This is a genomic window from Sinomonas sp. R1AF57, assembly GCF_002224485.1.
GTDB classification, from domain to species: Bacteria; Actinomycetota; Actinomycetes; order Actinomycetales; family Micrococcaceae; genus Sinomonas; species Sinomonas flava.
In genome coordinates this window covers 952,644-1,010,314 of record NZ_CP022463.1, presented here as the reverse complement: position 1 = coordinate 1,010,314, position 57,671 = coordinate 952,644, and the positions used below count along the sequence as shown (strand labels likewise).

The window sequence follows — 57,671 nt, the reverse complement described above, 5'->3', positions numbered from 1 at the left end:
GGCCCTCCCTCGACGTACGCCGCACGCCGTCGCCCGACGTCGTCGAGGCCGGGCACACCACCGAGGTCGCACTCAGCCTCGCCCACAGCGGCCTGCTCTCGGGACGCATGTCGATGGCCGAGCAGCTCCCGCCCAGCCTCGGCGCCGGGCCGGGCTTCCTGTACCCGGGCAGGTCGGTCGGAAGGGACGGGAGGAGCCATTACCGCTACGAGCTCGCGAGTCCCCGGCGCGGCCTGTACCTCCTCGGTCCGGTGGAGGCGAAGCACACGGATCCCTTCGGGCTCGCGGAACGGCACAGCCGCATCGGCGCCCCGACCCGTCTGACGGTCACCCCTCCTGTGCTGCCCCTTGCCGCAGGCGTCCTCTCGGGACGGCGCGGGACCGAGGGGACGGTCGCGGCGCGGATCCAGTCCATGCCCAGCGATGATGACGTGATGACCCGCGAGTACCGTCCCGGGGACCCCATGCGCCGCGTGCACTGGGCAGCAACCGCACGCCAGGGGGAGCTCATGGTGCGGCAGGAGGAGTCCGCGACGTCGCCCGAGGCGACCCTGATCCTGGACCTGCGGCGCTCCGCGTTCCCCTTCACCGGGCATGCGGCCTCAGACGCCCCGGACTCCCCCGCCTTCGAATGGGCTGTGACCACCGCGATGTCGGTGTGCGCCCACTTGGTCTCGCTCGACTACTCGATCAGGCTCCTCGCACCCGACGGCACCCTCGCGCTCGCCCGCTCCGCGTCGGCGCCCGAGCCCGACAGCCCTGAGTACGCAGGAGCCGCCGGACTGGCCGCCATCGGGGAGTCCCTCGCCGCGATCACCCCCAGGGAAGCTGCGGCGTCCGCAGGGGACGGGTTCTCCGACCTCCTGCTCGACCGGCTCGAAGGGCACCGCGGGCGCGGCCCGATCGTCGCGATCCTCGGCAGGACGTCCCGGGACGCCGCGCGTGAGCTCGCCCCCGCGGCCCTCCTCGCCGAGCGCGCGCTCGCCGCCGTGGTCGTCCCCGCTGCAGGCGGCGGCCGCGAGGCGGTCGAGGCACTCCGCCAGAGCGGCTGGATGGCTGCCGAGTGCACGCCGCGCACCCCGGTGGCCTCCGCCTGGGCCGCGCTCGTCGACGACAGTCCGGACCGGGGCGGACGGCGATGAGGGCCCGCCGCTTCGCGCACCTCGGCGTGGAGGCCTTCCTGGCCCTCTCCGTCGCGGGCGGCGCCGCCTCCTACGGCGGCGTGCTGCGGGGGTTCAGCTGGCTCTACCCCGTCATCGTCGTCACCTGCGCAGCCCTCGCCGGGACCGCCTTGGCCCGCGCGGCCCTCGCCGGGCGTCGGAGCGCCCCGTGGCACCCGGTGGTCGTCGCCGTCGCGGGCCTCGCGGCCTGGGTGGCGGCGATGTGCGCCATGTTCTTCCGCGCCACGAGCTTCGCCGGGTTCATTCCCGGCCCGCGGACCTTCGCCTCCGCGCGCGAGGCCCTCGACCAGGCGTGGCACACCGTGGTCTTCGACGCCGTGCCCGCGGCACCGAACATCGGAATCGTCGCGCTCCTGGCCGGAGCCCTCGGGCTCATCGCGCTCGTCGCGGAGACGATCACCATCTCGTGCCGCCTGCCTGCGCTCGCCGGAATAGCCCTCCTCGCGGTCCTCGTGGTGCCCGCGACACTCAAGCCGAACAGCGTGGGGGCCGTCGGGTTCGCCGCCGCCGCGGCGGGCTACCTCGGCATCCTCGCCACGGCGCAGGCAGATGGGGGAAGGCCGGACGGCGGAGGGCCCGAGGGCCGGCGGTCCCGCCGGGAGCCGACGCGCGGCGCAAGAGCACCCGAGCGGTCCCCCGGCGAGCTCGCGGCGGCCGCGCTCTCGCCCGGCCGGCTCATCATCCTCATCGCGGCGATCGTCGCCGGGGCGCTCGCGCTGCCGCAGGTGGTGCCCGGGTTCGACCGCGGGCTCTTCCCCGAAGGGGCCCGGCTGCGCAGCTTCGGACAGAATGTCGGCCTCAACCCTCTCATCAGCCTCGGGAGCGACCTGCGCAGCGCCGAAGGCGTGGGCATCCTGCGCTACGCGACGAACTCCACCGTGCCGCTCTACCTCCGCACCGTGACCGTGTCCACGTTCGACGGCGGCTCGTGGGCACCGGACAACCGGGACGACCAGCTGCAGTACCCGCTCACCGGGATCATGCCGCGCACTCCCATCACGGCGGCGCCCAGCGTCACCACGACCACCGTCATCACCACCGGCGGCTTCACGAGCCCCTACCTCCCGGCCCCCTACGCTCCGACCTCGGTGGACGGCCAGCGCGGCCGGTTCGGCTGGGACCCTGCAGACCTGAGCATCAAGGGCGACCCGGGCGCGAGCCGCGACCAGTTCTACACGGTGCGCTCCACGAGGCCCGACATCACGCGCGATGCCCTGGCGACGGCGAACGGCACTCCCCGGGGCCTCAGCTCCGAGGTGCGGGACGTGCCGCGGGGCATACCGGCCTCGGTGCGCTCCGCCGCCGAGGACGTGACCCGCGGCAAGGCCACCGCCTTCGAGCGGGCTGTCGCCATCCAAGCGTGGCTTCGCACGTTCCAGTACTCGGAGCGGGCCCCCGTCGAGGACGGCTATGACGGCACCGGCATGGATGTGCTCGAGACCTTCCTGCAGAAGCGCTCCGGCTACTGCATCCACTTCGCCGCGGCGATGGCGGTCATGGCCCGCATCGTCGGCATCCCGAGCCGGATCGCCGTCGGCTTCGCGCCGGGCCGGCCCACCGGGCAGACGGTCGCGATCCCGTCGGCGCAGGCCCTCACTGAGTACCAGGTCGACGGCCGGGACGCCCACGCGTGGCCCGAGCTGTACTTCGAAGGGCTCGGGTGGGTGCCGTTCGAGCCCACGCCGTCGCGCGGCGTCACCCCGGCCTACTCCGTCACCGACTCCGGCGCCCAGTCAGGCAGCACCAACCTGGACCAGCTCAACGAGGGGCTCTTCCCCTCGGGCGTTCCGGGCGCGCCTCCCGCCGAGTCCCAGGCCTCGGCCCCGGCGGCGTCGGGTGCCTCCACGGAGGCCTCCCCCTGGGTTGCCGCCGCGCTCGTGGCTCTGGGCGTGCTCGCGGTCGCACTCGTCCTCACCCTGCCGGCCGCGCTGCGGGCAGCGCAGCGCCGGCGCCGCTTCGACCGCGGCCTCGACGGCATCTGGGAGGAACTCGAGGCCGTGGGCGTCGACCACGGCCTCCCGCCCGACCCCGCGGACTCCCCCCGCGCCTACGCGAAGCGCCTCACGGCCTGGGAGACGGACGACGGCGGGCTGCGACGCGCGCTCGACACCCTCACCGCCGAATACGAGCGCCACGCCTACGGACGCCCCGGGTACGACGCCGACGAGGAGGCCGCCCGCCGCGCCGTCGCCGTCGTGCACGAGACGGCCCGGCACGCGCAGCGCCCCGTCCGGCGGGCCCGCATCGCCGCGCTGCCGCCGTCTGCCTTCGCGTGGTTCGCGAGGGCACTGACGGCAGTGGCCCCCGCAGCCAAGGCTGCAGGGGCCACAGTCCGTGCCGCTGCGAAGGCCGCCGCACGGTGGGTCAAGCGGAGGAGCTAGCCCGCCGGCGGCGGTCAGCCCGCGTACGGATCGGCGATGCCGGTCGTTTCTCCGTCCGCTGTGCCCGCCGGCGGCGGTCAGCCCGCGTACGGATCGGCGATGCCGGTCGTTTCTCCGTCCGCTGTGCCCGCCGGCGGCGGTCAGCCCGCGTACGGATCGGCGATGCCGATGTACTGCGTCGTCGTGTACTCCGCGATGCCCTCGGCGCCGCCTTCGCGGCCCAGGCCGGACTGCTTGACGCCGCCGAACGGGGCGGCCGCGTTCGAGATGACGCCGGCGTTGAAGCCGACCATGCCGAACTCGATCTGCTCCGCGACGCGGAACATGCGGGCGTAGTCGCGGGTGTAGAGGTACGAGGCCAGCCCATACTCGGACGCGTTGGCGAGGCGGATGGCCTCCTCCTCCGTCGCGAAGGTCGTCACCGGGGCGACGGGGCCGAAGATCTCGTTCCTGAGGATCTCGGCGTCGTTCGGGACGTCGGCGAGGACCGTCGGCGCGTAGAAGTACCCGTCGCCCTCGAGCGGGGAGCCGCCGGTCGCGACGCGGGCACCCGCGGACACCGCCTCGGTCACCAGCGCGTGGACGTCCTTGCGGGCACCACCGTCGATGAGGGGCCCCACGGTCGTGTCGGACTCGGTGCCGCGGCCCGGCTTGAGCGCCGACATCGCGGCAGCGAACTTGGAGGTGAACTCCTCGGCCACCGACTCGTGCACGAGGAAGCGGTTGGCGGCCGTGCAGGCCTCGCCCATGTTGCGCATCTTGGCCGCCATGGCGCCCTCGACGGCCTTGTCCAGGTCAGCGTCGTCGAACACGATGAACGGCGCGTTCCCGCCGAGCTCCATCGAGGTGCGCAGCACGTTCTGCGACGCGTCGGCCAGCAGGCGCCGGCCCACCGGGGTCGAGCCGGTGAAGGAGACCTTCCGCAGGCGGTGGTCCTTCATGAGCGGCGCGGAGATGCTCGACGCGGAGGACGAGGAGACCACGTTCACGACGCCGGCCGGCACGCCCGCCTCGACGAGGACGGCGGCGAAGAGCTGGGTGGTGAGCGGGGTGAACTTGGCCGGCTTGATGATCACCGTGCAGCCGGCGGCGAGGGCCGGGCCGACCTTGCGGGTGGCCATGGCGAGCGGGAAGTTCCACGGCGTGATGAGCAGGCACGGCCCCACGGGCTTGCGCTGCACGAGGATCTTGTTCTTGCCCTCGGGGGTGGTGACGTAGCGACCGTAGTCGCGCACCGCCTCCTCGGAGAACCAGCGGAGGAACTCGGCGCCGTACGTGACCTCGCCGCGGGACTCCGGGAGCGGCTTGCCCATCTCGAGCGTCATGAGGAGCGCGAACTCCTCGGCGCGCGCGGTCACGAGGTCGAACGCGCGGCGAAGGATCTCGGCGCGCTCGCGCGGGGCGGTGCGCGCCCACGAGGCCTGGGCGGCGGCGGCGGCGTCAAGCGCGGCGAGCGCGTCCTCGCTCGTGCCGTCTGCGATCTCCAGGAGAGCCTTGCCCGTCGCGGGATCCTCGACAGCGAAGGTCGCCCCGCCCGTGGCGTCGCGCCACTCGCCGTTGATCAGCAGGCCGGTCGGAACTTTCGCGAGCAGCTCCTGCTCGCGCTCAGGGGTGACAGCGGTGTTCTCGGACACGTCGGGCTCCTTTTCGCAGCACGCTCACCGGCGAGCGTGGGTGGACTGATTCCACGCTAGGCCCCTGCCGCATGGGTGTCCATGCATGACGGAACCACCGTGACGCACTTCACCTGTGCATCTGCACAATCTTCTTCCGCGGAATTCCGGGCTTTTCAGCGGGCGGCCACCGATGCGGCATAGAGCTCCCGCTTGCTCGTCCCGGAGCCCTCGGCGACGACGGCCACGGCCTCCTTGAGCCGGGTCCCGGCCGCAACGAGCGAGTGGACCTCCGCGACGAGATCCTCCATGCTCGACGGCGGCGCCTCCCCCGCGCCCTCGACCACCACGGCGATCTCGCCCCGGACCTCGCTCGACTCGGCCCAGGCGGCCAGCTCGCCGGCGCTGGCCCTCAGGACCTCCTCGTACGTCTTGGTGAGCTCGCGGCAGACGGCGGCCCTGCGGTCCGCGCCGAACGCGTCGGCGAGCGCCCGGAGCATCGCCGCCAGACGGTGCGGCGCCTCGAAGAAGACCATGGTGCGGCGCTCGCCGCGCAGCTCGGAGAGCCGCTGGCCCCTCTCGCCCGCCTTGCGGGGGAGGAATCCCTCGAAGCAGAAGCGGTCCGTCGGCAGCCCCGACAGGGCCAGCGCCGTCAGGACCGCCGAGGGGCCCGGGAGCGCCGTCACCGTCAGGCCCTCGGCCACTGCCGCCTCGACCAGCCGGTAGCCCGGGTCGGAGACGACCGGCATGCCCGCGTCCGTCACGAGCAGGACGGTGCCGCCGGCCCGGACGGCGTCGACGAGCTCGGGCGTCTTGGCGGCCTCGTTGTGCTCGTGGTAGCTCACCACCCGACCGCGGGGCCTCACGCCCAGCCCGGCCACGAGCCGCTGGAGCCTGCGGGTGTCCTCCGCCGCGATGAGGTCCGCCTCCCCCAGGAGCTCGACGAGACGGCGGCTCGCGTCGCCGAGGTTCCCGATCGGCGTCGCCGCGAGGACCACCGCACCGCTTCCCGCGCTGCCCGGGAGGGCGCCAGCGGCGTCGTGCGGCGCGGTGTCTGCGGGGGGCGTGGGGTCGCTGTCGGGCTCGTGCACGGGGCCCAGCCTACGCCGGTAGCATGGGGCAGGATGACCTCCCCGACCCAGACCCGCCCGCCGGTCCGCGGCTGGAACACGCCCCGGCGGCGGATCGTCGACCCCGTGCAGGACGCGGCCCTCGGCACTGCGGAGGCCCTCAGGCAGCGGCTCCTGGGAGCCCGGCCCGCCTGGCGCGAACGGTCGGCACGTGACCGGCTGCTGACCTGGACGATCCCCCTCGCGGTGGGCCTCATCGCCGCCCTCCTGCGCTTCTGGCAGCTCGACCGCCCGCACGCCCTCGTGTTCGACGAGACCTACTACGTCAAGGACGCCTACTCCTACCTGGTCTCCGGGGTCGAGCGCTCCTGGAGCCAGAGCGCGAACGCGCTCTTCCTCCGTGGCGACATGAGCGGCCTCCAGGACGGCCCTGAGTACGTGGTCCACCCGCCCGTGGGCAAGTGGATGATCGCCTTCGGGATGGCGCTCTTCGGCCCCGGGAGCTCGTTCGGCTGGCGCTTCAGCGCGGCACTGGTGGGCGTGCTCTCCGTGGTGATGACGGCGTGGGCCGCGCGCCGGCTCTTCCGCTCCCACGCGCTCGCGGCGGCGGCCGGCCTGCTACTGGCGATCGACGGCCACCACATCGTCCTCTCCCGCACCGGGATCCTGGACATCTTCCTCTCGTTCTGGCTCCTCGCCGCCTTCTGCGCCCTCCTGATCGACCGCGACGACGGCCGACGGCGCCTCGCGGACCGGCTGGGCCGCCTCGTCGGACCCGACGGCCGGCTCAGGCCCACAGCGCTCGTCACCGGCCCCTGGCTCGGCATCCGGTGGTGGAGGATTGCCGCCGGCGTGTGCCTCGGGCTCGCCGTCGGGGTGAAGTGGTCCGCCCTCGCGTTCGTCGCCGCCTTCGGCCTCATGACCGTGCTGTGGGACGCCGGAGCGCGGCGGAAGGCGGGAATCCGCGCCTGGCTGCCGGGCGCCGTCGTCCGCGATGCACCGCTGGCCGCCGTGAGCATCGTCGTCGTGGGAGCGGCGGTCTACCTCGCGTCGTGGACGGGCTGGTTCCTCTCGGACAACGGCTTCTACCGCACCTGGGCGAGGGACCATCCGGATCCCTCCTGGAGCTGGATCCCGGACTCGCTCCGCTCGCTCGCGCACTACCACTTCGAGGCTTACGCGTTCCACAACGGGCTCAGCTCGCCGCACCCCTACGCCTCGAGCCCGTGGAGCTGGCTGGTGCAGGGCCGCCCGACCTCGTTCTACTATGCCGAGCCGGCGAACACGTGCGGGGTGGAGCACTGCTCCTCCGCCGTGCTCTCAGTCGGCAATCCCCTGATTTGGTGGACCGCCGTCGTCGCGCTCGCCGTCGTGACCCTGCTCTGGGCCGGACGGCGCGACTGGCGGGGTGGGGCCATCCTCGCGGGAGTCGCGGCTGGCTACCTGCCGTGGTTCCTCTACCCGACCCGGACCATGTTCGCCTTCTACGCCGTCTCCTTCGAGCCGTTCCTCATCCTCGCCCTGGCCTTCGGGCTGGGGCTCGTCCTCGGCAGGCCAACGGACCCGCTGTGGCGCCGCCAGGCCGGCTTCCTCGCAGTCGGCGTGTACCTGCTGGCGGCGCTGGTCATCTCGGCCTACCTCCTGCCGATCTGGACCGCGGAGCCCATCCCGTACATCGAATGGCGGCTCAGGCTGTGGATGCCCAGCTGGACGTAGCGCCAGATGGCAGGATGGGCACGGGGGATGAGGCGGAGCACGCGGGACGAAAGGGTGACGACGTGGCAGGCAGCGCGGAAACGGGACAGCGCCGGAGCCGTACGGAGGTGTCCGCAGAGGCCGTGGCGAGCCTCCCCGCCGCCACGAACGTGACCGACCTGCTGGAGGACCGCGCGGCCGCGACGCCGGACGCCGAGCTCTTCTCCCGGCGCACCGCTGCCGGCTGGGAGCACGTCACTGCGGCGCAGTTCGCCGAGCAGGTCCGATCGCTCGCCCGGGGGCTCATCGCGAGCGGCCTCGACATCGGCGACCGCGTGGCCATCATGTCGCCGTCGAGCTTCGAGTGGGCGCTCGTCGACTTCGCCGTCTGGTACGCCGGTGGCGTCCCCGTCCCGATCTACGAGACGTCCTCCCCGTCCCAGATCGCCTGGATCCTCGAGGACGCCGGGGCGAAGCGGGTCTTCGCCGGAAGCCGCGAGCTCGCCGAGTCCGTGCAGGAGGCCATCGAGGCCTCCCCCGCCCTGGGCGAGTCCTGGCTCCCCGTGACAGTCATGACGGAGGACGGCGAAGGGGCCACCCTGCGCAGCCTCGCCGGCCCGGGCCTCGGGGTGGGCGACGCCGAGCTCGAGCGGCACCGCACCGCAGCCGACCTCGAGACGCTTGCGACCCTCGTCTACACCTCCGGCACGACCGGGCAGCCGAAGGGCTGCGAGGTCACCCACGGCAACCTGTGCCTGCTCGCCGTCAACCTCGCCGCGCACCTCCCGACGGTGGTCGGTCCCGGCAGCCGCACGCTCATGTTCCTCCCCCTCGCGCACGTCCTGGCCCGCGCCGTGCAGGTCACGTGCGTCGCCGCCGGGGTCGTGGTCGGGCACTCGCGCCAGGCCAACCTGCTGCGCGACCTGGCCACCTTCCGGCCGACCTTCCTGCTCGCGGTGCCGCGGGTCTTCGAGAAGGTCTACGCCGCCGCGCACGCCAAGGCGGCCAACGGGCTGCGCGGGTCCTTGTTCGAGCGGGCGGCTCACACGGCCCGGGAGTACTCCGAGGCGCTCGAAGCGGAGGCGAGGGGCGGCGAGGGTCCCGGGCGCCGGCTGCGGATCCGGCATGCGGTGTTCGAGCGGCTCGTCTACGGGCGCCTGCGGGCGGCCTTCGGCGGGCAGGTCTCCACCATCGTCTCCGGTGCGAGCGCGCTGAGCCCGGGACTCGCGCACTTCTTCCGCGGGGCCGGGCTCACCGTGCTCGAGGGCTACGGCCTGACCGAGACCACCGCGCCGTGCACCGTGAACACGCCGGAGGCGACCCGGATCGGGAGTGTGGGCCGGCCCGTGCCCGGCACCGAGATCCGCATCTCGGACGCCGGCGAGGTCCTCGTGAAGGGCATCGGCGTCGTCCGCGGGTACCGCTCGGCGTCCCCGGGCTCGCCCGAGGCCGCGGCCTTCCACGAGGACGGGTTCTTCGCTACGGGGGATCTGGGTTCCCTCGACGACGACGGCTTCCTCACGCTCACGGGACGGACTAAGGAGATCATCGTGACAGCGGGAGGGAAGAACGTGGTTCCCGGCCCGCTGGAGGAGGCCGTCCGCGAGTGCGAGCTCGTCGCGCACACCATCGTGGTGGGCGAGGGACGCCCCTACGTCGCCGCCCTCGTGGCGCTCGACGCCGATGAACTCCCCGCGTGGGCACGCCGGCGCGGGCGCGTGCTCACCCTCGAGGACGCCAGGACCGACCCGGAGGTGCTCGCCGAGGTGCAGTCCGCGGTCGACGCGGCCAACGAGACGGTCTCCCGCGCAGAGTCGATCCGCAGGTTCGTGATCCTCCCCCGCGAGCTGACGCTCGAGGACGGCGACCTCACCCCGTCCCTCAAGCTCAAGCGCCAGCCGGTCACCGAGGTGTTCCGCGACGAGATCGAGGGGCTCTACTCGGCCTGACCCTCCATGTGGGCCGCGGTGCCCTCGCGGCGCTTCGGCGTGGGCCAGCAGAAGATCGCCATGAGGACCGACACGAGCAGCACGAGCACGCCGATCGTGATCGCGGCATCCATCCAGAACTGCGCCGGGAACAGCCGGATGAGCGTGTCCTCGAGGCGGAAGGTCCAGGTCCCGTCGGCGAAGAACAGCCGGTGGAACTCGGTGAAGAACTGCTGCCAGCCCAGCGCGGCGGCCACGGCGAGGGCGCCGATGAGGCCGACGGTCACGAGCGAGCCGGCGAAGATGCCGCGGGCGAAGGCGCGCGGCGTCCTGCGCAGCCCGATGAACGCGACGACGAAGAAGATCAGGATCGCGAGCCCAGCCCCGTAGGACGAGAGGACGACCAGCTTCACGTCCGCCATGTGGCTGACCTCGCCGCTGGTGAACAGCCGGTCCCCGTTGGGGAAGACCAGGTCCCCCAGGTACCGCGGCCCGGCCACGTTCGCGAGGTAGTCCACCGCGTAGGAGCCGTACGTGAGCCTGTCGTCCGGAGTGAAGCCGTACCCGTCCCCAGGGAAACCGGGCCGGAAGTACTCCGCCCAGAGGAACAGGGGGCTCGCGACCGCGCGGACGGCAGCGATGAGCAGCAGGAACGGCAGGAGGACCGCCATGAAGACCTGGACGATGCGGGGACCCACGGGCTTCGACCGGGCGGCGGCTTCGCGCTGGTCCTTGCGCCGCTGCACCTCGTCCTCCGGGGGCCGGACGTTGAGGGCACCGGTCGGGTGCGGCTCCGCTGGGACTGCTGTGGCGCCGTCGTCCGTCTTCATCCATGCGAAGTCCGGCTCGTCGCTGTCCTTCGACTCGTCGAAGCCAGCCCCCGGTTCGGATCCGGATCTCTTGTCGGTCAACACAGCCACCATCCAGTAGCGGCCCCGCAAGGGCCTCAAGTCAGCAAGGTCTGCCTCCCACCGTACCGGCTTGCCCCGCCCCAACCCGCCAGCGTCATCGACGTGTGGCCGAAGCGTTACCCGCCGTCTGCAGGGGGCCCGGCCGGTGGGTCAGCGCGTGGCTCAGTGCTTGGCGTATGTGGCCCAGTCCATGTTCCAGTCGCCCCAGCCCTCGAGCGGCTCGATCGGGGGCGCACCCGTGTTGAGGGTCTGCACGATGTCTCCGGGCTTGAAGGTGTTGAAGAACCAGGCCGCGTCGTCCGGCAGGAGCCCCACGCAGCCGTGGGAGACGTTCGTGTTGCCGATGTACGGAATCGCGGACGGGAGGGCCTGGTGGACATAGACCCCCGAGTTCGTGAGCCTGTTCGCGTGCTCGACCGTCAGGGGCGGGTAGTACCCCTTGTCCCCCGGCTTGAGGCCGATGCTGCCCGCGTTGAAGTGCGAGTACCGCTCCTGCTCCATGATCACGGCGTACCCGGTCGGCGAGAGCCACCCGGCGTCCCCGAGGGTCACCGGGAAGGTCTTCACGTGCTGGCCGTCGAGGAAGACCTGCATCGTCTTCGTCGTGTCGTCCACGACTGCGAGCCTGCTGGGTCCGGTGGTGAAGCTGACGTCGGCGTTGAAGTTGCCGATCATGCCCTTGCCGAAGTCGACTCCGAAGAGCTTGAGGGCGAGGGTGACCTTGGTGTTCGGGGCCCAGAAGGTCGCAGGGCGGATGCGCGCCATCTTGTCGCTGTACCAGTGCCACCTGACATCCTGGTTCGAGGTCGAGGTGATGGCGACGGCCTTCTCGACGGCATCCTTGTTGGTCACCGGCTCGCTGAAGGTGATCTGGATCGGCTGCCCCGTGCCCACCGTGGAGCCGTTGCGGGGGAAGACCGCGGCGTCGGCCTCGTTGGCCGCTGTGACGGTGTGGAAGGTCTGCTTCTTCGTCGTCTCGCGTCCGGCCCCGTCTGCGAGCGTGAACTCGTAGGTGTACGCCATGTTGAACGCGAGCGGGTCCTGCGCAGTCCAGGTCACGCCGTCGGCGCTCACTGACCCCTTGACCTCGACGCCCTTGGCGTCCGCGAGGTGCACGGACACGACCCGGCCGTTGACCGCCTTGACCTGCGGGCTCATCGCCGGGTTCACCTCGGTGGCACCGTCGGTGGGGGTGACTCCCAGTTCCAGCGGCTTGACGACCGGGGTTACGAGCCCGGGCTGGGTGCGCAGGGGCGTTCCGGCCTCCGACGCCGGGGCCTGCTGCGTCCACGGCTGGGCGATGGCTATCCCGGCCGCACCGCCCAGGACACCGACCACGAGAATGCCTGCAAGGGCCGCTTTGGACCCCCGTCCCAGTTTCCTGCGTTCCGCCACAGGTGAGTCCCCCTTCGTCTGGCCTTCGTTCAAGGGTACGCCAGAGGGACGTACGCCCCGGTCACCCCCCGGGCAGAGGCCGGGGGTGACCGGGGCGCGGCGGCGACGCCTCTCCAGGCGCCTCAGTAGCGGTAGTGGTCCGCCTTGTAGGGGCCGGCGACGTCCAGGCCGAGGTACTCCGCCTGGTCCTTGCTCAGCTCCGTGAGCTCGACTCCGAGCGCCGCCAGGTGGAGGCGGGCGACCTTCTCGTCGAGGATCTTCGGCAGGACGTAGACCCGGTTCTCGTACTCGCGCGCCGAGTCCTGGCCGTCCTCGGAGCGGTCGCGCTTCGTCCACAGCTCGATCTGGGCGATCGTCTGGTTCGCGAACGAGTTGCTCATCACGAACGAGGGGTGGCCGGTCGCGTTGCCGAGGTTCAGCAGTCGTCCCTCCGAGAGCACGATGACCGAGTGTTCCGGCGCGGCACCGTTGGGGCCGCTCGAGGCGGGGAAGACCCATTCGTGGACCTGGGGCTTGATCTCGACCTTGCGGACCCCTGGCACCTTGGCGAGGCCCGCCATGTCGATCTCGTTGTCGAAGTGGCCCACGTTGCCGACGATGGCCTTGTCCTTCATCCCGGCCATGTGCTCGGCGAGGATGATGTCCTTGCCGCCGGTGGTCGTGATGAAGATGTCGCCCTGGTCCAGGACCGACTCGAGCCGCGCCACCTGGTAGCCGTCCATGGCGGCCTGGAGGGCGCAGATCGGGTCGATCTCGGTGATGATGACGCGCGCGCCCTGCCCGCGCAGCGCCTCCGCGGCCCCCTTGCCGACGTCGCCGTAGCCGCACACGACGGCGACCTTGCCGCCCATCAGGACGTCCGTCGCCCGGTTGATGCCGTCCGGGAGGGAATGGCGGATCCCGTACTTGTTGTCGAACTTGCTCTTGGTCACGGCGTCGTTGACGTTGATCGCCGGGAAGAGGAGCCTGCCCTGCTCGGCGAGCTGGTAGAGGCGGTGGACGCCCGTGGTCGTCTCCTCGCTCACGCCCTTGATGCCTGCGGCGATGCGGGTCCACTTCTGCGGGTCGCGGGCCTGCCCCGCCCGGAGGACATCGAGGATGATGCGGTACTCCTCGGGGTCCTCGTCGGTCGCCTCGGGGACCGCCCCGGCGGCCTCGAGCTCGACGCCTTTGTGGACCAGGAGCGTGGCGTCGCCGCCGTCGTCGAGGATCATGTTCGGGCCGAGGGCCGGATCGGTGTCGGCACCGGGCCAGGTGAGGATCTGCTCGGCGGTCCACCAGTACTCCTCGAGCGTCTCCCCCTTCCAGGCGAAGACGGGCACGCCCTGGGGATCCTCGGCGGTTCCGGCGCCCACGACGACGGCGGCCGCCGCCTCGTCCTGGGTGGAGAAGATGTTGCACGACGCCCAGCGGACCTCCGCGCCGAGAGCGACGAGCGTCTCGATGAGCACAGCCGTCTGGACCGTCATGTGGAGTGACCCTGCAATGCGGGCCCCTGCCAGCGGCTGGGACGCGCCGAACTCCTCGCGCAGGGCCATGAGGCCGGGCATCTCGTGCTCGGCGAGGCGGATCTGGTGCCGGCCCGCCTCATGGAGGGAGATGTCGGCAACCTTGTACTCGAGGGTCATGCGTGCTGCTCCTGTGCGGTGCTGGATTCGTGCTGGTCGCCCGGGGCGGCCCCGGCCTGCGTGTGCTCGGGGGCGAGGAGGACGGGAATCCCGTCCTCGATCGCGTAGCGGGGGGTCGTGCCGTCCTTGGCCCGCGTCGTGGCCACGAGCGAGTCACCGTCCTGGACAAGGGCGGACCCCGTGACGGGGCACCGGAGGACGGCGAGCAGCGACGGGCTGAGGTTCGGCATGCCCACTAGCCTACAGACATGCGCGCGGCGCGCAGAGCGGCGGCGACTGCTTCCTCAGGGGGCGGGACTAGAAGGGTTCGCGGAGCAGCCGCAGATGACGCCGCACGACGGCTTCGGCGCCGGCCGGGGCCTCGAGCGGGGCGCGCGGAGGCCGGTCCGAGGAGTCAGGCTGTTCCGTGGGGACTGGCTCGTCCTCCTCGCGCACGGCGTCGGCTATGGCGAGGATGTCGTCGGGGCTGCGCGGGGGCGCCGGAGGAAGGGCAAGCCGCAGGACCTCCCAGCCGCGCGGCACTGTGAGCCGGGCGGCATGCTCAGAGCACAGGTCGTAGCTGTGGGGCTCGGCGAAGGTCGCCAGCGGACCCAGGACCGCCGTCGACTCGGCGTAGACGTACGTGAGCGTGGCCACCGCGGCCTGGCGGCAAGCCGATCGAGAACAATGGCGTAGTGGACCCACGGCACAGAACCATACTCCCGCACTCCGGCTGAAGCGGGCATTGAACCCCGCGGCCCGGGCGTGTGCCGCCCGTCCGGCTCGCCCGCCGGGGCGACGGCGACTAGAGTCGATGTATGCAGGATCGTTCATTGGCCCACGGCTCCGGGGCCGAGGGCGGCAGCCTTCGCATCCGGGCCGTCCCAGCCGCGGACGAGCCGAGCGGCCGCGGCCGCAGGAGCTTCCGCGAGAGGCGGAGGAATCGGCACGGCCGCGGGCTCAGAGGCGAGATCCTGCCCGCTGTCCTCCCCGCGTCGCGCACGCGGGCCGAGCGCTTCGAGGACTGGGTCTTCGACGCAGCGGAGCGGCTCCAGGACCTCAACGGCTCCAGGCTCGAGGGCGTCGAGTACGCCGTCGAGGAGATCCCGCCGGGCCTCGAGCAGATCCTCGTGGAGGGGGGACGTGTCCCCCAGGGCAAGTACACTCCCGGCGGGGCGGGCCGCGCGCCGCGGATCACGATCTACCGGAGGGTCGTCGAGACCGAGGCCGGCGCCCGCACCGAGCTGCAGGACCTCGTCCACGACATCGTCGTCGAGTACACCGCGCTCATGCTCGGCGTGGCGCCCGAGACCCTCGATCCGTACTACCGCGGCTACTGACGCCGCCGGCTCAGTAGCCGAGCGTGACCGGGAGGGCCTGGGCCCCCGCTGCACGCGGCTACTGACGCCGCCGGCTCAGTAGCCGAGCGTGACCGGGAGGGCCTGGGCCCCCGCTGCCGGAGCGACGACGGAGGCTGCCGCGATCGCATTGCCGTCGCCGGTCGTGACGAGCGTGCCGTAGGCAGGATCGCCCGTCGCCGAGATGAGCAGGGCTGCCACCGGTGAGCCCTCGGCCTCGGCTGGAACGTCGACGACCGCCGTCGTCCCTCCCGCGACGTCGACCGTCTGGGCTGCGTGGAGCCTCCCGTCGTCGGTGACCGGCACCGCGCGGATCTGGGCCCGGCCGTCCGGCACGCCGACGACGACCCTCCGGGTGAGGCCCTTCCCCACCGCGAGCACGTGGTCGTCCCCGAGCCGGATCGACGCCCCCGGAGACGCGAAGTCGAGCGGCTCCGTGGCGGATAGCCCGCGGGGAACCCGGGCGGAGGCGGTGAAGGAGACGTCCGCCGAGGCGGAGACGCTGTAGGTTCCCGCGGGAAGGCCCCCGAGAGAGACCTCCGTCACGGTGCCTGCCTTCGCCGTCACCACTCCGCCGCCCGGCAACGCGACCGGCCCGTTCCTGCCGTAGACACGCAGCTGCACGACCGCGTCGGCGGCACCGGGGACCGTGAGGGCAAGCGAGGCGGCGGCGTCGGCGAAGCCCTGACGGGCCGCGAGCTGCTTGGCCTGGGCAGGGTCCTGCAGGTCGATCCCCGCAACGGTCTGGCGCGCGGCGGGCGCTGCGGCCGCGGTGATGAGCTCGACGCCGCCCGGCGTGAGTCCCCGGAGGGTCGACTGCTGGATGACGGCCGAGACGGGGCCGCCGGTGCTGCGCACATGGACGGAGAGGTTGGCCTGTCCGGGCAGGTAGCCGCTCAGCACGTACGACGCCGAGCTGTTCGGCTTGACCTGCAGCCCGCGGCTCGACGGCGGAGCCTGCGCCAGAGGCTTGTCCCCCACGAATTCGAGGTCGACGGTCGCGGGAGTGGCACTCGAGTTCGTCAGCGTCAGGACCGACGTCCTGCCCACCGTGGTAGAGGCGCCCAGGAGCCACTGGTCATTGGCCGGGGCCGTGCAGGACGCCGTGGCCAGTCCCCGCAGGTCGCCGTCGGACGCGGAGAAGCGTGTCAGGCCGGCGATGTCCGGGACGTCTCCACCGGACGCGCGGGCCGTGAGGATTGCGGCGGCGCTGACCGACTGGGCGGGCACGACGGCGGCCCTCGGCTGGGCTGCCGTGCCCGCGGCGACGGCCTGTCCCGGCAGGGACTTGAGGAGGCCGCCGTCGGCGCCGGTCACCGAGGCGTCCGGCAGCGTGCCCTGGGTGTCCGAGAGGACGATCGCTGAGACATCCGTGCGGGCGGTCTTGCTCGCCGGGCTGAACTGGGGATCGCCCTGCACGGGCGTTCCTTCGAGAAGGCGTGCCGGGCCGGCGCAGCCGCGCACGGCGTCGCCCGCGGGCACCTCCGCCGAGCGCGCCGTCCCGGCGGCGAGCGAGGCCGGGGCCGGGATCCCCGATGCGTAGACGGTCAGAGCAGCGCCGACGGCCACGAGCAGGCCCCCGGCGATTGCGGCGCCCACTGTCCGGGCCCGGCGTCCCCTGCCCGTCGGCGTGTTCCGGCCCGAGGCCGCCCCGCGGCCCTCAGACGGACGCTTCATCGCTTGCACGTTCCCTTCCCTCCGGCCGGGCATCTTCCCCCTGGTCCGCATTCCCGGTGTCCGTCTCGTCCGGCGGGCCGGCGTTCTCTCCGCCTCGGCGACGTTCCGTGCCACGGCGGCCGCTGCCTCCGGGAGGGTCCTCCTGCCGCTTCTCGGGACCCCGCTCATCCGCCGCACCGTCGGCGGTTCCGCCGTCACCCTGCGCCTCTGGACGGGGCGCGTCCAGACTGCGTGCCTCGGGACGGGGCGCATCCAGGCGATGGCGCCTTGCAGCCGTCTCCGGGAGGAGGAGCCCAGCACCGGTGCGTCCGCGGGATGTGCGGCGCCGGATCCGGGCCGGCACCGCGAGGAGGACCGTGAGCCCGATCGCGACGGCGGCGAGCAGCCCCAGCGGCGCGGCCGCCGGCACCGCATAGCGCACCTCGAGCCGTCCGCCCTCTTCCGGGAGCTCGAACGCCTGGGCCCAGTCCTGTGCGGTGGGCGTCAGCGCGACGCCGTTCAGGGTCGCCGTCCACCCCGGCCCGCTGCGTTCGGCGAGGACGAGGCGCCGCGCCCCACCGCCGGCAGGAACGTCCGCGGAGACCTGCTCGGGCCCCGACGGCAGCCAGGACAGCGTCTTGCCCTTCGAGTCGACGATGCGTGCGCGCTGCGCGATGGCGAACGCGTCGCCCGCCTGCGGCCCGTTGGGGGTGACCCTCCAGAGCCAGCCGGCGTCAGTCCGTCCCACCGGCACGAGGGACGGGACGGAGTCGATGCGGGCGGCAGCGACCTCGTCGGCCGCGGAGCGGTCCTGCAGCACGATGAATCCGACTCCGAGAGCAGTGAGGTCCTTCGATGGATCCACCCCGGCCGCTCCGCCGCTCGCGGCGCCGCCGACGGTGGCGACGGCCCGGCGAAGGGCGACGAGGGCGCCGTCGTCGTCAGCGATCCGCTCCGCGCCCGACGGGCCGGTGATGCGGCTCGCCGAGGCGGCCGCAGACAGGGCGTCGAGGGTGGTGCCGGCCCCGCGCATGAGGGAAGCCGTCACGCTTCCGTCGTCGGCGCTGCCCAGGACGAGCGTGCGCGTCTGCTGCGGACCGAGGCCGAGGTCTGCAGCCGTGGCTGGAAGGGTGCGCGCGGCGCCAGGTGCCACCTGGATGTCCGGGCCGAGGCCGTGCGCCTCGGTGCGCGCGGGGCTCAGACCCGCCCACGCCCAGTGCGCGAGTGCGGCCGCCGGTCCGGCGCCTGCACCGATCAGGGCCACTGCGGTGACCGCGGCAGCGGTCCGGGCCCTGCGGCGGAGCGCCCGCTCCTGGTGCGCATCGCCGTCAGCCACGCGGTTCGCGGCTGCACGGCGATGCTCTATCAGCCTGTCCGCTCCGAGGACGGCAGCACCGAGGAAGCCCAAGGTGGCGGCGCCCAGGCTGGGACCCGCGAACGGGGCCACGAGCGTATCCCCGGACACAGCGACCGGGATCCGGGACACGGCCCAGGCATAGGCCAGCGCCAGGATCCCGATGGCCACTAGGGCCCGCGCGGCTGTGCCGCGGCGGCCCCTGAGGAGGACCGCCGCGGCAGCGGCCCCGAGCAGGATGGGCGCGGCGAGGACGAGTGCCCCCACGAGCGACCACGGGACGCCGGCAGGGAGGAACGCGAGGCCGCTCAGGGGCGCCGCGGGGTCGAACGCGAGCGGCTGGCCCAACAGCATCTGCCACGGCGACGCCGCCACGAACGGGGTCGGAAGGCCGGGGTCGGCGATCCAGGCCCGGGGCCGTTCGGCCGTGGAGACCCACACCGGAAGGAAGACGGCGACCGTCGGGACCAGCGCCCACCACAGCGCACGCGCCTGCCCGCGCAGGGCCACAACGCCCGCGACGACCACGATCACCGCGAACGGCACCAGCGAGGGGGCGCCCGCCGTCGCAAGGCCGAGCGCGAGCCCGCCTGCCGCGGCAGCGGTCCACGAGGGCACGCCCCCCGAACCGGGACGCGGCTCATGCTGCTGCGAGGCCGTCATGGCGCGCACGCGCGCGCCGCCGACCGCGCGGAGGAGCCCGAGCGCCGCCCACGGCAGGGCCGCGTGGGCGACGACCGACCCGATCCGCCCCTCGCCGACAGCGATGAGGAGCGCCGGCGCCGCCGCCCACACGACGGCGGCGAGCACTCTCGGCGCTCGGTGCGCGGTCAGGTTCGCCGCCAGGGCCCATGCCCCGAGCGCCGCGAGCGGGGAGGCAGCCACGAGCGCGAGGGCGAGGGCCCGGTTCGCGTCGCCGAAGCCCACGAGGCCCAGGAGCCACAGCACGAGGTCGAATGGGTCTCCGTAGCCGGGCTCTCCCGCTCCCAGACGGGACCACCATGCCGTTGCGTTGGCATAGATGTCGCCCAGCGCGGAGGAGACAGGGATGAGCGCACCGCCGACCGCGGCCTGGGCTCCGAGGAGGGGTGCGAGCGCGACCAGGGAGGCCAGGAGCGCAGCGCCCGCGACCACGACCGCGCCCGTGCCCGGCCAGCCGCGCGTGGCGACCGCGAGGGCCGCGAAGTCGTGCTGGGAGTCTCCCGTGGGCTCCTCGGGCCCGGCGGCACTGCCGGACCCGTCGCCGACCACGGCCTCGGAGTCCGCCGCCGCGGACTCGAGGAGGGCCCGGCGGTGCGCCCAGATCTCGGCACGCGACGTCTGGAGCTCTCGGGGAGTGCTGCGCGAGACGGTCCGAGTCCGACGCGCTGCGCGGCGGCCCCGCGCAAGATGGCCGACAGCGCCGAGGGCCGCCAGGCTCGCCCCGAGCCTGGCAGCGCCGACGCCCGGCTCCTTGAGGACGATCCCGAGCAGGAACTGCCACAGCCCGCCGAGGAGGGCGCCGAGGGCCTGGAACGGGAGCTGCCATCCCGGGGAGTGCTTGAGCCGGGAGTACACCTCGGCGCGTCGGGCAGCGAAGGGGGTGCCCGCGGCCTCCGGCCGCTGGGAGTGCAGGATCCGGGCCGAGGGCACGACGACGACCCGGTGGCCTGCGAGACGGGCCCGCCAGCAGAAGTCCACGTCGTCACCCGTGGCCGGCAGCCCGGGGTCGAACCCGCCCAGCTGCTCCCACGCGTCCCGGCGGACGAGCATCCCCGCCGAGTTGACGGCGAAGACGTCGCTGCGCGCGTCGTGCTGCCCCTGGTCCTGCTCGTCAACGTCGATGAGGGTCAGGCGCTCGCCCCACCGGCTCACGGAGAGGCCGACGTCCAGGAGCCGTCGCGGCGCGTCGGCGTCGAGCTGCTTGCAGCCCGCGACGGCGACGCTCGGCGCGCGCTCGACGGCGCCGAGGAGCTCGGCGAGGGCATCGGGGGCGGGGGCGGAGTCGTCGTGCAGGAGCCAGACCCACTGCTGGGCCGGGCCGTCGGGGCCGCGCCGCGGAGGGGCAAGCTTGTCCAGGGCGCTGCGTGCCGCGCCTCCGAAGCCGCCTGAGCCGCGCACGGCGACGACGTGGTCGGCACCGAGGGCGCGGCCGAGGACCTCGGCGGAATCGTCCCCGGATCCGGTATCGGCACCGAGGACGACGTCGACCGGCCGCGTCTGCGACGAGATCGCGGCCAGGGTCAGGGGCAGGTAGGCGCCGCCGTCGTGCGCGACGACGACTGCGGTGACGTGCACAGCCTCCAGGATCAGACCGCCCGCTTGCGCAGGCGGCGGCGCTCGCGCTCGGAGAGGCCGCCCCAGATGCCGAACCGCTCGTCGTTCGCGAGCGCGTACTCGAGGCACTGCGCCCGGACGGTGCACGACCCGCAGACCTTCTTCGCGTCGCGGGTCGAGCCGCCCTTCTCGGGGAAGAACGCCTCGGGGTCGGTCTGGGCGCACAGGGCCTCTGCCTGCCACGCGAGCTCCCCCTCCTCCGGCTCGCCCGGGTGGAGGAGGTCGATCAGCACCCCCTTGGGGGTGTGGTCGGCCGGGCTCGCGAGGAGCGCCAGCGCCCTCTCGATGGCCTCGTCCGCCGGCTCGTCGGATTCGTCCTCGGGCTCGTCGAGGTCGTCCACGAGGGCATCGCCGTCGACCGCGTGCTCGGTGAGGAACGCCGTCGCGGCCTCCTCGAGCGCGTTCGCCGAGAGGGCCTGGTACCTTTCGTGCGCGTCGGGGTCCGCAGGGTCTACATACCAGTCCGCGGGAATCCCCCTCGACCGGTAGGCGGCGGACGCCTGCGCAGCGACCGCCGACTCGTACTGGATACGCTCCGCCTGTCCCACGGTGCTCCTCCTCGGGTCGTTTTCTGCGCGGCGATCCGCGGCGACCAGCGCCAGGAAGATTCCCGGTGCCGGTTCCCCTCGGAGCATGCGATGATCGGTTCATCGACGTCCGCCGGCGCAGTTACTGTCCAGTCCTAATTACATGCGTGTAAGTTCCGGGAGTCAAGCGGGAACAGCGGATTTTAGACAGAAGAAATTTGTTTAGCCGTCCAACACGCCCAAACAGGGGAGGGCGGGGACGCTCTCGTGACGACGGCGGCAGGCGGGCACAATAGGTCCATGCCCTCGACGATTCTCGACCTCACGCACCATCTCCGCGCCGGCAATTCCGCATCGCCGCGCCTGACCTGGTACGGGCCAGACGGCGAGCGGGTCGAGCTCTCCGGCCGCGTCCTGGACAACTGGGTCGCCAAGACATCCAACTTCCTCTCGGAGGAACTGGACGCCGGCCGCGGCACCCGGGTCCGGCTGGACCTCCCGCCGCACTGGAAGTCGGTCGTCATCGCGCTCGCGACGCTCCAGACCGGCGCGGTCCTCGTGGACACGGCGCCGGCGGACATCACGTTCACGGGCCCGGAGTCGCACGACGGCGAGGCAGGCGGCGGCGTGCGGGTCGCCGTCGCGCTCGGGGCGCTCGAGATGGCGTATCCGGGCGAACTGCCCGCCGGGGCACTGGACTACGCGGCGCTCGTGCGCCAGTTCGCGGACTCCTACGAGCCCTTCGACCCTCCCGTGGAGGGCGACCCCGCGGTCGGCGGCCAGCACACGTTCACCCAGGCCGAGCTGTTCTCGCGCTTCGCTGTCCCGGCGGCCGATGGGGCACGGGTCCTCGTGGCGGGGAGTTCCGGACTCATGGATGCGCTCGCGCGCCTCATCGGGGCGTGGTCCGCCGGCGGATCGGCCGTACTCGCGCACCCGGGGATCGACGACGTCGACCACCTCCGCCGCGTGGAGAACGTCACCGCCTGAGCGGCGCAACCGGACTGCCGGGCCGGGCGCCTCCTAGCGGCCGGCCGGCCCTTCGCCGGTGCTCCCGAGACCGTGGACGCCCGGGTCCGGAACGCCCGAATCCGCGGTGCCGCGCTCGGGGCCAGCCGCGCCGTCGCCCGGGTGTCCGGACGCCAGCTCGCCGTCGTGATGCACCTCGATGAGCTCGTGGTCGCCCTCGTAGCCGGGCTCGGCGTCCAGCTCCTCGTTGAAGACCCAGAAGCGGTACGCGAAGAAGCGGAAGATCGTGCCGAGGATGAGGCCTACGACGGACCCCGCGATGAAGATCGAGACCTTGTCGGTCATGTGGAGGATGTACTTCGTGAAGCCGACGCAGCCGGCCGCGATGAGCAGGCCGATGCCATTCATGATGGCGAACATCACGGCCTCGCGGACGGCGTTGGTCTGCTTGCGGTGGCGGAAGGTCCAGTAGCGGTTCGCCACCCACGAGAAGATGCTGGCCACGACGGTGGCGATGGACTTGGCCCAGACCTCGCCGCTGTGCAGGGGGCCGTTGAGCAACCAGATGAACACCGCGGAGTCGATGACGAACGCGAGCCCACCGACCGTCCCGAACTTCGCGACCTCGCGCCAGAAGAGCGAGACGAGACCGCGCAGGCGGTCGGAGATGGTCCTGATCATGGTCCTCCACAGTTCCCTGCCGCCTGGCGCGAGCCGCCGGGGGCGGAGTGATTCTACCGCCGCAGGCTTGGGGCTTCCTGACGTTCTGTAGGCTGGGTGGGTGACTTTCCCTGTGATCGGCGTCGTCGGCGGCGGCCAGCTGGCGCGCATGATGGCCCCTGCCGCAACCGCCCTCGGCCTCGAACTGCGCGTCCTGGCAGAGGCCGAGGACGTCTCCGCGGTCCCTGCTGTGCCCAACGCCCCCGTGGGGGACTACCGCAGCCTCGACGACCTGCGCGAGTTCGCCCGCGGCGTCGACGTCCTGACCTTCGACCACGAGCACGTGCCGACCGAGCACCTGCTGACCCTGATGGCCGAGGGCGTCAACGTCCAGCCGGGGCCGGAGGCGCTCGTCCATGCCCAGGACAAGCTGCGCATGCGTTCGGCCGTCGACGCGCTCGGCCTGCCGAATCCGCGCTGGCGCGCGCTGCACCACGTGGAGGAGCTCGTGGCGTTCGGGGACGAGATCGGCTGGCCCGTCGTCCTCAAGACCCCTCGGGGCGGCTACGACGGCAAGGGCGTCCGCGTGCTGCGCTCGCGCGCCGACGCCGAGGAGTCCATCGACTGGTTCGGCACGATGACGCCCCTCCTGGCAGAGGAGATGGTCGAGTTCAGCCGCGAGCTCTCTGCCCTCGTCGCCCGCACCCCGGACGGCCAGTCGCGCGCGTGGCCGGTGGTCCACACCATCCAGGTGCACGGCGTGTGCGACGAGGTCATCGCTCCTGCTCCCGGCATCGATCCCGCCGTGGCCGCCGCGGCGCAGGAGGCGGCACTGCGCATCGCCGACGAGCTCGGCGTCACCGGCGTCATGGCCGCAGAGCTGTTCGAGACGCCCGGGCGCGGCGTCGGCTTCCTGGTCAACGAGCTCGCGATGCGCCCCCACAACACCGGCCACTGGACGCAGGACGGCTGCGTCACGAGCCAGTTCGAGCAGCACCTGCGCGCCGTCCTGGGCCTGCCCCTCGGCGCGACCGACGTGCTCGGCGAGTGGGCGATCATGAAGAACTACCTCGGCGGGGCCAACCAGGACCTCTTCAGCGCCTACCCCGCCGCGCTGGCCGCCGACCCCGCCGCCAAGGTGCACGGCTACGGCAAGTCTGTCCGTCCGGGCCGCAAGATCGGCCACGTCAACCTCGTGGGCGGCGCGGGGTCGGACCCCGACGAGCTGCGCGCACGCGCCGCCCGGGTCGCGGCGATCATCCGCGACGGCGCCTCGGCGCCCGGCGGCACTGATGCACCCGAGGACCTGTCTGCCCGCCCGAAGGAGAAGGCATGAGCACGAGCACCCCGCCGCAGCCCGAGCAGCCCCCCCTCGTGGGGCTCGTGATGGGCTCCGACTCGGACTGGCCGGTCATGGAGGCCGCGGCAGACGCGCTCGCGGAGTTCGGCGTCCCCTTCGAGGCGGACGTCGTCTCGGCGCACCGCATGCCGGAGGAGATGATCGCGTACGGCAAGGGCGCGCGCGAGCGGGGCCTTCGGGTCATCATCGCCGGTGCCGGCGGGGCCGCCCACCTTCCGGGAATGCTCGCCTCCGTGACGACCCTGCCTGTGATCGGCGTGCCAGTCCCCCTCAAGACGCTCGACGGGATGGACTCGCTGCTCTCGATCGTGCAGATGCCCGCCGGGGTCCCCGTCGCGACGGTGTCCATCGGAGGGGCGCGGAACGCGGGCCTCCTCGCCGTCCGCATGCTCGCCTCGGCCCAGGACGGGCTCGGCCAGCGCCTCGCGGACGAGCTCACGGACTTCGCCAGCGACCTCAACGCCACGGCCACCCGGAAGGGAGCTTCGCTGCGGGAGAAGGTGTCCACCGTCTTCGCAGCGGAGCATGTCCAGGCCCGGGGCGGACGCTAGGGAAGGGACGACCAGGATGGCCCTCCACAGCCCGCGGCGACGCGAACTCGCCGGATTGCCCAGCCACCAGACGGATCCGATCCGGCATCCCGAGGACGCCCCGTCAGCGGTGCGGACCAAGCGGGCCTTCACGCTCCTCGCCCTCACGGTCCTCGTCCCCGGTTCGGCGCAGCTGGTCGCCGGGAGCCGCCGGCTCGGCCGCCGCGCGCTGATGGTGACGCTCAGCGTGTGGGCAGTCGCCGCCGTCGTGCTCGTGGTGGGCCTGACGAACCGCGGAGCGGTGCTGACGATCTTCACGCACCCCGTGATCTCGCTCGTGCTGATCGTGCTCCTGCTGGCCCTCGCGCTCGGCTGGGCCCTCCTGTTCCTGAACACCCTGCGCCTCATCCGCGTCCCGCTGCTCGCACGCCGAATGCGCGCCCTCGTGGTCGTCGCGCTCGTGGCGGCGATGGTCGCCACGAGCGGGAGCCTCGCGTACGCCGCGTACCTCATCGGTGTGGGCCGCGGCGCGATCGGAACGATCTTCAGCGGAGGCCCGGCGATCAGCCCGGTGGACGGCCGCTACAACTTCATGGTGATGGGCGGCGACGCCGGTGCAGACCGCGTGGGGCGCCGCCCCGACAGCCTCTCGATCATCAGCGTCGACGCCGCGACCGGCCGCACTGCCCTCATCTCGATCCCCCGCAACCTCCAGAACGCCCAGTTCTCCGAGGGCTCGCCGATGCGCAAGATCTACCCGGACGGGTACAACTGCGGCGACGAGTGCCTCATCAACGCGATCAACACCGAGGTGAACGAGAAGTACCGGGACCTCTACCCCGGCGTCGACGACCCGGGCGCACAGGCCACGCTCGAGGCGGCTTCGGGCACCCTGGGCATCACGGTGCAGGCGTACGTGGTCGTCGACATGGCAGGATTCCAGCAGCTCATCGATGCCATGGGCGGCATCCGGATCAGGGCCGGCGGATGGGTGCCCATCAGCGGCGCCTCGGTGGACAACTCCGGCACGCACGAGCCGCCGATCGGGTGGATCGCCCCCGGCGAGCAGAAGCTCGACGGGTTCCACGCGCTCTGGTACGGCCGCAGCCGCGAGTTCGCGAGCGACTACGACCGCATCGCGCGCCAGCAGTGCATCCAGCAGGCGATGATCAACCAGCTCAATCCGGCCACGCTCCTGAGCAAGTTCCAGGACATCGCCGGAGCGGGCACGAAGGTGGTCGAGTCCAACATCTCGGCCGACCAGCTCGGCAGCTTCGTGGACCTCGCGCTCAAGGGCAAGAGCCAGCCCACGAGCCGCCTCGTGATCGGGCCCCCGGACTTCGACGCGTCCTTCCCCACGTACCCGGACTTCGACGCGGTCCATGCGAAGGTCGCCGACGTCATCAGGTCCGCGTCCGGCTCATCCTCCGACTCCCCCAGCCCGAAGGCTGCCGGCGCCGGCGGCCAGGCAGGGCTCGGCGCGCCGGGCCTGCTGCCTGCGGCCCTGGTCTCCAGCGTCTCCTCGGGCGTGCCGACGGGGCCGTACAACGACATCGGGCCCGACGGCGTGAAGGTCACCGCCCAGCGGCTCGACTACCTGTTCCGGACCGGGCAGAACCAGCTGCTGGACGAGATCATTGCCGGCAACGGCGAGTGCACGCCGCTCTGAGAGGACTTCGATGCATCTGCTGAGCAACACCCTGCGGGACTATGCGTGGGGTTCGCCCACCGCGATCGCGGCGCTCCTCGGCCGTGAGCCGAGCGGCCGGCCCGAGGCCGAGCTGTGGATCGGAGCCCACCCCGACGGCCCCTCCCGGATGGTCAACGGCGAGACGTCCGTGCCCCTGCACGAGGCGATCGCGGCGGACCCGGCCGGGGCGCTCGGCCGGGAGAGCGTCGAGGCCTTCGGGCCGCGGCTGCCGTTCCTCCTCAAGGTCCTCGCCGCCGACTCGCCGCTGTCCCTCCAGGTCCACCCGACGCTCGACCAGGCCCGGGCGGGCTTCGCCGCGGAGGAGGCGGCCGGCGTCGACCGTTCGGCGCCGCACCGCAACTACAAGGACGACAACCACAAGCCCGAGATGCTCTTCGCGCTCACGCCCTTCGAGGCGCTCTGCGGCTTCCGGGCCCCTGCGGAGGCGGCGGCGCTGTTCGAGCGGCTCACCGGGCTCGTCGCGGGGACGGACGCCGCCGAGGTCACGGAGCAGGTGGCCGAACTCCTGCGCGGCCCGGAGGAGGCGGCGGCGCTCGCGGCCGCCTTCGGCCGGCTGATCGAGGGCGGGCGCGACGTGCGCTCCTGCGTCGATGCGGTGGCGGCGGCCGTCGGCATCCACCTCTCCCCCGGCGGCGCGCGCGGACCGGGCCGGGACGACGACGCGGCGCTCCGCACCGTCGTCGATCTCGCCGCCCAGTACCCCTCCGACCCGGGCGTGCTCATCTCCCTCATCCTCAACAGGGTCAGCCTCGCCCCGGGCGAGGCGCTCTACCTCCCCGCCGGGAACGTGCACGCCTACCTGAAGGGCGTCGGGATCGAGGTCATGGCATCCTCGGACAACGTCCTGCGCGGCGGGCTCACGCCCAAGCACGTCGACGTCGCCGAGCTCCTCAGGACGGTCGTGTTCGCCCCCTCCGAGGTTCCCATGCTGGCCGCCCAGGAGTCCGACCTCGGGCAGGAGCTGTACCGGCCGCCGTTCGCGGAGTTCCAGCTCCAGCGCATCGCGGTCGCGGCGGACGGAAACCGCCCCGCGCCGGTGCCCGTGGCGCAGGCCGGTGCGGCGGTCGTGCTCGTGGTGGACGGGTCGCTGACGCTGGACACCCCGAAGGGCGACCTAGCGCTCGGGCGCGGCCAGAGCGCGTTTGTCCCCGATGCGGAGGCTCCTGCCCTCGCGCATCCCGGTCCCGAGGGCGTCCTCGCCTTCGCTGTGACCACCGGTCTCCGTTCGGAGTCGGGACTGGCCTAGGCGCCTCCCGTGAGCCCACCGCGCACGACGCCGGCCCCCGGGAGTCGGGCGAGTCAGCGCTGGACGAGCTGGCGTGCCCTTCCGGCGGCGCCCCTGGCCCGGCGAACGGCGGCCTTCGCCGCCCGGCGGCCCTGCTGGAGGGTCCGTCGCGCGATGGGCATCCCGGTCGAGTAGACGGGGTAGAACGGCGAGAGCGGAAGCTCCCAGGTCCCGGCGAGCAGGTCCTCGTGCTGGGCGAACTGCTTCTTGAAGTCGGAGATGCCGTCGTTGAGCAGCCCGTTGAGGTCGTAGCGCGTGCAGCCTGCGGCCTTCATGGCCGTGAACGCGGCCCACTTGACGCCGTAGTTCGCGCGGGCCTTCTGCCCCGCCGCATTGACGCCGCCGTAGAGCTCGAAAGCCGTGCCGGCGCTCTTGGCGATCCAGACGAACGCGACGACCTGGTCGCCGTCGAATGCCGCCACGACGGGCGAGTCCTCCCCCAGGAACCGCCAGATGTCCCGGTAGTACCGGTCCTCATGGATGCCGAAGCCCGCACGGGCGGCCGTCTCGCGGTAGATCGCGAGGACCTGGTCGAGCTCGGCCTCGGTCGCGACCGTGCGGAACTCCAGACCGCCCCTGAGGTTCTTGCGGACGTTGGCCCGGGTCGTGCGCGACATGGCCGCCATGAGGTCGTCCTCGCTCAGGGTGAGGTCGAGGATGAGGGTCCGCGGGATGAGGATCGTGCCCTCGGTGCGGCGGAAGCCCGCGGCGGCGAGACCCCGTTCCCCTGCGGATCCGGCCTCCCAGTCGGGCTCGGCGACGAGTGCCACGGAGCCGTGGGCCTCGCGGACCGCGCGGCCCACGGCGGCGAGCACCCGCTCGGCGTCCTCGGGCGCGCAGACGGGACCGCGTGAGACGTAGGCCAAGGACTTCAGCGGCCACGGGAGGCCGCGGTAGAGGACCTGCGCGCCGCCGAGGACCGTTTCGCCCTCGCTGACAAGGAGCCGCTCGGTGCGCCAGTGATGGGCGGCCTTGAGCTCGCCCCAGCCCCACAGCTGCAGCGGGTGCCCCCCGAGTCCGTTGACCAGGCCGTCCCACGTTGCGCGGTCGGTGCACGGGCGGACGGTCAGATCGCGGGCGGCCAGCTGGCTCTCGGGGCTCATGTTCCTCCTGGATGATGCGCGGCAGTGTGTCCTCGGCAGCACGATGGGGCGCGGCCTAAGCCGCGCCCCATTCTAGCCGCGGGCCAGCCGCGGCGGCCGGGGGTCAGGCGCGGCGCGCCCAGCTCTCCCACTTGCTCGCGTGGTGCTCGGCGTCGACGAAACGGACCGTGCCGGACTTCGAGCGCATGACGATGGACTGCGTCTTGACGCGGTCCTTCTGGTAGCGAACCCCGCGCAGGAGGTCGCCGTCGGTGATGCCGGTCGCGGCGAAGTAGCAGTTGTCGCTCGTGACCAGGTCGTTGGTGGTGAGGACCCGGTCGAGGTCGTGCCCGGCGTCGAGCGCCTTCTGCTTCTCCTCGTCGCTGGTCGGCCAGAGACGGCCCTGGATCACGCCGCCGAGCGCCTTGATCGCGCACGCGGCGACGATGCCCTCAGGGGTCCCGCCGACGCCCATGAGGGCGTCGACGCCGGTGCCCGAACGGGCAGCGGCGATGGCTCCGGCGACGTCGCCGTCCATGATGAACTTCGTCCGCGCGCCCGCGGCGCGGATCTCCTCGACCAGCGGCTTGTGGCGGTCGCGGTCGAGCACGCAGACGGTGACCTGGTTGATCTTGACGCCCTTGGCCTTGGCGATGAGGTGCAGGTTCTGCTTGACCGGCAGGCGCAGGTCCACGAGGTCGGCAGCCTCGGGTCCGGTGACGAGCTTCTCCATGTAGAACACCGCGGAGGGGTCGAACATGGTCCCGCGCTCGGCCACCGCGAGGACGGCGAGGGCGTTGTTGATGCCGAGGGCCGTCAGGCGCGTGCCGTCGATCGGGTCGACCGCGACGTCGACCTCGGGGCCCGTGCCGTCGCCGACGCGCTCCCCGTTGTAGAGCATCGGGGCTTCGTCCTTCTCGCCCTCGCCGATCACGACGACGCCGTTGAAGTGGACGGTCTGCAGGAACGAGCGCATGGCGTCGACGGCGGCGCCGTCGGCCTTGTTCTTGTCGCCGAAGCCGACCCAGTGGCCGCCGGCGATCGCGGCGGCCTCGGTCACACGGACGAGCTCGAGGGCGAGGTTGCGGTCTGGCTCATCGGCTCCTACATGGAGCGAGCTGGAAAGGGTCGAGTACTGGCTGTCGTCGGGCGCAGGGGACACGGAGACCTCTTCTTCGAGCGGGCTTTGTACGCATCATAGTCGTCCGGGATGTCCCCGCCGCGACGATGACGCCGCTCACAGCCCCGCAGCCGGTTGGCGGGAGCAAGGCCCAGTGCGGGACCATGGAGGCGTGAGCAGCACCGAACAGTCCCCTCAGGCTTCCCCGGAGGCCACGCCGGTCAAGCCGGTCATCCCTGCCGCCGCGGCGAAGCGTGCGAACGCCTCCGTCATCGGCATGATCATGGCCCTCGCCGTGAGCCTCCTGGCGATCCTGCCCGTGGTGCTGCTCAACGCCGCGCCGAAGTCGGAGCCACGCAGGCCGGTGGTCGACGTCTCCTCGATCGCGGCCAACGCCGCTGGCGTCGCGGGCTTCGCCCCTGTCGTCCCGTCACTGCCGGACGGCTACTCGCCGAACTACGCTCGGTGGAACGGCGCCGGGACCGACGGCGTGTCACATTGGGACATCGGATACCTCACGCCCGCCCAGCAGTTCGTCTCGGTCGTCCAGACCGGCACCGCCAACCCGACCTGGCTGAACGAGCAGGTCAAGAAGGCGCCCGTGACCGGCACGAGGAGCGTGGCCGGGGTCGACTGGACGCTGTATGACAAGCCCGGCATCGAGAAGAGCCTCGTTGCGACCGTCGCCGGTACCACGGTGGTGCTGAGCGGCTCCGCCGGGTTCGCCGAGCTGGACGAGGTGGCGGGCGCTGTCGTCACGTCCGCCACACACCGCTAGCTGTACCCGGCCAGGACGTTGGTAGCGGCGAGTCTGGTTGAACAAGGGAGAACCTCCGAGTGGGATGTGGCTTGTCGAAGGCCCACTCCAACTCGGAGGTTCTCGTGTTCCACCGTAGCGCCCGTTTGACTGTCCATGGCCGCCGGCTGATCGTCCAGCGGCATCAGGCTGGATGGAAGCAGGCCCACATCGCCGCGGCGATGGGCGTCTCGCGCAAGTGCGTGGGAACCTGGATCCGCCGGTACGAGACCGAAGGCGAGGCCGGTCTGGAGACCAGGTCCTCACGGCCGCACACGATGCCCACCCGGACCCCGGCCGAGGTCGAGCAGAAGGTCCTGGCCGCCCGGGCCGTACACCGGCAGGGCCCGGACGTGCTCGGGCCGAAGACCGGGGTTCCGGCCAGGACGGTGTCCCGGATCCTGCGCCGGCACGGGGTGCCCCGCCTGCGCGAGTGCGACCCGATGACCGGGGATCCCATCCGGGCCTCGAAGTCCACCGCGGTGCGCTATGAGCGCGCCCGGCCCGGGGAGCTGGTCCACATGGACGTGAAGAAGCTCGGCCGGATCCCCGAGGGCGGGGGCTGGCGCGCCCTCGGCCGGGAGGCAACCGTGGGCCACAGGCACAAGCAGGTCCCGATCGGCTACGACTACGTGCACTCGCTGGTCGATGACCACTCCAGACTGGCCTACAGCGAGGTGCTGCCCGATGAGAAGGGCCCCACCTGCGCGGGCTTCCTCGAGCGTGCGATCGCCTACTTCGCGGCCCACGGGATCACCCGGATCGAGCGGCTGATGACCGACAACGCCTGGGCATACCGGTACTCCCTGCGGGCAGTGTGCGCCGAGCATGGCATCACCCAGAAGTTCATCAGGCCCCACTGCCCCTGGCAGAACGGGAAGGTCGAGAGGCTGAACCGCACCCTGGCAACCGAGTGGGCCTACTGCCAGGCCTTCACCAGCAACGACCAGCGAACAGCCGCCCTTGCACCATGGCTCGAGCACTACAACACTGAACGCTGTCACAGCGCACTCGGAGGCAAACCCCCGATCAGCCGGCTGGCACCAACCTGATGGCCGGGTACACCTAGCCGGCGCTCCCCGCGCCCGGCGACGCTGCGGCGTCGTGTGCCGGGGCCAGCCCCGAGCGGATCTCGCGCTTGAGGATCTTGCCGGTAGGCCCCTTGGGCAGCTGGTCCACGATCCGCACCTCGCGGGGGTACTTGTACGCGGCCACCTGGGACTTGACGAAGTCGCGCAGCTCCTCCGCGGTCGCAGCGCCCTGGGCGGTGAGGGCGACGACGGCCACCACCTCCTCGCCCAGCTCCGGGTCCGGCATGCCCACGACCGCGGCCTCGGCCACGGCCGGGTGCTCGTAGAGGACCTCTTCGACCTCGCGCGGGTAGACGTTGTAGCCGCCGCGGATGATGAGGTCCTTCTTGCGGTCCACAATCGAGTAGCAGCCGTCGGTGTCGACCCGGCCCATGTCTCCGGTCAGGAGCCAGCCGTCATGGATGGCCTCGGCGGTGGCGTCGGGCCGGTTCCAGTAGCCCTTCATGACGTTGTGGCCGCGGACGGCGATCTCGCCGACCTCGCCCTGGGGCACCTCCTCGCCGTCGAGCCCGACGACCCGCAGCTCGACGCCCTCGACGGCCGTGCCGATGGAACCGGGCTTGCGGACGCGGTCGGGGTGGTTGAACGCGGCGACCGGGGAGGTCTCGGACAGGCCGTAGCCCTCGAGGATGATGCAGCCGAACTCGTCCTCGAACCGGTGCAGGACCTCCACGGGCAGGGCCGCGCCGCCCGAGATGCACACGCGCAGGGAGGAGGTGTCGTAGCGGCCGTGGTCCGGCAGGTTCAGGAGCGCGCCGTACATCGTGGGGACGCCCGCGAAGACGGTCACCCGCTGGGACTCGATGATCTCGAGGGCGTCCTTCGGGGCAAACCGCGGCAGCAGGGCGATCGTCGCTCCGGCCAAGACGGTCGTGTTGAGTGCGCAGGTCTGGCCGAACGTGTGGAACAGGGGCAGGCCGCCGAAGACGACGTCCTCCGAGGTGAGGGTCAGGAGCGTGCGGACGGTCAGGTCCGCGTTGAGGATGAGGTTCCGGTGCGTGAGCTCGGCGCCCTTGGGCCGGCCCGTGGTGCCCGAGGTGTAGAGGATCACCGCGGTGTCGCCTTCGGCGCGCTCGGCGACGTCGCCGTGCGGCTCCTCGCTCTCGAGGACGCCGGCGAAGGCGCCGGGCTCGACCGTGATGATCCGCGTCCCGGTGCCCTGAGCGCCCGCCGCGGCCTCGTCCGCGACGGCCGAGGTGGCGAGGAGCACCTCGGCGCCGGAGTCGCCGAGGTAGTAGGCGATCTCGCGCTCCTTGAGCATGGGGTTCATCGGCACGACGATCGCGCCTGCCCGCAGGGCGCCGTAGTAGGCGACGGCGAACTCGGGGACGTTCGGCAGCATCACGCCCACGCGGCTCCCGGGGGCGATCCCGGCGCGCACGAGCATTCCGGCGAGCCGCGCCGTCGCGTCCTCGAGGTCGGCGTAGGTCCAGGCTTCCCCGGCGCACGTGATGGCGGTTCGGCCGCCGTGCCGGGACGCGGTGGCGACGAGATGCTCGGCGAGGTTCATGGAGGCTCCTGACGGACGTTACTGTGGCGTAGGCCACATCGATTGTGGCGTGGAACTCCGTTTCAGGTCAACCGGCATTCAGTCTCACGCTCAGGCTGCCAGACCTCGCTGCTAGACCTCGAAGAATCCCCGCAGCGCCTTGGCGAAGACCTGCGCGTCGACGTCGTGGGTCTGGCCCTCGAGAACCTCGAGCCGGGCGTCGGGGATGGCGTCCGCGGCGGCGCGGGCACCGGCGTGCAGGAACTCGGGGCTCGCGCCGCCCGCGAGGACGAGCGTGGGCGCGCTGATCCGGCCGAACACGTCCACGGGGACCACCGAGCCTTCGCCCATCGCGGCGTCGTCGTAGGCGAGGGTCGGGGCGAGCGCCGTGCCGGCCGGCCAATACGGGGACTGGCGTGCCCCGGCGATGGCATCCTCCGGCACTCCGACGTAGCGCATGAACGTCTCGAGCGCGCCGTCGCGGTCGCCGTCGTCGAGCCTGGCGTTCAGGTCCCGGGTGTACTCCTCGGCGCGGGCACGGCCGGCGTCGTCCGTCATGAACGGGGGTTCCCACATCACCAGGGCGCTGACGGGGAGCACCGCCGCTGCGCGGGCGGCGAGCACCGCGCCAGAGGACAGACCGACGAGGGCCGCTCCCCCGCGCTCGTGCGAGGCCGCGTCGAGCAGCGCGCCGATGTCCTCGATCTCGCGGTCGACGGCGAACGGCTGCGTGTCGGTGCTGTCGCCGCGCCCGCGCCGGTCGTAGTTGTAGACGGTGAAGGTCTCGGCGAGCGCCTCGGCGATGTGGGCGTCCGCGCGGCGGTGCACCGAGGCCCCGGAGACGAGGATGAGCGGGGTGCCCGCACCGAGGCGGTCGTAGGCGATGGTGGTTCCGTCGGGGGAAGTGACCTGGGTCATGGGTACACCGTACGGTCCGCCTGGCCGCCGGGACACCCACCGTCAGGTTTTCGCGAGGGTGTCGAGCTCGTCGGCGAGGATCCGCGTCAGCTCGTCCTGCTCGGGGACGACCGCCGGGTCCGCGATCACGGAGACCACGAGCTCGCCGGCGTAGGAGAGGACGGCGAAGCACACGCCCACGTTCCCGGGCGTCATCGTGATCGGGACAATCGAGGCGATGCGGTGGCCAGCCAGGTGGATCGGCTCGGCGGGGCCGCGCACATTGGTCAGGAACGTGGTCACGAGCCGCTGCCGGTCAATGAAGTGCTGGAACACGCCAGCGCGGGCGAGCGCCCGGAAGGCGACGCCGAGGGGCCCGACCGAGGCTCCGCGCGACGGTCCGGAGCGGTTCCCGGCCTGCTCCATGACGCGCGCCAGTCGGACAGCGGGGTCCGGATCGGCGGGGACCTCCGTGGGGACGATCCCGTTGATGTTCCCCAGCGCCGTGGCTTCCCTGGGGCCGCGCGGGGTGATGGGCACCGACACCACAAAGGACCGGTGGGCCTCGCCACGGGAGCGGAGCGTGGAGGCCAGGGCCCCGGAGACGGCGACGAGGACCAGGTCGTTGAGCGTGCAGCCGCGCGCGTGGGCTGCGCCGAGGGCCTCCTTCAGGGGCAGCGTCACGGTCCTGACGCTCCGGGTGCCTCCGGTGGGACGGTTGAACGAGGTGCTGGCCGACCCGTGGGGGCGGTGGCGGCCGGTGAGGCCGAGCTCGCGCAGCCCCCGCGCCGCCGAGGCGAGGGCGCGGGGCTCGTTGGCGAGCGCGCTCAGGCGCTCCCGCCACGCGTCGGCGAGCAGCTCGCGCGGTGTGGGGCCGGGCTGCGGGAACGGCGTGACGGGCGGCGTCGGCACGGAGGCCGGGAGCACTGGCACGCGCAGCACTGGCGCCGCACCGGTTTCCGGGCGGTCGTCGCCGAGCGCGGAGAGCACGGCGAGGCCGCCGAGGCCATCCGCCATCACGTGGTGTGCGATGAAGACCAGCGCCGCCGCGTCCCCCTGCTCGGCACGGAGGAGTCGGGCCCTCCAGAGGGGCCGGTCCTTCGGGAGCCGCTCGCACGCAAGCCTGGATGCCTCGCGCAGGAGGCCCTCGCGGCCCCCGGGGACGGCACCCTCCGAGAGGTGGCGCGGGAGGCCGAACGCGGCGTCGTCCACCCACACCGGGCGCCCGAACCCGGGCGGCGACGGGACGAGGCGGCGGCGCAGCCGCGGGACGCGCACGATCCTCTCCCCCAGCGCTGCGGTGAGCTCGGCGAGCGACGGCGCGGCCCCGGCGTCGAACATCAGGACCGCGGCCATGTGCATCGGGACCTGGCCGCGGTCGGTCGCGAGGAGGGTGAGGTCGTTGCTGCTGATCCGGTCGATGCCCGGCCTGCGTCCCATGGCTGCCTCCCCGTGTGGCTGCGGTAGGACCAGCGTAGGCTCGCTCGCGGCTACTGGCGCCAGCGGAGGCGGCTGTCCGTCGCGGAGGACTTGCAGGTGTACAGCAGGCCGATGGAGCTCACGCCCTGGGCGCCCTCGGTGCTGCAGTAGGCGCCGGGCGTGACGAGGGGGAGTGTGGACGTCGGCGCGGGGGCGGACCCCTGCGCTGCGGCCTGGGCCGGCTGGTTGGTGGGCGCCAGCTGGCCCGGGCAGCCGGCGAGGATCGCGGACATGGCGTCGTGCTCGGCCTGGGTCACCCACAGGCTGTAGGTGGCCTTCACGGAGACCTGCCGCGCGACGTAGTCGCAGCGGAAGCCCTTGTTGGGCGGCAGCCAGGTGGCGGCGTCGCCGTCGCCCTTCTGCTGGTTGGTCGGGCCGTCGGTGGACTGCAGGTTCAGCGGGTCGTTGGCGAGGGCGACCCGCTGCTCGTAGGTGAGCTGCTGTGCGCCCTTCTGCCACGCGTCGGAGAGCGCGACCACGTGGTCGATCTGTACGTCGTCGCTCGTCGTCGTGCCGCGGAGGAAGGCGATGGCAGTGGCCGTGTACGGGTCGGCGAGGGTGCCGGAGGCGACCTTGCAGGGGACGCTGTTGACGTACGTGATGTCTGTGAGGTCGCGGTTGAGCATGTCGTTGCGGGTGTCGCAACCGTTCCGGTCCACGTCGAGCCATGCCGGCCCGAACTCGTCCCGGGTGTACCCGGTCTTCGGGGCGCGGCCCTTGACCGGGATCGTCTCGAGGAGGACCGCTGCTTCGGTGCCGTAGGCGGGCTGCGGGTTGGGGGCGGCGTAGACGGTCGCCGTCGTGCTGTCGGCGGCCTGGGCGGGCGACGGCGCCGCGGCACCGAGGCCGGCGACGATCGCGAGCGACGTGGCGAGCCAGGCGGAGAAGGCGACGGCGCGGGTGCGGGCGCTGGGGCGGGGGCGGGTCACAGGGGGCATGAGGACATCGTCCCGCCCTCGCGGGGCGGAACCGCCGTTCCTGACCTAATCCTTGGCGGATCCTGCGGCGCCTTCCCGAGGGCCGAGGGCGGTCGTCGGGACGATGGGGGGGCACGATGCCTGCCCCCGCGCGGTGACGGGTCAAACCGGGTTTGACCCGTCACCGCGCAATCAGGGAACCGTCGCCCGGTGGCAGCGGCGGTGTCGCGCAGGTCAGAAAGCGCCGACGCCGTTCGGGGTGCCGAGCCCGGTCACGCCGTCCCACCCGCTGCGCGCCGTGCACCACTGCGCGGTGGGGCAGGAGCCGTTGGAGCCGGACGTGACGTCGAACAGGGAGCCCGCGTTGGCGTACGGGATCGCGTTGGCGTAGCCGGTGAGGCCTGCGCCGGTGTGGCCCGCGAGCGCGTAGACGGAGGCGATGATCGGCGAGGCCAGGCTCGTCCCGCCGAACTGGCCCCACGTGGAGCTCTTGGACGACGTCGGGTAGAAGACGCCGAGGCCGCCGTTGGAGGGGTCGGAGACGGCGGCGACGTCGTTCATCGCCCGGTTCGCGCACCCCGTCCCATAGCCCGCCGCCGCGGCGAGCGGCGCGTTGTAGGCGGAGCAGCCCGAGCCCGTGCCGGACCAGGTGGTTTCGGCCCAGCCGCGGGCGGTGCCCGGGGCCGGGTTGAGGCTCGTCCCGCCCACGGCCGTGACGAAGGAGGACGAGGCCGGGTAGGAGGCGCCCTGGTAGCCGGAGTCGCCAGCGCTCGCGGTCACTGCGATCCCGGGGAACCTGTAGTACTTCCCGTAGGTCGCGTCCGAGGCGTCGGAGCCCCCGTAGCTGTTGGAGATGGCGACAACGCCGGGCTGCCTGGCGGCGGTCTGGACGGCGGTGCCGAGGTTGGTGAACGACGCCGAAGCTGCCTGGACCACGGTGATCCTGCAGTCCGGGCAGGCTGCGGAGACGGCGTCGACGTCGAGGGCCTGCTCCTGCGCCCAGCCGAGGTCGAACCTGGGCAGGCGGGTGCCGCCGTTCTGGTCGAGGATCGTCAGGCAGCCGTTCGCCGTCGTGCAGGCGGGGAGTCCGTACTGCTGGCGGTACGTGGCGAGGTCCCGCTCGAGGTTCGGGTAGCCGTAGGCGTCCACGATCGCCACCGTGCGGCCCCCGGAGGCGGTGCCGTCCAGGCTGTACGCGGAGCGCAGCTGCGAGGGGGTGAGGGCGGTCCCGGGCGGGGTGGTGGCGTTGGTGATGACCCGGCCGGCGGGGTCGGTGGCCTGCCGGGCAGCGCAGGCGGCCTCGCCAGGCCGCGGGTCCGAGCAGACCTTGATCGAGTGGTCATCCGCCTTCCCGACGGGCGGCGTCGCGCTGGCGGCAGTGGTTCCGGTGACGGCGGCCGCTGCGACGAGCAGTCCGGCGACGGCGGCAGACAGTAGCTTCCTGATAGGAAACGCCCCCTCTGGTGGTGGTTTCTGGCGCTGGCCGACGGCCGGCTCCACAGAAGAAGCTAGGGGGAAACGCCGACCGGCGGGAAGGGGTGTCCGCGAAAGCTCGGGGAATCCTTGGAGGACGCTGCGGGAGCACGGCCTCGAATGTCGGACCCCCTCGCTACCGTGATAGAACAGCCGGGGCTGGCAGAGGGGGCAGACAATGATCGTCGAGTTCGGGTGGTTCCTGGACCGCGCGCCGTGGGCGTACTCGCGCCCGGGACTGAACCGTGTACGGGTGGGCCGCAAGGGGTTCGTCTCCCTCCTGCAGACGCGCCTCGGCCTCACGCGCCCCGACACCCAGAACGCGGAGCGGGTGAGCGAGTACCTGCGTCGGCTCGAGCGCCTCGACTCCCCCGGCGCGTGGTTCCACCGCTCCCTCGCGGCGGACCCGTGGTCCACGGCCTACGAGCTCCTCAGTGCCCGGGACGACGCCGTCGCCAACGGCTGGGACGGCACCCTTCCGGAGCCCGAGCCGGGGACGCACGACGGCGGACCCTCGCCGCTGCTGCGCACCCTCGCCGCCGCGGAGCGCGCCGGCGAGGGCGTCCCGGGAGGCGCGCTGGCGCCGTCGCTCGCGGACGACATCGTTGAGCTGATCGCCGAACTCGAGTCCGCTCCCCTGCCGCTGGGCATCGACGGGCTCATCCTCGCGCACCCGGAAGACACGTTCCCAGTCGTGTGGCGGCGGATCATCGGCGCCCTCCGCGACCGGGGCATCAGGGTCAGCGAGGCGCCGGCGCCGCACCGGGTTCCCGAGCTGACGGTCCTCCAGGCCGAGACGGAGTGGGAGGCAGCCGAGCACGCCGCGCGCTGGCTCGCCGCGGGACCGAACGAGCGCACCGCCGTCGTGTGCTCCGACCCCACTGCTGTCCTCGACCAGTACCTCACTCTTCACGGCCAGCCGCGTCTGGGTGTGGGCGAGCGCTCGGCGTGGCGGGCCCAGGACCAGCTCATTCCGCTGTTCTTCGAGCTCGTGTGGGAGCCGGCCAACGTGCACCTGTTGGCCGAGTTCCTCACGCTCCCGGACTCGCCGGTCCGCCGCGGCGCGGCGAAGCACCTGCTCAGGGCCCTCGCGGAGGAGCCCGGCGTCCGCGGGGCGGCATGGTCCGGCGCCATCGCCGCGATCGCCGCCGACGACTCGCTCGGGCCCGACCTCGCGGCTGCCCTCGACCGGACGTTCCGCATCCGCCTCCTGTCCGAGGCGGACCGCCCCTCGAGCGCGCAGCTCGTCGAGGCCACGGCGTGGCTGACGTCCGCGCTCACCGCCCGGGCCGCCGTCGTGCCGCGCCTGCAGGCGACCGCGGCGCAGCTCGGCCGCGTCCTGGCGCTCCTCGCGCCGCTGCCCCACGTGTCCCGGCGGGACCTGCGCCGGATCATCGCCTCGGTCGTGACCCAGGGCGCCGAACCGCTCGTGGGTGCCGAGGCCGCGCCCTGGCTGCGCCTGAGCCACCTCGCGGAGCTGGGCGAGGACGTGGACGATGCCCTGTGGTGGGGGTTCCAGTCCGCGTCCACGCCCGCCGTCCGCCGCTGGGACGCACACGACGCCGCGGCCCTCGCCCGGGTGGGCGTCGAGCTTCCCACGCCGCAGCAGCTCACCGGCCTCGCCGTGCGGGAGACGCTCGCCGCAGCGGGGCGGTGCCGGAGGCTCGTCGTGGTCCAGATCGCCCAGCGCAACGGCGAGCGCGTCGAGGCGAACCCTCTCCTCGAGGCGCTCGTCGCAGGGCAGCCCGTAAGCTCGGAGGCCCGGGCGGGCGCGGCGGAGGCAGGCGGCGGCATGGCGGCGCGGATCGCGTCGGTGACCAGGTCGCCGTCGGACCTCGTGGTGCCAGGTGAGGGGGCGCACGACGGCGTGTGGCGTCTCGCCGGGCGCGAGGCCCGGCTCACGCGGGCAGCGGCACGGCGCCCGGTGGCGCCGCGGGCCGAGCTGGAGGTCGGGCCGAACGCCGCGCTCGCTCCGGAGCGGCTCTCGTTCTCCCAGCTCGAGGTGCTCCTGGGCTGCTCGCTGCGCTGGGCGCTCGAGCGCAAGGGCCGGCTGACGGTCCCCGACGCCGCCGACATCCCCGAGGGGTCGCGCATGATCGGGACCTTCGCGCACCGCGTCATCGAGCGCCTGCACGAGGTGCTGCACGCCTCGAACCGGGCGGTGCCGACCGGCAGTGAAATCGACGCGGCGATCGAAGAACTCCTGCCCGAGTTCGCCTCCGAGCTGCTTCTGCCCGGGCAGAAGGCCCGCCGGCTCACGGTCGTGGCCGCGGTCGGCGAGGCCGCGCGCACCTTCTTCGCCACGCTCCAGCGCGGCGGCGTCGCGCTGCAGGCGGTCGAGAAGGAGTTCGAGAAGGACCTGCGGCTCGTCACCGACGACGGCGTGCTGAGCATCCCGGTCGTGGGCAGCGCGGACGCGGTGGGGATCGACGAGGAGGGGCGAACCGTCGTCGTGGACCTCAAGTGGTCCTCCACCGGCCGGTACCTGCGCGAGAAGGTCCAGAAGGGCACGGCGCTCCAGCTGGCCCTGTACCAGTGGGCGCTCAACGGCGGCGACGCCCCGCCCGACCACCCCACCGCGTACTACCTGCTCAAGCAGCACGACTTCGCCTCGGCTCACGCGCACTTCGGCCCGTCGGTGCCGCGCGTGTGGGCGCCCGAGGAGCTGTGGAGGCGGGCGGTCCACGCCGCGGAGCACGTGGTCGCGGATGTCCTCGCCGGGCATGTCACGGCGACGAAGCCGTTCGCCGACGCGTTCTCCGCGGCAGCGGCACAGGCTTCGCAGAGCTCCGCTCCGACCGGCGCAGAGGGCGGCTCCGCTCCCGTCCCCGCCGGCCCGACGACCGTCGAGGAGAGGGAGACCGCGGCAGGCCGGCTCTATGTCGAGCCAGGGTGCCGGTTCTGCCGCTTCGGAGCCCTGTGCGGGCTGAAGGGGGACTACTCATGAGCGCGGTCGGCACGGAGAGCATGGCACCCGGCGTCGGGAACCACGGCCTCGGGGACCACGGCGTCGTGGACCGGGACGTCCTGAACCGGGACATCCTGGGCAACGTCGCGATGATCTCGGCGAGCGCCGGGACGGGCAAGACGTACACCCTCACCGAGAAGATCGTGGACCACATCCGCGCCGGCGTCCGTCCCGACCAGATCATGGCCACGACCTTCACGAAGAAGGCCGCCGGCGAGCTGCGCGAGCGCATCGCCGCCCGGCTCCTCGATGAGGGCGACTCCGCACTGGGTACGGCGTCACAGGAGCTCGGCGCGAGCCTCGTGGGCACCGTCAACAGCGTGTGCGGGCAGCTCCTGTCGGAATACGCGATCGACGCCGGCCTCTCCCCCGCGCTGGAGGTGATCGGCGAGGACCAGCTGGACGCGATGTTCAGGCTCGCGACCGACGAGGTGCTGGCCGACCATGCTGAGACGCTCTCGCCCGTCGCGTGGCGCATGGGCACGCACCCCGATCAGGAGGCGGAGTACGGCACCGAGCCGTGGAGCACGACCGTGCAGCGGGTCGTGACGTACGCGCGGACCAACCTGCTCGACGCCGACGCGGTGCGGGCCTGCGCGGAGCGGTCGTGGACCGAGTTCCGGGAGGGTCTCCTCGACCCCGCGTCCGCGGACAACCGTACGGACTGGCTGCGCGAGCTGCACGCCCTGCGGGTGGAGATGGAGCTGACCGTCGCGCGCGGCGAGCACAGCGACGGGACCAAGGCCAAGGTCTCAACGAAGGCGTTCGAGGAGCAGTACCCGAAGGCGCTCGCCAAGATCGCCAAGGCGCAGGCCGTCGAGACGACACCGTGGGAGGTGTGGCGCGGGTTCGTCGGCTCGAACCCCGCGGCGCCGCTGAAGAAGGTCTTCTGGGACCTGCGCGAGCGCATCCACGCTGAGCTGCTCTCCAACCCCGCGTTCCACCGCGACATCGAGGGCTACATCCGCGGCGTGCTCACGTGCGCCGCCGACTGCCTCGACGCCTACGAGGAGTTCAAGCGGGACAACGCGCTCATGGACTTCGTGGACCAGGAGGCCAAGGTCCTCGAGCTCGCCCGGCACAACGCCGCGTTCCGGGAGTCCTTCGCCGGGCGGATCCGGGTGCTCGTGGTCGACGAGTTCCAGGACACGAGCCCGCTCCAGCTCGCCCTGTTCCTCGAGCTCAGCTCGCTCGTGGGGCAGGCGGTGTGGGTGGGCGATCCCAAGCAGGCGATCTACGAGTTCCGCGGTACCGACCCGGAGCTCATGGAAGCCGTCATGGCCGCTGTACCGGACGCGAGCCGCAGGCAGCTCTCCGAGACGTGGCGCTCGCGCCAGGCCCCCGTGGACCTCTCCAACGCGGTGTTCGAGCGCGTGTTCGCGGCGCACGGGATGACCACGAAGTCCGTGCACCTCGAGCTTCCGCCGTCCAAGGCCGCCGAGTACGCGGGCAGCGTGGGGTCGGTCGAGGCGTGGACCAGGAACCAGGGCAAGGCGGAGGACCGGCTCCGCGCGACCGCCGCCGGGGTCGCGGGATTACTGGCACTGCGCCCAGACCTGCGGCCCTGCGACATCGCCGTCCTTGCCCGGTCCAACGACGAGGTCAAGAAGCTCTCCGCGGCCCTCGACGAGCTGGGCCTGCGCGCGAGCCGCAACCCCCGCGCGCTCGGCGCCGCGCGGGAGGTGCAGCTGGCGCGGGCCGCGATGGCGTACGTCGCCGACGGGTGGGACACAGTCGCCCTGGCCGAGCTCGTCGCTCTGCACCCGGACCACCCCTCGCACGGGACGTGGCAGCGGGAGCTGCTCGCCGCCGTCGTGCCTCGCCCCGCGAGCCCGGACGCGCTGCAGGAGGGCGCGCACGACGGCGGGGCCGCGCCGGAGCCGGTCGGCGCCCGGGCCGTGCACGCGGCGTGGCGGCAGGCACCCGTCGTCGCGGCGCTGGACGCCCTCCGGGAGCAGGCAGCGGCAGCGACTCCCACCGAGGTGTTCGAGGCCGTGACTGGGGTCGTCGGGCTGCCGCAGCTGGTAGCGGGGTGGTCTGCACCGGAGCGGCGGCTGCGCAACCTGGACGCGTTCCGCGGGGCGATCGAGCTGTACTACGAGCGGTGCAGGGCACTGCGGTCGCCGGCGACCCTGCGCGGGTTCCTGGACTTCTTCGCCTCCGACGACCACGACTCCGCCGAGAACGCCGGGCCCGACGTGGTGAACGTCCTGACATACCACAAGGCGAAGGGCCTCGAATGGCCGGTGGTGGTGATGGAGAGCCTGGACAAGGAGTCCAAGCTGCGCCCGTTCGGGGCGGGCGTCGAGTCGACCCGGGCGCTGGACCTGGCCGACCCGCTCGCGGGCCGGTGGATCCGGCTGTGGCCGAGCCCGTTCCCCTACGGCGGATCGCCCCTGGACACGGCAGCGAAGGCCAGCGACGCGGCCGCCCGGTTCCTCGAGCGCGACCAGCGCAGCCAGGCGCGGCTCATGTACGTCGGCATGACGCGGGCCGCGGAGACGACCGTGCTGACCTCTAAGACCGGGTCCCCGGGCGTGCTCAACGACCTGGGGCTCGGCGAGCGGTTCGTCTCCTGGAAGGACGGTGCCGTGTCGATCGGCGGGGACACTTCCGTGCCCGCGCGGATCGAGGCGCTCGAGCCGGCCGCGGCTCCCGCGTCCGACGGCGAGTGGCTGGGCCGGTTCGTCGACGCGCCGGTCACGACTTCGGCCGTGGCGCGCAAGCCGGCACGGCTCAAGGCGAGCGAATCGCTCGCGGGCGGACTCGACGCGGACATCCGGGAGGTCGCCGTTCTCGGCGGGAGGCTCGCGGAGCACGGCTCGGACGACTGGGGCGCCGTCGGCTCCGCAGTGCACGCTTACCTGGGCACGGAGTTCCGCGCCCTCGACGACGCGGGACGGCTCCGCCTCGCAGAGCGTCTCGTGGCCCGTTGGGATGTGGGGACGACGGTCGACGCCGCGCTCCTCACCACCGCGGGCGAGCGCTTCGAGGCCTGGCTCGACGCCGAGTTCCCCGGCTGGGCGCGCCACCGCGAGGCGGCCATCGGGTGGCGGCCGGACGGGCAGACCATGGAAGGCTGGATCGACCTGCTGCTCGAGGGGCCGGACGGGTTCGTGCTCGTGGACCACAAGACCTACCCGGGCACCGACCCCGAGGGTCACATCCGTGCCCACTACCTCGGGCAAATGGCCGCATACCGGAAGGCCATCGAGGCCGCTACCGGCAGGCCCGTGCTGCGGGTGCTGATGCACCTGCCGGCGCTAGGACGGGTGTTCGAGGTGTCGGGGATGTCGGGAGCATGAGCGAGTCTGGGTGAGGACCCTCGGCATCGACCTGGCCGCGGAGCCGAAGAAGACGGCGGCTGCGGTCATCGAATGGGCACCGGAAACGGCTCGGATCGAGGAACTCCGCCTCGGAGTCTCCGACGAGACGATTGTGGGCTGTTCGGAGACTGCGACGTGACCGGCATCGACTGCCCGGTGGGCTGGCCCTTGCCGTTCCTGGACTTCATGAGCGGACATCTCGGCGGCGATCTCGCGAAGGTGCTCGAGTACGACGGCCTCAAGGGGCGCCGGCTGCTCGCCTACCGCGAGACCGACCGCTTCGTCACACGCAAGACGGGACTCATTCCCCTCAGCGTCTCGGCCGACCGCCTCGCACATCCCGCGATGCGATGCGCCGTCATCCAGGCCAAGATCGCCCAGCGCTTCGGCCCGGAACCGCGGGACGGCACCGGCCGTCTCGCGGAAGTCTACCCGGCAGCCTCCCTCCGGCTATGGGGCATCCATGCCCGCCGGTACAAGGGGACGAACGCCACCGAAGCGGCCGCACGCGCCGAGGTCATCAGCCAGCTCTCCGCGGCGGCGCCGTGGCTCGGCACCCACAACCACGAGGACGCGATGTCCCATTCGGACGACGCGTTCGACGCCGTTGTCGCGTCTCTGAGTGCGAGAGCTGTCGCCATTGGCGCAACGCTTCGACCGAACGAGGAGCAGGCCGACCTCGCCCGTTCCGAGGGCTGGATCCACATTCCCAGCGGACCCCTGAGCGACCTGCTGCAGTAGGCGCTCAAACAGTAGCCGCCAGGAACACCGTGCCACCCGTTCTCAAGGCACCTGCACCGGCACTACTCTGCGGGCATGGCTGAGACCTTCGTCCTGGTGCACGGCGCGTGGCATGGCGGGTGGGCGTGGCGGCCCGTCGGGGCAAGGCTCCAGGCAGCGGGGCACGTCGTGCATGCCCCGACGTCGCCGGGGCTCGCGCCCGGTGACGACCCAGCCGGCGTCGGGCTCGGCGTCGCCGTGGACGCGCTCGTCGAATACGTCGAACGGCGCGACCTCCACGGCGTGACGCTCGTGGGGCACAGCTGGGGCGGATTCCTCCTCTCGGCCGCTGCGCCGCAACTGGCAGACAGGCTCGCGAGACTCGTCTACATCAACGCGTTCGTGCCCTTGGACGGCGAGTCCATGGTCTCGCTAATCCCCGAGCGGGCCGCGGCCCTGTACGCCCAGCTGGCGGCCGCCTCCGGCAACAACACGACGACCATTCCGCTCGAGCTCTGGAAGACGGCCTTCATGCAGGACGCCGGTCCTGAGACCCAGGAGCTCGTGCACAGCCTCCTCGCGCCGCACCCCTTCGCGACGCTCACGGATCCGGCGCCGGACGTCGACTACGCGGCCCTCAGCGTGCCGCTCGCCTCCGTGGGGTCTCGGGACGACAGGGCGATGCTCGCGCCCGACAGCCCGTGGCCGCCGCCCTTCGCCAGCCGCCTCCCGGGCGGCAGCTTCACCGAGATCGGCGGAAGCCACCTGTCGATCCTCACACGGCCGGCGGAGGTCGCGGCCGCCGTCCTCGCCCTCACGGACAAGCAGTGACGTCCGCGGGCGAGTCTGGGACCAGACGGGTGAGGTGAGCGGAATGCGGTGGGTGCTGCACGTCGACCTCGACCAGTTCATCGCTGCGGTCGAGGTGCTCCGGCGCCCGGAGCTCGCCGGCAGGCCGATCATCGTCGGCGGCCGGGGCGATCCGACGGAGCGCGCCGTGGTCTCGACGGCGTCGTACGAGGCCCGGGCGTTCGGCGTCGGCTCCGGGATGCCCCTGCGGATCGCGGCCCGCAAGGTGCCCGACGCCGTGATCCTGCCCGTCGACCACGAGGCCTACCTCGCGGCGTCGGAGGAGGTGATGGCCACGCTCCGCGAGCAGCCGGGCGCCGTCGTGCAGGTCCTCGGTTGGGACGAGGCGTTCGTCGGCGTCGAGACCGAGGACCCGGAGGCCTACGCCCGGCAGCTTCAGGCAGCCGTCCTGGAGCGGACGCGGCTCCACTGCAGCGTCGGCATCGGCGACACCCTCGTCCGCGCCAAGGTCGGCACGGGCTTCGGGAAGCCAGCCGGCGTCTTCCGTCTCACCGCGGGGAACTGGCTCGAGGTCATGGGCGGCCGGCCCACGAGGGACCTGTGGGGCGTCGGCGCCAAGGTTTCCGCCCGGCTCGCGAAGCTCGGCATCACCACCGTCGCCCAGCTCGCCGCCACCGATCCCCAAGACCTCGTCCCAGAGTTCGGCCCCAGAATGGGCCCGTGGTACGCGCAGCTCGGCCGCGGGGAGGGCAGCAGCGTCGTCGATGACACCCCCTGGGTGGCCCACGGGCACAGCCGCGAGACGACCTTCCAGCGCGACCTGACCGATCCAGCGCAAGTGGACGAGGCCGTGCGTGAGCTGACGGCGCGGGTGCTCGAGGACGTCGCGGCCGAGGGCAGGCCCGTGGTCGGGCTGACCCTCAAGGTCCGCTACGCCCCGTTCACCACCACAACCCACGGGCGGAAGATCGCCGAGACCTCCGACCGGGACGAGATCCTCGCCCACGCTCTCGGCCTCGCAGCCGCCATCGAGCCCGGTCGGCCCATCCGGCTCCTGGGGCTCCGAGCCGAGATGGCCATGCCCGACGACGCCCGCCAGGGGCACACGCCCACCCGCAGCGGCTGGTGACGGCGCCGCTCTCTCTTTGCCCGAGATCCGATCGCGCCCTGTGCCCCTCCAGGCGAGGGGCCTATCATGTCCACACAACATCGCGGTTGGGGGCGCAGTCCGTCAAGGAAGAAGCCAGCTGTGGTCGCCCCCCAGGTGCAGTCGATCAGAACCTCAGACGGCGGCTCGCTGCGCGTCTTCAGCTACGGCAGCGGACCCGGTGCGGTCTTCGCCGCGGGCAGCCTCACCCGCACTCTGCTCTACGGCAGATTCGCCAGCAGACTCTCGGCCACGATGCCGGTGCACGTGTACGACCGGCGGGGCCGCGGCGGTTCGAGTCCGCAGCCGGCGGACTACTCCATGGACACCGAGGTGGACGACCTGAAGGCCGTCCTCGACGCGACCGGGAGCCGGGTCGTCCTGGGGCACAGCTACGGCGGCGGCATCGCTCTGGAGGCGGCGCTGCGCCTGCCGGTGAGCCGCGTCGGCGTCTACGACCCCGCCGTCAACATCGACGGGTGCCTTCCGACGCAGACCCTCCCCGAGCTCGTCGCGGCGGCGGCCAGGGGCGACCACGTCGGCGCCGTCCTGGTCTTCTCGCGGGAGATGGACCCTGTCCTGGCACGGGTGCCGCTGCCCGATCCGGCCGCCCGGGCGCTCGTGTGGGCCGCGTCGCGCCTCACCCGGGAGGGACACTCCTGGAAGGAAATGGTCCCCTCCCTGGCACACGAGATCACGCTGCTGGACGGCACCCACGCCGCCGCCGACCGGTACGCCGGCATCCGGGTTCCCCTCCTGCTCCTGGCGGGGGCGCACAGCCCCTGGTATTTCCGGACCATCGCCTCCGGCCTCGCTGCCTCGCTCCCGGGCAGCACCAGCATGGTCATCCCGCGGGCAGGCCACAGCGCGCTGAACCACCCCTCGGAGAAGATCCTCGGCCTCTTCCGGCGCTTCCTCCAGCAGCCGGCGTGAGCCGGGCGACGACTACCCCAGCGGCGGGATCGCGCGCCCGGGGTTGAGGATGCCGTGCGGGTCGAGGGCGTTCTTGACCGCGTGGTGCATCGCGAGGCTCACCGGCGAGAGCTCCTTGGCCAGCCCGTCGAGCTTGAGGGTCCCGACGCCGTGCTCGCCGCTCACGGTCCCGCCGACGGCGAGCGCGGCGTCGATGATCTCGCTGAACGCTTCGTGCGCGCGGCCCCGCGCGGCGTCGTCCCCGGGCGTGGTGATGATGAGCGGGTGCAGGTTCCCATCGCCGGCGTGGGCGATGTTGGCGATCAGCACGTCGTGGGCCGCGGCGATCTCCTCGATCCGCGCCAGCACCTCCGGCACCCTGGCCTTGGGCACGCAGACGTCCTCGGTGAGCACCGGGCCGAGCCGCTCGAGCGCCGGGTACGCGAGGCGCCGGGCGGCATAGAGCGCCTCGGACTCCTGCTCGTCCGCCGAGATTGCGGCGAGGCTCGCCCCGGCCTCCTCGAAGCAGCGCGCGAGCTCCGCAGCCTCGAACTGGCCCTGCTCACCCGGCGCGTCGGTCCGGCCGATGAGCACCGCGTTCGCGTCGGTGGAGAGGCCCATGTGCTTCCAGTCGTCCACGGCCTTGAGGCAGTGCCGGTCCACGAGCTCGAGCACCGACGGGCTGATCCCGGACTCCGCCACGAGCGCGACGGCCCGGCCGGCGTCGACCACCGAGTCGAACATGCCGGCCACCGTGATCGGCGCCGGCGGCAGCGGACGCAGCCGCACCACGACCTCGGTCACGACGGCGAGCGTGCCCTCCGAGCCGACGATGAGGCCCACGAGGTTGTAGCCCGCCACGCCCTTCGCGGTGCGCGTGCCCAGCCGCGTGACCTCCCCGGTGCCCGTGACCACCTCGAGCTCGAGGACGTAGTCCCGCGTGACGCCGTACTTGACGCAGCACATCCCGCCGGCGTTGGTCGCGACGTTCCCGCCGATCGTGGACCACGGCGACGACGCCGGGTCCGGCGGGTACCAGAGGCCGTACTGGGCGACGTGGGCGCGCAGGTCGTCGTTGACCACGCCGGGCTGGACCCGTGCCCACCGCTCAGCCTCGTTGACCTCGAGGATGGCGTTCATCCGCTCGAACGAGACGACCACGCACCCCTCCATCGCGTTCGCCGCGCCCGAGAGCCCGGTCCCCGCCCCGCGCGCCACCAGAGGGGTGCCAGTCTCGGCGCACCAGCGCACCACCGCGGCCACCTCCGCGGTGCTCTCCGGACGCACGACGGCGAGCGGGTCGCCGTAGACGGCCCACTCGCCTTCGTCGTGGAGATAGCCGGCGAAGGAGGCCTCCGAGGTCAGGACGCGGCCCTCGGGCAGGAGGGCTTCGAGGGTGGCCGCGGCGGCGGCGGCGGAGGATGCTGGCATGTCTGGACTCTACCGAAGCACGATGGCGAGGCCGTCGGGGTCGGTGACCCGCGCGCCGTCGTGCGTCCGCTCTGGGGCCAACCCCCGCTCGGAGAGGGTCGCGACGGCGGCGTCGAGGTCGGCGACCCGCAGCGCGAGGCGCGGGAACCGCGGGCCGGTGGCGGCCGGCGTCGTGAGCTGGAGGGCGTCGCGGCCCAAGCTGAAGCGGCCCTCCCCCGCCGGCTGCATGCCTACGGTGTCGGCGAAGAGACGGGCGGCGGCGTCCGGATCGCTCGCGGCGTAGGCGAAGTAGTCGAGGGACTCCGCGAGGGCGCCGGGCGCCTCGGGGATGCGGAGGTCGAGGTCCCGCTGGAGGAGCTCGATGCGGGCGCCGTCGGGCATGAGGACGAAGGCAAGGCGGCCGAAGCCGGTGCCGGCGGGCTTGGGCGGGGTGGCGTCGAGGCAGCCGGCGGCGAGGAGGCGGGCGTAGTCGGCGTCGAGATCGTCGCTGAGGAATGCGAGGTGGTCCGGACCGAACGGAAGCGGCGTGAGCGCCTCGGGGTCGTGGATGAACTCGACCAGGCCGCCGGCGAGCTGGACGTAGGCGATCTGGACGGGCGTGCCGACGACTGTCTCGTGGAAGACCACGCGGGCGTCGAGCGCGGCGTAGAAGTCCAGGGAAGCACGGATGTCGCGCACGACGACGCCGAGGTGGTTGAGCTCGTGGATCACGCGGGCGCCTTCCGTCGGTCGGGCTGTTCGTCGGAGAGCCTACTGGCGATCCTGCTCGCGTAGTATCGACAAGTCACTCGGTTCGCATTTCGCACCTGCGGGCCGATCGAATCACCATGGGGGTCATTCAGCGTGAAACGCACCAGGACGCGACGTCGCGCCTTCTTTCCGCTTGCCATTGCTGGCATTCTCGCAGCGACCGGGCTCGCCGCCTGTTCATCCGACGGATCCGTCAAGGCCGAGGTCGTCCGCGTCGTCGACGGCGACACCTTCGAGGCCAAGTACGGCAATGAGACCAAGACAGTCCGTCTCCTAAATATCGATACTCCGGAGACCAAGCACCCGAACAAGATCATCGAATGCCAGGGTCCCGAAGCCACGAAATTCCTCGAGGGGAAGCTGCCGGCCGGGACTGCCGTGACGCTCCGCTTCGACCAGGAGAAGACCGACGGCTACAACAGGGTGCTCGCCGCGGCGTTCCTGGGCGATGAGCTGGTCAACGCCTCGATCGCCCGCGCAGGACTCGGTGTAGCCAAGGAGTACAAGCCGAACACCAAGTACTACGGCGAGGTAAAGGCTGCGCAGGACGAGGCGGCCCAGAAGAAGGCCGGCCTGTTCCAGGACAGCCTCGCCTGCAGTCCGGCCGCCGTCGCGGAACAGCAGCTCGCGGCGCTGGCGGCAACGCCCGCCGACCCCGGGACCGCAGCAGCGTCAGGGGAGATCACGTCTGCCGCGGGCAAGCTGGCGATCGCCCTCGCTGCCGCGAAGACCGCCGCCGGCCTCCTCGGCGAGGCCAAGGATGCGGTGGTCGCGGTCGCACGCTCCACCGAGAACGCCGGCGCGTCGGCAGCCAAGCTCACTGCTGCGGTGGCTACCGCGGAGTCGCGCCACAAGACGATGACCGACCGGGCGGCCTCAGTCAAGGCCGAGGAGGACCGCATCGCGGCCGAGGCGAAGGCCGCCGAGGCGAAGCGCGTGGCCGACGAGGCTGCCGCCAAGGCCGCCGCGGAGGCCCGAGCCAAGGCTGCCGCTGAGGCTCAGGCTGCTGCCGAGGCCGCGGCCCGGGCCGTGCCGCCCGCGCCGACATACGTCGCCCCATCCCAGCCCTACGTTGCCCCGGCGCCCGCGCCCGTGCAGCAGAACCCATACCCGGGCTACACGGGGCCGCGCTGCTACGCGCCCGGCGGGAAGTCCTGGAGGCCCTGCTAAGGGTCAGCCGCTCCGTCTCCGGGCAGCGCATCCACGCACCCGGCGACCTCGCTCCCCGGCCATTGTCGGGTTCACGCGGGTGCTGGGCCCGCTCACCCGCAGGAACCCGACAATTCCGCCGGGACGTGGCGGCGGGACGTGCCGCCGGGCCCCGGTCCGATCCGGTGGGTCTCCGGTCAGGCCCAGAGGGCCAAACACGGATACCTCCCCCTCCGCGTATAGGCTTCCCACAGTGGGGAGCGCGGTGCCCACGGGATATCCGCCTCGACCACCTGCTGGAGAAGCCATGAAGCCTGCCCTGAGGGCAGCCAGTGCCCTGCTCGCAACCGCCGTGCTCCTCGCCGCCGCCATGGTCGGTCTCGCCTCTGGCGCCCAGGCCTCCCCGCAGGTCTACAACCCCTGCGGCTGGCTCAGCCTCGGACAGGTGAAGTTCTCGGCCTACGGCGCCAACCGCGTCACCTTTGCCACCGCCACGGACCGAAGCTCGGACGTCGTCACCATCACCGGGTGTGTCCGCTCCGGCAGCGGCTACGCGCAGGAGTGGCAGGACTGGGGATACAGCGGCCTGAATGGCTTCGCGGCCGGCAGCACGTGGGAAGACTCCTACCGGTCGCCGAGCGGGTCGTTCAGCATGACCGAAGCCCTCGGCCGCTCGAACCCCGGCACGGCGCTGGCCTACCACACGCTGAACCCGAACTCCCGCTGGGGCGGTGAGCGCGGGGCCACCTACAACCAGTACTTCGAGGGCATCGGCGGGGAGTCCGACGAGAACCTCTGGTACTACATGAACCAGGGCTACTACGAGCAGGCAGCGGTCATCAACTACAACCGCTACCCGGACATGCCGACCGTCCAGGGCGCCTCGTTCGCGATCTTCTTCCACGCAGGCCGCGTCCCCTCGGCCGGGTGCGTGTCCACGAGCCTGTCCACCGTGACCCGCCTGCTCCAGACCAACCGCCCCGGGGACCGGATCATCATGGGCGCCGTCGACGACGTCTTCACCCAGTACACCTCCGACCCATTCGGGGCGATCACGAACAAGTACGGCTCCACCGGCGGCACCTTCGGCCCACTGGCGAACCCGACCTCGAACGAGACCGGAGGGCTGGCCAAGGGCGGCTCGTACCAGTTCTTCAACGGCGGGGCCATCTACTGGTCCCCGGGCACCGGTCCGCACACGATCGGCGGCGGGATCCTCAACGCGTGGCGGAGCGCCGGAGCCGAGGGCGGGTACCTCGGCTACCCGACCACTGACGAGATCCGCGGGCTGAAGGACGGCGGCGCGTACCAGCTCTTCGAAAGCGGGGCCATCATCTGGTCCCCGGCCACGGGCGCGCACATCTCCAACGGCGCGATCCGCAACGCCTGGGCCTCGACCGGGTACGAGAACGGCTACCTCGGCTACCCGACCACTGACGAGATCCGCGGCCTCACAGGCGGCGGGACCTACCAGATGTACCAGAACGGCGCGATCATCTGGTCGCCCGCCACCGGTGCTCACATCTCCAACGGAGCGGTCCGCAGCGCGTGGGCCTCGACCGGGTACGAGAACGGCTTCCTCGGCTACCCGACCACCGACGAGATCCGCGGCCTCACAGGCGGCGGGACCTACCAGATGTACCAGAACGGCGCGATCATCTGGTCCCCGACCACGGGTGCGCACGTCTCCAACGGTGCCGTCCGGAACGCCTGGCTCGGCGCCGGCGGGGAGAACGGCTACCTCGGCTACCCGACCACCGACGAGATCCGCGGCCTCAAGGACGGCGGGACCTACCAGATGTACCAGCGCGGGGCCATCGTCTGGTCCCCCGCGACCGGGGCGCGCATCTCCAACGGCGCCGTCCGCAACGCATGGGCGGCCACCGGCTACGAGAACGGCCCGCTGGGCTACCCGACCTCCAACGAGCAGCCCGTCTCCGGCGGCACGGTGCAGGACTACCAGGGCGGCTTCATCGGCTGGACCCCGCAGAACGGCGCCTTCACGGTCACCGGGGCGATCGCCGACTCCCTCCGCGCCAACCGCGGCATGGGCACACCGGTCGGCCCCGAGGTGAAGACCGCCGACGGCGCGTACCAGATGTTCACGAACGGCGCGATCATCTGGACCCCGGCCACCGGGGCGCACGTCTCCACTGGCGCCATCCGCAGCGTGTGGGCGGCCACCGGCTACGAGGGCGGCCCCTTGGGCTACCCGACCACCGACGAGTTCGCCGCCAACGGCGGCTGGTACCAGACGTACCAGGGCGGGTCGATCTTCTGGTCGCCCGCCACGGGCGGCCGGGTCGTCGCGACGGACTTCGCGGCGAAGCTGACCTCGGGCGCACTGGCCACGCTGGGCTACCCGACCGCGAATGCCGTCACGGGCCTCACCGGCGGCGGGTCGTCCCAGGCCTTCCAGAACGGGATCCTGGTCGAATCCCCGGCCACGGGCGTCCACCCGCTCACCGGCGCCATCCTCAAGGCGTGGACCGGGGCAGGCGCGCAGGACGGCGCGCTCGGCTACCCCACGAGCGACCCGTACGCCGGGGCGAACGGCTCGACCGTGCAGGACTTCGAGCACGGAAGCATCCTCGTCGCCACGGACGGCACCGTGACCGTCACCCGCCAGCAGGACGCGCCCGCCGCCCCCGCCGCGCCCGCTCCGTCGACCGCTGCCCCAGCCACCGCTGCAACGGCGCCGACGGCGGCTGCTGCCCCGGCGACCACAGAGGCCACCCCTGTGCCGGCTGGCCCGGCTCCCGCCGCCACTCCGGCTCCGACAGCGACGGCAGTCCCGACGGCGCCGACCGCCAGCCCGGCCACGGCCGCTGCTGCCGCCGCTCCGACACCCACGGCTGACCCGGCGGCGACGGCCGGGACAACGTCCGGACGGTAACCGGCAGACGAGGAGGGCCCGGCCGCGCGAAGCGGTCCAGGCCCCCGGAATTGTCGGGTTTCCGCGGGTGCTAGGCCCGCCCACCCGCGGGAACCCGACAATTCCGGCGGGAAGTACCGGCGGAAAGTACGGGCCCGCGCCCCGCCGGCTCCGGTCAGATCCAGCGCGGCGCGGCGGGCACCTCGGCGAGCTGCTCGCCGTCGCGCGCGGCGGTGAGCTCCTGCCCCGGCTCGGCGCCGCGGCCGGCGGCCCAGCGCACGACGGCGGGCAGCCGGCCCCCGATGACCGTCGCCCCGGGCCCGGGGTCGCCGAGGGTGAGCCCGTCGTCGTCCCCGCCCACGACCCGCAGGGCCAGGCCCGCCGTCTCGCCGCGCTTCTCCCACGCTCCCCAGATGTCCCCGAGGAGGCGGCGCAGCACGTCGGCCGGGATGTCGGCGAAGCGGGCGCCGTTGCCGAGGTCGACCGCGTGCAGCCACACCTCGCGGATGCGCATCCACACCGTCTCGGACACGGGAACGAGCCTGCCCTGCGCGGTGCGGACCTCCTCGCCCCACTTCGCATCGGGCAGGTCGCGCCACTCGACCGAGAGGTGGATCGCCGAGTGGTCGAACAGGTTCACCAGCGCGATCGGCGGCAGCGTGGCCCCGAACTCGATCTCCTCGTTGCGCGCCTGCGGCGAGGAGTACATGGGCGTCTCCACGCCAGTCGCGGCCCACTCGACGAGCCGCGCGATCGCCCGGGCGTTATAGCCCACGTGGGCTATGACGTGCCGGCGCGACCACCCGGGCAGCAGCGAGGGCCCGTCCATCTCCGCATACGAGAGCTCCCCGAGCTTCCGGGCGAAGAACGCCGTCCCGCGCCGGGCCGTGAGCAGCCCGGCGCGGACCTCCTCGTCCTGGACGAGGTCGTGGCGGGCGACCACCTCAGGCGCCCGGTTCCGCGGCCGCGTTCTCGGGAAGCACGACGCCGGCCGGCAGCACCGCGGGGATGTCCGCCTGGGCACGGGTCACGTTGCGCAGCTGCCCGATGCCCTCGACCGAGACCGTCACGGTCTGCCCGTCGGTCAGGTACACCTCGGGGGTGCGGGCGCGGCCGACCCCGCCGGTGGTGCCGGTGAGGATGAGGTCGCCCGGGTTGAGGGTGATGATCTCGGAGATGTAGGAGACGAGGTGCTCCGGGGTGAAGACGAGGTCCCCGATCGTGCCAGTCTGCATCCGGTTCCCGTCCACGTCGGTGGTGATCGCCGCGTCCCGGTCCAGCTCCTCCGGCGTGACCATGACCGGCCCCACCGGGGTCGAGCGCTCCCACATCTTCCCCTGCAGCCACTCCTTCGTGCGGAACTGGTACGAGCGCATCGAGATGTCGTTCGCCGCCGTGTACCCGGCGATGTAGTCGGCCGCCTCGGCCTCGGGCACGCGCCGGGCCTGCCTGCCGATCACGACGACGAGCTCGGCCTCCCAGTCGATCGCGTGGTCGGCGACGGGCAGCTCAATGTCGTCGTACGGGCCCGTGAGCGTCTCGGCGAACTTCGCGAACAGTGTCGGATACTCCGGAAGGTCCCGGCCCATCTCCGTGATGTGCGAGGCGTAGTTCAGGCCCACGCAGAAGACCTTGGACGGGGCAGGGACCACCGGTGCGAGGTCCGCGCCCTCCACGGGGTGGGTGGCGCCGTCGGCCTTCTCAGCGATCTCCCGCCAGCCCTCGACGGCGAGCAGCGCACCCAAGTCGGCATAGCCGTCGATCTCGGTGAACACGTCGCCGTCCTGTCGCACGGCGACAGTCCCGGCGGGGGTGCGGAGGGTTGCGAGCTTCACTGATTCTTCTCCTTGGGAGTCTGGCCTTCGATGAAGGTGCGGTTGAAGTGCAGGCGCTCGAAGATCGGCGCATCGCCGAACGCGAACAGGTCGAACTGGGTCTCTGCCTCGATGGACCACGCGGCCCACGACGGCACCACGATCATGTCACCCTTGGACACGGCGGTCCGCTCGCCGTCGAGGACGAACGCGCCCTCGCCCTCGAAGACCTGGTAGACGCTCGAGCCGACCTCGCGGGTGGTGCGTGTCCGCACGCCGGCGCGGAGGCGGTGGAACTCGGCGCGGATGGTCGGCATGACGTCCCCGCCGGTGGTCGGGTTCACGAACCGGACGGCGGCGTGGCCCTGCCCGACTGTGGCGGGGTGGCCCTCGTCCTCGAGCGCGAGCTGCTCGGTCAGGGCGCGGTCGGTGTGCTCCCACCGGTACGCCCCGATCGGGGAGGACACCGTGTTCTCGAGCTGCGACAGCGGGCGCAGGCCGGGGTGGCACCACAGCCGCTCCGAGCGGGAGACCTCGGGGGTGGCCTCGTCCGTGACCCGCTCGGTGCCGAACTCGAAGAACCCGGCGTCCATGCCGTGCACGAACGGGATGTCGAGACCGTCGATCCACGCCATCGGCTCGTCGCGCTCGTTGTGGTGGCCGTGGAAGTTCCAGCCCGGGGTGAGCAGGAAGTCGCCGCGCGACATGCGCACCGGGTCCCCGTTCACCACGGTCCACACGCCCTCGCCCTCGACGACGAACCGGAACGCGTTCTGCGAGTGCCGGTGCTCCGGGGCCACCTCGTGCCCGCCGAGGTACTGGATGGCCGCCCACAGGGTCGGCGTCGCGTACGGCAGGCCGCCCAGACCCGGGTTGGCGAGGGCGATGGCCCGGCGCTCCCCGCCGCGGCCCACGGGCACGAGCTCGCCGGCGCGCTCTGCCAGCGGCAGCAGTGTGTTCCACCGCCACACGTGGGGCACGGCCTTCGGCGAGGGCACCATGGGCATCAGCTCGTCCAGCTGCGTCCACAGCGGGATCATGTTCTCCTGCGCCATCGTGGCGTACATCGCCTCGAGCTCGGCTGCCTCCTCGGGCGTCGGCTCGGCGGCGACAATCACGTTCTTCGCTGTGCTCTGTCTCACGACGCTATGCGACGCGACGTTGTCCTGCGTACGGGTGGTGTCCCCATCGATGCTCATCGTGGCCTCCTTGCCATGGTTCTTCCGATTCTCCGTCATTCCGGGTGCCGTTCAGCGCGACTCGGCCAGGGCGGCCTGCCGCGCGGCGATGTCCGCCCGGAGCTCCCGTGACGTAGGCGATGTCCGTCCGTCGCGGTTGAGCATGTCGTTGGGATGTCGCAGCCGTTCCAGTCCACGTCGAGCCACGCCGGCCCGAACTGGGAGCGGTCGTAGCCCGTCTTCGGCCCGCGGCCCATGACGGGGATCGTCTCGAGGAGGGGCGCCGCCTCGGTGCCGTAGGCCGGCTCCGGGTTTGGGGGCTCTTCGCGTTTCCGCGGGAATGGTCCTGCTGGGTGAGTGTCACGCTGCTGTCTGAGCGGCGCTCCTGAGCAGGATACGGGATCGGTAGTTGTCCGGGTTCCGGAAGCCCCGTCCGGTTCGTTTGATGTTCTTGATCGCGGTGTTGTTCGCCTCGACCTTGGCCGTGGTCGCGCCGGTGGTGATGAGGACTTCGATCTCGTTCCACCAGCGCTTCACGGTGCGCAGGAGCCGTTTCGTCTCCACGGTCGGGGCCGCCTCGACGAGGCCCTCGAGGATCCGCAGGTGGTCCCGCGCCTCCTCGAGCGCCCCGGACGCGAGCAGGGTGCGGAGCTGCTCCTTGGCCTCCCAGGCGGCCTGCAGCTGCCCGGTCGGGTCGTCGGATTCGAAGACCTCCCGCAGGCGGGCCCTGCCGCGGCCGG

45 protein-coding genes (1 of these 45 only partly in view) are annotated in these 57,671 nt (G+C 72.4%); 21 read left to right on the top strand and 24 right to left on the bottom strand.

Annotated features, from left to right (window positions below; genetic code table 11):
- A protein-coding gene (locus CGQ25_RS04675) for a DUF58 domain-containing protein (RefSeq protein ID WP_208712032.1) crosses the window boundary here: on the top strand, positions 1-1,142 show its 3' portion. 235 nt of this gene lie to the left of the window's left edge; only the last 1,142 of its 1,377 coding nucleotides appear in the window; its start codon lies beyond the left edge, outside the window; the stop codon is at positions 1,140-1,142.
- Positions 1,139-3,562: a DUF3488 and transglutaminase-like domain-containing protein gene (locus CGQ25_RS04670; RefSeq protein ID WP_208712031.1), complete on the top strand. Its 2,424-nt coding sequence runs from the start codon at positions 1,139-1,141 to the stop codon at positions 3,560-3,562. The genes CGQ25_RS04675 and CGQ25_RS04670 overlap by 4 nt, the downstream gene beginning before the upstream one ends.
- Positions 3,563-3,702: 140 nt before the next feature.
- On the opposite strand, the gene CGQ25_RS04665 is transcribed toward CGQ25_RS04670, so the two are convergent.
- Complete coding sequence (locus CGQ25_RS04665; RefSeq protein WP_208712030.1) at positions 3,703-5,196, bottom strand: NAD-dependent succinate-semialdehyde dehydrogenase; 1,494 nt, start codon at positions 5,194-5,196, stop codon at positions 3,703-3,705.
- A gap of 155 nt (positions 5,197-5,351) precedes the next feature.
- Positions 5,352-6,266 carry a 16S rRNA (cytidine(1402)-2'-O)-methyltransferase gene (rsmI, locus tag CGQ25_RS04660; protein ID WP_208712029.1) on the bottom strand — a complete coding sequence of 305 codons (915 nt, stop codon included), beginning with the start codon at positions 6,264-6,266 and terminating at the stop codon, positions 5,352-5,354.
- A gap of 33 nt (positions 6,267-6,299) precedes the next feature.
- Between rsmI and CGQ25_RS04655 the strand changes: the two genes are divergently transcribed.
- Entirely contained in the window at positions 6,300-7,961 is a 1,662-nt protein-coding gene (locus tag CGQ25_RS04655; protein ID WP_208712028.1) for a dolichyl-phosphate-mannose--protein mannosyltransferase, read from the top strand.
- A 62-nt stretch (positions 7,962-8,023) separates the two neighbouring features.
- Entirely contained in the window at positions 8,024-9,889 is a 1,866-nt protein-coding gene (locus tag CGQ25_RS04650) for a long-chain fatty acid--CoA ligase (RefSeq protein ID WP_369802295.1), read from the top strand.
- On the opposite strand, the gene CGQ25_RS04645 is transcribed toward CGQ25_RS04650, so the two are convergent.
- From CGQ25_RS04645 to CGQ25_RS04625, 5 genes are all read right to left on the bottom strand, one after another.
- Positions 9,877-10,779 carry a TIGR01906 family membrane protein gene (locus CGQ25_RS04645; RefSeq protein WP_369802294.1) on the bottom strand — a complete coding sequence of 301 codons (903 nt, stop codon included), beginning with the start codon at positions 10,777-10,779 and terminating at the stop codon, positions 9,877-9,879. The genes CGQ25_RS04650 and CGQ25_RS04645 overlap by 13 nt on opposite strands.
- A 162-nt stretch (positions 10,780-10,941) precedes the next feature.
- On the bottom strand, positions 10,942-12,117 hold the full coding sequence (locus CGQ25_RS04640; RefSeq protein WP_255405571.1) for an Ig-like domain-containing protein: 1,176 nt from the start codon (positions 12,115-12,117) through the stop codon (positions 10,942-10,944).
- Positions 12,118-12,296: 179 nt separating this feature from the next.
- Positions 12,297-13,802, bottom strand: a complete 1,506-nt coding sequence (gene ahcY, locus CGQ25_RS04635; RefSeq protein WP_208712024.1) for an adenosylhomocysteinase — start codon at positions 13,800-13,802, stop codon at positions 12,297-12,299.
- Positions 13,799-14,032, bottom strand: coding sequence for a Trm112 family protein (locus tag CGQ25_RS04630; RefSeq protein WP_208712023.1), 234 nt, complete (start codon positions 14,030-14,032; stop codon positions 13,799-13,801). The genes ahcY and CGQ25_RS04630 overlap by 4 nt, the downstream gene beginning before the upstream one ends.
- A gap of 67 nt (positions 14,033-14,099) precedes the next feature.
- Complete coding sequence (locus CGQ25_RS04625) at positions 14,100-14,486, bottom strand: DUF3499 domain-containing protein (protein ID WP_208712022.1); 387 nt, start codon at positions 14,484-14,486, stop codon at positions 14,100-14,102.
- A 113-nt stretch (positions 14,487-14,599) separates the two neighbouring features.
- On the opposite strand from CGQ25_RS04625, the gene CGQ25_RS04620 reads away from it, so the two are divergent.
- Complete coding sequence (locus CGQ25_RS04620) at positions 14,600-15,121, top strand: metallopeptidase family protein (protein WP_222703697.1); 522 nt, start codon at positions 14,600-14,602, stop codon at positions 15,119-15,121.
- Between the two features lie 75 nt (positions 15,122-15,196).
- Here the strand turns inward: CGQ25_RS04620 and CGQ25_RS04615 are convergent, their stop codons facing one another.
- Genes CGQ25_RS04615 through CGQ25_RS18420 form a run of 3 tightly spaced genes read right to left on the bottom strand, consistent with a single transcriptional unit; the run spans position 15,197 to position 21,013 of the window.
- Complete coding sequence (locus CGQ25_RS04615) at positions 15,197-16,816, bottom strand: DUF5719 family protein (RefSeq protein WP_255405570.1); 1,620 nt, start codon at positions 16,814-16,816, stop codon at positions 15,197-15,199.
- Positions 16,800-20,426, bottom strand: a complete 3,627-nt coding sequence (locus CGQ25_RS04610) for a glycosyltransferase family 2 protein (protein WP_208712020.1) — start codon at positions 20,424-20,426, stop codon at positions 16,800-16,802. Before CGQ25_RS04610 ends, CGQ25_RS04615 begins: the two co-directional genes overlap by 17 nt.
- A gap of 11 nt (positions 20,427-20,437) precedes the next feature.
- Positions 20,438-21,013: a WhiB family transcriptional regulator gene (locus CGQ25_RS18420; RefSeq protein WP_255405569.1), complete on the bottom strand. Its 576-nt coding sequence runs from the start codon at positions 21,011-21,013 to the stop codon at positions 20,438-20,440.
- A 279-nt stretch (positions 21,014-21,292) separates the two neighbouring features.
- On the opposite strand from CGQ25_RS18420, the gene CGQ25_RS04600 reads away from it, so the two are divergent.
- A complete protein-coding gene (locus CGQ25_RS04600) occupies positions 21,293-21,982 on the top strand; it encodes a TIGR03089 family protein (RefSeq protein ID WP_208712019.1) in 690 nt (229 codons plus the stop codon).
- A 33-nt stretch (positions 21,983-22,015) separates the two neighbouring features.
- On the opposite strand, the gene CGQ25_RS04595 is transcribed toward CGQ25_RS04600, so the two are convergent.
- Positions 22,016-22,642, bottom strand: coding sequence for a GtrA family protein (locus CGQ25_RS04595; protein ID WP_208712018.1), 627 nt, complete (start codon positions 22,640-22,642; stop codon positions 22,016-22,018).
- Positions 22,643-22,742: 100 nt separating this feature from the next.
- On the opposite strand from CGQ25_RS04595, the gene CGQ25_RS04590 reads away from it, so the two are divergent.
- Genes CGQ25_RS04590 through manA form a run of 4 tightly spaced genes read left to right on the top strand, consistent with a single transcriptional unit; the run spans position 22,743 to position 27,468 of the window.
- Positions 22,743-23,957, top strand: coding sequence for a 5-(carboxyamino)imidazole ribonucleotide synthase (locus CGQ25_RS04590; protein ID WP_208712017.1), 1,215 nt, complete (start codon positions 22,743-22,745; stop codon positions 23,955-23,957).
- Positions 23,954-24,532 carry a 5-(carboxyamino)imidazole ribonucleotide mutase gene (gene purE, locus CGQ25_RS04585; RefSeq protein ID WP_255405568.1) on the top strand — a complete coding sequence of 193 codons (579 nt, stop codon included), beginning with the start codon at positions 23,954-23,956 and terminating at the stop codon, positions 24,530-24,532. Before CGQ25_RS04590 ends, purE begins: the two co-directional genes overlap by 4 nt.
- 16 nt (positions 24,533-24,548) lie before the next feature.
- Positions 24,549-26,180 (top strand): LCP family protein, encoded by a 1,632-nt coding sequence (locus CGQ25_RS04580; RefSeq protein WP_208712016.1) that lies wholly within the window; start codon positions 24,549-24,551, stop codon positions 26,178-26,180.
- 10 nt (positions 26,181-26,190) lie between these two features.
- On the top strand, positions 26,191-27,468 hold the full coding sequence (gene manA, locus CGQ25_RS04575; RefSeq protein WP_208712015.1) for a mannose-6-phosphate isomerase, class I: 1,278 nt from the start codon (positions 26,191-26,193) through the stop codon (positions 27,466-27,468).
- A 53-nt stretch (positions 27,469-27,521) separates the two neighbouring features.
- On the opposite strand, the gene CGQ25_RS04570 is transcribed toward manA, so the two are convergent.
- Both CGQ25_RS04570 and glpX read right to left on the bottom strand, forming a co-directional pair.
- Positions 27,522-28,610 (bottom strand): peptidoglycan bridge formation glycyltransferase FemA/FemB family protein, encoded by a 1,089-nt coding sequence (locus CGQ25_RS04570; protein ID WP_208712014.1) that lies wholly within the window; start codon positions 28,608-28,610, stop codon positions 27,522-27,524.
- A gap of 103 nt (positions 28,611-28,713) precedes the next feature.
- Positions 28,714-29,751 carry a class II fructose-bisphosphatase gene (glpX, locus tag CGQ25_RS04565; RefSeq protein ID WP_208712013.1) on the bottom strand — a complete coding sequence of 346 codons (1,038 nt, stop codon included), beginning with the start codon at positions 29,749-29,751 and terminating at the stop codon, positions 28,714-28,716.
- 130 nt (positions 29,752-29,881) lie between these two features.
- Between glpX and CGQ25_RS04560 the strand changes: the two genes are divergently transcribed.
- Both CGQ25_RS04560 and CGQ25_RS04555 read left to right on the top strand, forming a co-directional pair.
- The gene (locus CGQ25_RS04560; protein ID WP_255405567.1) at positions 29,882-30,487 is read left to right on the top strand and encodes a DUF4245 domain-containing protein; all 606 of its coding nucleotides are present in this window, start codon (positions 29,882-29,884) and stop codon (positions 30,485-30,487) included.
- Between the two features lie 104 nt (positions 30,488-30,591).
- Positions 30,592-31,557: an IS481 family transposase gene (locus CGQ25_RS04555; RefSeq protein WP_208712884.1), complete on the top strand. Its 966-nt coding sequence runs from the start codon at positions 30,592-30,594 to the stop codon at positions 31,555-31,557.
- A 13-nt stretch (positions 31,558-31,570) separates the two neighbouring features.
- Here the strand turns inward: CGQ25_RS04555 and CGQ25_RS04550 are convergent, their stop codons facing one another.
- The 5 genes from CGQ25_RS04550 to CGQ25_RS04530 all read right to left on the bottom strand — a co-directional run bounded on the left by CGQ25_RS04550 (position 31,571) and on the right by CGQ25_RS04530 (position 37,878).
- The gene (locus CGQ25_RS04550) at positions 31,571-33,106 is read right to left on the bottom strand and encodes a long-chain fatty acid--CoA ligase (RefSeq protein WP_208712012.1); all 1,536 of its coding nucleotides are present in this window, start codon (positions 33,104-33,106) and stop codon (positions 31,571-31,573) included.
- Between the two features lie 111 nt (positions 33,107-33,217).
- Positions 33,218-34,003, bottom strand: coding sequence for an alpha/beta fold hydrolase (locus CGQ25_RS04545; protein WP_208712011.1), 786 nt, complete (start codon positions 34,001-34,003; stop codon positions 33,218-33,220).
- Positions 34,004-34,045: 42 nt separating this feature from the next.
- Positions 34,046-35,422 (bottom strand): wax ester/triacylglycerol synthase domain-containing protein, encoded by a 1,377-nt coding sequence (locus CGQ25_RS04540; protein ID WP_208712010.1) that lies wholly within the window; start codon positions 35,420-35,422, stop codon positions 34,046-34,048.
- 50 nt (positions 35,423-35,472) lie between these two features.
- Entirely contained in the window at positions 35,473-36,399 is a 927-nt protein-coding gene (locus CGQ25_RS04535; RefSeq protein ID WP_222703696.1) for an HNH endonuclease family protein, read from the bottom strand.
- Positions 36,400-36,612: 213 nt separating this feature from the next.
- Positions 36,613-37,878 carry a S53 family peptidase gene (locus tag CGQ25_RS04530; RefSeq protein WP_222703695.1) on the bottom strand — a complete coding sequence of 422 codons (1,266 nt, stop codon included), beginning with the start codon at positions 37,876-37,878 and terminating at the stop codon, positions 36,613-36,615.
- Between the two features lie 151 nt (positions 37,879-38,029).
- Here CGQ25_RS04530 and CGQ25_RS04525 point away from each other — a divergent pair, with 151 nt between their 5' ends.
- The 7 genes from CGQ25_RS04525 (at position 38,030) to CGQ25_RS04500 (ending at position 47,755) form a co-directional block, all read left to right on the top strand.
- Complete coding sequence (locus CGQ25_RS04525) at positions 38,030-40,798, top strand: PD-(D/E)XK nuclease family protein (protein WP_208712009.1); 2,769 nt, start codon at positions 38,030-38,032, stop codon at positions 40,796-40,798.
- The gene (locus CGQ25_RS04520) at positions 40,795-44,124 is read left to right on the top strand and encodes an exodeoxyribonuclease V subunit beta (protein ID WP_208712008.1); all 3,330 of its coding nucleotides are present in this window, start codon (positions 40,795-40,797) and stop codon (positions 44,122-44,124) included. The genes CGQ25_RS04525 and CGQ25_RS04520 overlap by 4 nt, the downstream gene beginning before the upstream one ends.
- Positions 44,125-44,134: 10 nt before the next feature.
- Positions 44,135-44,284 carry a hypothetical protein gene (locus CGQ25_RS18695; RefSeq protein ID WP_369802293.1) on the top strand — a complete coding sequence of 50 codons (150 nt, stop codon included), beginning with the start codon at positions 44,135-44,137 and terminating at the stop codon, positions 44,282-44,284.
- On the top strand, positions 44,281-44,886 hold the full coding sequence (locus tag CGQ25_RS04515; protein WP_369802292.1) for a DUF429 domain-containing protein: 606 nt from the start codon (positions 44,281-44,283) through the stop codon (positions 44,884-44,886). The genes CGQ25_RS18695 and CGQ25_RS04515 overlap by 4 nt, the downstream gene beginning before the upstream one ends.
- A gap of 75 nt (positions 44,887-44,961) precedes the next feature.
- On the top strand, positions 44,962-45,696 hold the full coding sequence (locus tag CGQ25_RS04510; protein WP_208712007.1) for an alpha/beta hydrolase family protein: 735 nt from the start codon (positions 44,962-44,964) through the stop codon (positions 45,694-45,696).
- A gap of 43 nt (positions 45,697-45,739) precedes the next feature.
- The gene (locus CGQ25_RS04505) at positions 45,740-46,804 is read left to right on the top strand and encodes a DNA polymerase IV (RefSeq protein ID WP_208712881.1); all 1,065 of its coding nucleotides are present in this window, start codon (positions 45,740-45,742) and stop codon (positions 46,802-46,804) included.
- 120 nt (positions 46,805-46,924) lie between these two features.
- Positions 46,925-47,755: an alpha/beta fold hydrolase gene (locus tag CGQ25_RS04500; protein ID WP_208712006.1), complete on the top strand. Its 831-nt coding sequence runs from the start codon at positions 46,925-46,927 to the stop codon at positions 47,753-47,755.
- Positions 47,756-47,767: 12 nt separating this feature from the next.
- On the opposite strand, the gene CGQ25_RS04495 is transcribed toward CGQ25_RS04500, so the two are convergent.
- Both CGQ25_RS04495 and CGQ25_RS04490 read right to left on the bottom strand, forming a co-directional pair.
- The gene (locus tag CGQ25_RS04495) at positions 47,768-49,165 is read right to left on the bottom strand and encodes an FAD-binding oxidoreductase (protein WP_208712005.1); all 1,398 of its coding nucleotides are present in this window, start codon (positions 49,163-49,165) and stop codon (positions 47,768-47,770) included.
- A gap of 9 nt (positions 49,166-49,174) precedes the next feature.
- Positions 49,175-49,876 (bottom strand): VOC family protein, encoded by a 702-nt coding sequence (locus tag CGQ25_RS04490; protein WP_208712004.1) that lies wholly within the window; start codon positions 49,874-49,876, stop codon positions 49,175-49,177.
- Between the two features lie 132 nt (positions 49,877-50,008).
- Here CGQ25_RS04490 and CGQ25_RS04485 point away from each other — a divergent pair, with 132 nt between their 5' ends.
- Both CGQ25_RS04485 and CGQ25_RS04480 read left to right on the top strand, forming a co-directional pair.
- On the top strand, positions 50,009-51,085 hold the full coding sequence (locus CGQ25_RS04485) for a thermonuclease family protein (protein WP_208712003.1): 1,077 nt from the start codon (positions 50,009-50,011) through the stop codon (positions 51,083-51,085).
- A gap of 286 nt (positions 51,086-51,371) precedes the next feature.
- Positions 51,372-53,960: a hypothetical protein gene (locus tag CGQ25_RS04480; RefSeq protein ID WP_208712002.1), complete on the top strand. Its 2,589-nt coding sequence runs from the start codon at positions 51,372-51,374 to the stop codon at positions 53,958-53,960.
- Positions 53,961-54,114: 154 nt separating this feature from the next.
- On the opposite strand, the gene CGQ25_RS04475 is transcribed toward CGQ25_RS04480, so the two are convergent.
- The 4 genes from CGQ25_RS04475 to CGQ25_RS04460 form a co-directional block, all read right to left on the bottom strand.
- Positions 54,115-54,882, bottom strand: coding sequence for a maleylpyruvate isomerase family mycothiol-dependent enzyme (locus CGQ25_RS04475; RefSeq protein WP_208712001.1), 768 nt, complete (start codon positions 54,880-54,882; stop codon positions 54,115-54,117).
- Position 54,883: 1 nt separating this feature from the next.
- The gene (locus tag CGQ25_RS04470) at positions 54,884-55,774 is read right to left on the bottom strand and encodes a fumarylacetoacetate hydrolase family protein (RefSeq protein ID WP_208712000.1); all 891 of its coding nucleotides are present in this window, start codon (positions 55,772-55,774) and stop codon (positions 54,884-54,886) included.
- On the bottom strand, positions 55,771-56,820 hold the full coding sequence (locus CGQ25_RS04465) for a cupin domain-containing protein (protein WP_369802318.1): 1,050 nt from the start codon (positions 56,818-56,820) through the stop codon (positions 55,771-55,773). Before CGQ25_RS04465 ends, CGQ25_RS04470 begins: the two co-directional genes overlap by 4 nt.
- Positions 56,821-57,291: 471 nt before the next feature.
- Positions 57,292-57,671, bottom strand: a 380-nt coding sequence (locus CGQ25_RS04460; protein WP_208711998.1) for a transposase, incomplete at its 5' end; no start/stop codon positions are given.

Coding starts and splice junctions, on each gene's coding strand:
- CGQ25_RS04620 (WP_222703697.1), top strand. CDS start 14,600: ATGCAGGATCGTTCATTGGCCCACGGCTCCGGGGCCGAGGGCGGCAGC.
- CGQ25_RS04595 (WP_208712018.1), bottom strand. CDS start 22,642: ATGATCAGGACCATCTCCGACCGCCTGCGCGGTCTCGTCTCGCTCTTC.
- CGQ25_RS04655 (WP_208712028.1), top strand. CDS start 6,300: ATGACCTCCCCGACCCAGACCCGCCCGCCGGTCCGCGGCTGGAACACG.
- CGQ25_RS04615 (WP_255405570.1), bottom strand. CDS start 16,816: ATGAAGCGTCCGTCTGAGGGCCGCGGGGCGGCCTCGGGCCGGAACACG.
- CGQ25_RS04540 (WP_208712010.1), bottom strand. CDS start 35,422: ATGGGACGCAGGCCGGGCATCGACCGGATCAGCAGCAACGACCTCACC.
- CGQ25_RS04580 (WP_208712016.1), top strand. CDS start 24,549: ATGGCCCTCCACAGCCCGCGGCGACGCGAACTCGCCGGATTGCCCAGC.
- CGQ25_RS04510 (WP_208712007.1), top strand. CDS start 44,962: ATGGCTGAGACCTTCGTCCTGGTGCACGGCGCGTGGCATGGCGGGTGG.
- CGQ25_RS04670 (WP_208712031.1), top strand. CDS start 1,139: ATGAGGGCCCGCCGCTTCGCGCACCTCGGCGTGGAGGCCTTCCTGGCC.
- CGQ25_RS04495 (WP_208712005.1), bottom strand. CDS start 49,165: ATGCCAGCATCCTCCGCCGCCGCCGCCGCGGCCACCCTCGAAGCCCTC.
- CGQ25_RS04545 (WP_208712011.1), bottom strand. CDS start 34,003: ATGACCCAGGTCACTTCCCCCGACGGAACCACCATCGCCTACGACCGC.
- purE (WP_255405568.1), top strand. CDS start 23,954: ATGAGCACGAGCACCCCGCCGCAGCCCGAGCAGCCCCCCCTCGTGGGG.
- CGQ25_RS04465 (WP_369802318.1), bottom strand. CDS start 56,820: ATGTACGCCACGATGGCGCAGGAGAACATGATCCCGCTGTGGACGCAG.
- CGQ25_RS04600 (WP_208712019.1), top strand. CDS start 21,293: ATGCCCTCGACGATTCTCGACCTCACGCACCATCTCCGCGCCGGCAAT.
- CGQ25_RS04505 (WP_208712881.1), top strand. CDS start 45,740: ATGCGGTGGGTGCTGCACGTCGACCTCGACCAGTTCATCGCTGCGGTC.
- CGQ25_RS04525 (WP_208712009.1), top strand. CDS start 38,030: ATGATCGTCGAGTTCGGGTGGTTCCTGGACCGCGCGCCGTGGGCGTAC.
- CGQ25_RS04630 (WP_208712023.1), bottom strand. CDS start 14,032: ATGCCGAACCTCAGCCCGTCGCTGCTCGCCGTCCTCCGGTGCCCCGTC.
- CGQ25_RS04570 (WP_208712014.1), bottom strand. CDS start 28,610: ATGAGCCCCGAGAGCCAGCTGGCCGCCCGCGATCTGACCGTCCGCCCG.
- manA (WP_208712015.1), top strand. CDS start 26,191: ATGCATCTGCTGAGCAACACCCTGCGGGACTATGCGTGGGGTTCGCCC.
- CGQ25_RS04480 (WP_208712002.1), top strand. CDS start 51,372: ATGAAGCCTGCCCTGAGGGCAGCCAGTGCCCTGCTCGCAACCGCCGTG.
- CGQ25_RS04535 (WP_222703696.1), bottom strand. CDS start 36,399: ATGCCCCCTGTGACCCGCCCCCGCCCCAGCGCCCGCACCCGCGCCGTC.
- CGQ25_RS04550 (WP_208712012.1), bottom strand. CDS start 33,106: ATGAACCTCGCCGAGCATCTCGTCGCCACCGCGTCCCGGCACGGCGGC.
- CGQ25_RS04520 (WP_208712008.1), top strand. CDS start 40,795: ATGAGCGCGGTCGGCACGGAGAGCATGGCACCCGGCGTCGGGAACCAC.
- ahcY (WP_208712024.1), bottom strand. CDS start 13,802: ATGACCCTCGAGTACAAGGTTGCCGACATCTCCCTCCATGAGGCGGGC.